The 57,671-nt window shown below is 53.3% G+C and carries 43 protein-coding genes and 1 pseudogene (1 of these 44 running past the window's edge); 30 read left to right on the plus strand and 14 right to left on the minus strand.

The annotated features are described in order from the left end of the window. The 4 genes and pseudogenes from AC56KW_RS24365 to AC56KW_RS24380 form a co-directional block, all read left to right on the plus strand. Window positions 1–271 (plus strand): annotated as a pseudogene (locus tag AC56KW_RS24365) (hypothetical protein); the annotation flags it as partial. Between the two features lie 11 nt (window positions 272–282). Beyond that, on the plus strand, window positions 283–663 hold the full coding sequence (locus tag AC56KW_RS24370; RefSeq protein WP_497173209.1) for a hypothetical protein: 381 nt from the start codon (window positions 283–285) through the stop codon (window positions 661–663). After that, window positions 660–1,325, plus strand: a complete 666-nt coding sequence (locus AC56KW_RS24375) for a glycoside hydrolase family 19 protein (protein WP_497173210.1) — start codon at window positions 660–662, stop codon at window positions 1,323–1,325. Before AC56KW_RS24370 ends, AC56KW_RS24375 begins: the two co-directional genes overlap by 4 nt. Continuing rightward, window positions 1,322–1,789: a hypothetical protein gene (locus AC56KW_RS24380; protein WP_497173211.1), complete on the plus strand. Its 468-nt coding sequence runs from the start codon at window positions 1,322–1,324 to the stop codon at window positions 1,787–1,789. Before AC56KW_RS24375 ends, AC56KW_RS24380 begins: the two co-directional genes overlap by 4 nt. 68 nt (window positions 1,790–1,857) lie before the next feature. Here the strand turns inward: AC56KW_RS24380 and mntP are convergent, their stop codons facing one another. Further along, complete coding sequence (gene mntP / locus AC56KW_RS24385) at window positions 1,858–2,424, minus strand: manganese efflux pump MntP (protein ID WP_497173212.1); 567 nt, start codon at window positions 2,422–2,424, stop codon at window positions 1,858–1,860. A gap of 585 nt (window positions 2,425–3,009) precedes the next feature. Here mntP and AC56KW_RS24390 point away from each other — a divergent pair. Next, complete coding sequence (locus AC56KW_RS24390; protein ID WP_497173213.1) at window positions 3,010–3,297, plus strand: hypothetical protein; 288 nt, start codon at window positions 3,010–3,012, stop codon at window positions 3,295–3,297. 581 nt (window positions 3,298–3,878) lie between these two features. On the opposite strand, the gene AC56KW_RS24395 is transcribed toward AC56KW_RS24390, so the two are convergent. The 3 genes from AC56KW_RS24395 to AC56KW_RS24405 are packed head-to-tail and all read right to left on the minus strand — an operon-like array spanning window position 3,879 to window position 4,974. After that, on the minus strand, window positions 3,879–4,142 hold the full coding sequence (locus AC56KW_RS24395; RefSeq protein ID WP_497173214.1) for a hypothetical protein: 264 nt from the start codon (window positions 4,140–4,142) through the stop codon (window positions 3,879–3,881). Between the two features lie 41 nt (window positions 4,143–4,183). Continuing rightward, window positions 4,184–4,579, minus strand: a complete 396-nt coding sequence (locus AC56KW_RS24400; protein ID WP_497173215.1) for a response regulator — start codon at window positions 4,577–4,579, stop codon at window positions 4,184–4,186. Then, a complete protein-coding gene (locus AC56KW_RS24405) occupies window positions 4,510–4,974 on the minus strand; it encodes a hypothetical protein (RefSeq protein WP_497173256.1) in 465 nt (154 codons plus the stop codon). Before AC56KW_RS24405 ends, AC56KW_RS24400 begins: the two co-directional genes overlap by 70 nt. Before the next feature lie 25 nt (window positions 4,975–4,999). On the opposite strand from AC56KW_RS24405, the gene AC56KW_RS24410 reads away from it, so the two are divergent. Next, window positions 5,000–5,251, plus strand: a complete 252-nt coding sequence (locus AC56KW_RS24410) for a hypothetical protein (protein ID WP_497173216.1) — start codon at window positions 5,000–5,002, stop codon at window positions 5,249–5,251. Between the two features lie 1,022 nt (window positions 5,252–6,273). Here AC56KW_RS24410 and AC56KW_RS24415 read toward each other — a convergent pair. Beyond that, window positions 6,274–7,467 carry a tyrosine-type recombinase/integrase gene (locus AC56KW_RS24415; RefSeq protein WP_497173217.1) on the minus strand — a complete coding sequence of 398 codons (1,194 nt, stop codon included), beginning with the start codon at window positions 7,465–7,467 and terminating at the stop codon, window positions 6,274–6,276. Between the two features lie 259 nt (window positions 7,468–7,726). On the opposite strand from AC56KW_RS24415, the gene AC56KW_RS24420 reads away from it, so the two are divergent. Both AC56KW_RS24420 and AC56KW_RS24425 read left to right on the plus strand, forming a co-directional pair. Further along, window positions 7,727–9,502, plus strand: a complete 1,776-nt coding sequence (locus AC56KW_RS24420; RefSeq protein ID WP_497173218.1) for a hypothetical protein — start codon at window positions 7,727–7,729, stop codon at window positions 9,500–9,502. A 736-nt stretch (window positions 9,503–10,238) separates the two neighbouring features. Beyond that, a complete protein-coding gene (locus AC56KW_RS24425; protein WP_497173219.1) occupies window positions 10,239–11,411 on the plus strand; it encodes a competence protein CoiA family protein in 1,173 nt (390 codons plus the stop codon). A 189-nt stretch (window positions 11,412–11,600) separates the two neighbouring features. Here the strand turns inward: AC56KW_RS24425 and AC56KW_RS24430 are convergent, their stop codons facing one another. From AC56KW_RS24430 to AC56KW_RS24440, 3 genes are all read right to left on the minus strand, one after another. Then, window positions 11,601–12,359, minus strand: a complete 759-nt coding sequence (locus tag AC56KW_RS24430; protein ID WP_497173220.1) for a hypothetical protein — start codon at window positions 12,357–12,359, stop codon at window positions 11,601–11,603. 1,590 nt (window positions 12,360–13,949) lie between these two features. Next, a complete protein-coding gene (locus tag AC56KW_RS24435; RefSeq protein WP_497173221.1) occupies window positions 13,950–14,258 on the minus strand; it encodes a hypothetical protein in 309 nt (102 codons plus the stop codon). Window positions 14,259–14,301: 43 nt separating this feature from the next. Then, window positions 14,302–14,550: a hypothetical protein gene (locus tag AC56KW_RS24440; protein WP_497173222.1), complete on the minus strand. Its 249-nt coding sequence runs from the start codon at window positions 14,548–14,550 to the stop codon at window positions 14,302–14,304. A 697-nt stretch (window positions 14,551–15,247) separates the two neighbouring features. Between AC56KW_RS24440 and AC56KW_RS24445 the strand changes: the two genes are divergently transcribed. Next, window positions 15,248–15,622 carry a hypothetical protein gene (locus tag AC56KW_RS24445; protein ID WP_497173223.1) on the plus strand — a complete coding sequence of 125 codons (375 nt, stop codon included), beginning with the start codon at window positions 15,248–15,250 and terminating at the stop codon, window positions 15,620–15,622. A gap of 1,121 nt (window positions 15,623–16,743) precedes the next feature. Here AC56KW_RS24445 and AC56KW_RS24450 read toward each other — a convergent pair. The 5 genes from AC56KW_RS24450 to AC56KW_RS24470 all read right to left on the minus strand — a co-directional run bounded on the left by AC56KW_RS24450 (window position 16,744) and on the right by AC56KW_RS24470 (window position 21,974). Further along, entirely contained in the window at window positions 16,744–17,103 is a 360-nt protein-coding gene (locus AC56KW_RS24450) for a hypothetical protein (protein WP_497173224.1), read from the minus strand. 2 nt (window positions 17,104–17,105) lie between these two features. Next, the gene (locus tag AC56KW_RS24455) at window positions 17,106–17,768 is read right to left on the minus strand and encodes an AAA family ATPase (protein WP_497173225.1); all 663 of its coding nucleotides are present in this window, start codon (window positions 17,766–17,768) and stop codon (window positions 17,106–17,108) included. A gap of 2,151 nt (window positions 17,769–19,919) precedes the next feature. After that, a complete protein-coding gene (gene repC, locus AC56KW_RS24460; RefSeq protein WP_497173226.1) occupies window positions 19,920–20,837 on the minus strand; it encodes a replication protein C, IncQ-type in 918 nt (305 codons plus the stop codon). Next, on the minus strand, window positions 20,827–21,771 hold the full coding sequence (locus AC56KW_RS24465; protein WP_497173227.1) for a helicase RepA family protein: 945 nt from the start codon (window positions 21,769–21,771) through the stop codon (window positions 20,827–20,829). The genes repC and AC56KW_RS24465 overlap by 11 nt, the downstream gene beginning before the upstream one ends. Next, complete coding sequence (locus AC56KW_RS24470; protein ID WP_497173228.1) at window positions 21,768–21,974, minus strand: helix-turn-helix transcriptional regulator; 207 nt, start codon at window positions 21,972–21,974, stop codon at window positions 21,768–21,770. Before AC56KW_RS24470 ends, AC56KW_RS24465 begins: the two co-directional genes overlap by 4 nt. Window positions 21,975–22,764: 790 nt before the next feature. On the opposite strand from AC56KW_RS24470, the gene AC56KW_RS24475 reads away from it, so the two are divergent. Together AC56KW_RS24475 and AC56KW_RS24480 are read left to right on the plus strand one after the other, a co-directional pair. Then, window positions 22,765–22,902: a hypothetical protein gene (locus AC56KW_RS24475; RefSeq protein ID WP_497173229.1), complete on the plus strand. Its 138-nt coding sequence runs from the start codon at window positions 22,765–22,767 to the stop codon at window positions 22,900–22,902. Between the two features lie 443 nt (window positions 22,903–23,345). After that, window positions 23,346–23,657 (plus strand): H-NS histone family protein, encoded by a 312-nt coding sequence (locus AC56KW_RS24480; protein WP_497173230.1) that lies wholly within the window; start codon window positions 23,346–23,348, stop codon window positions 23,655–23,657. Between the two features lie 310 nt (window positions 23,658–23,967). Here the strand turns inward: AC56KW_RS24480 and AC56KW_RS24485 are convergent, their stop codons facing one another. Next, on the minus strand, window positions 23,968–25,080 hold the full coding sequence (locus AC56KW_RS24485) for a sensor histidine kinase (protein WP_497173231.1): 1,113 nt from the start codon (window positions 25,078–25,080) through the stop codon (window positions 23,968–23,970). Window positions 25,081–26,355: 1,275 nt separating this feature from the next. On the opposite strand from AC56KW_RS24485, the gene AC56KW_RS24490 reads away from it, so the two are divergent. The 19 genes from AC56KW_RS24490 to AC56KW_RS24580 all read left to right on the plus strand — a co-directional run. After that, entirely contained in the window at window positions 26,356–26,808 is a 453-nt protein-coding gene (locus tag AC56KW_RS24490) for a hypothetical protein (protein ID WP_497173232.1), read from the plus strand. A 2,011-nt stretch (window positions 26,809–28,819) separates the two neighbouring features. Beyond that, window positions 28,820–29,029: a hypothetical protein gene (locus tag AC56KW_RS24495; RefSeq protein ID WP_497173233.1), complete on the plus strand. Its 210-nt coding sequence runs from the start codon at window positions 28,820–28,822 to the stop codon at window positions 29,027–29,029. Between the two features lie 96 nt (window positions 29,030–29,125). After that, window positions 29,126–29,623, plus strand: coding sequence for a hypothetical protein (locus tag AC56KW_RS24500; protein ID WP_497173234.1), 498 nt, complete (start codon window positions 29,126–29,128; stop codon window positions 29,621–29,623). Window positions 29,624–29,869: 246 nt separating this feature from the next. Then, the gene (locus AC56KW_RS24505; RefSeq protein ID WP_497173235.1) at window positions 29,870–30,112 is read left to right on the plus strand and encodes a hypothetical protein; all 243 of its coding nucleotides are present in this window, start codon (window positions 29,870–29,872) and stop codon (window positions 30,110–30,112) included. A gap of 681 nt (window positions 30,113–30,793) precedes the next feature. Continuing rightward, window positions 30,794–32,797, plus strand: a complete 2,004-nt coding sequence (gene zorA, locus AC56KW_RS24510) for an anti-phage ZorAB system protein ZorA (protein ID WP_497173236.1) — start codon at window positions 30,794–30,796, stop codon at window positions 32,795–32,797. A 1-nt stretch (window position 32,798) separates the two neighbouring features. After that, a complete protein-coding gene (locus tag AC56KW_RS24515; RefSeq protein WP_497173237.1) occupies window positions 32,799–33,503 on the plus strand; it encodes an OmpA/MotB family protein in 705 nt (234 codons plus the stop codon). Next, window positions 33,497–35,233 carry an EH signature domain-containing protein gene (locus tag AC56KW_RS24520; RefSeq protein WP_497173238.1) on the plus strand — a complete coding sequence of 579 codons (1,737 nt, stop codon included), beginning with the start codon at window positions 33,497–33,499 and terminating at the stop codon, window positions 35,231–35,233. Before AC56KW_RS24515 ends, AC56KW_RS24520 begins: the two co-directional genes overlap by 7 nt. Beyond that, on the plus strand, window positions 35,233–39,087 hold the full coding sequence (locus AC56KW_RS24525; protein ID WP_497173239.1) for an SNF2-related protein: 3,855 nt from the start codon (window positions 35,233–35,235) through the stop codon (window positions 39,085–39,087). Before AC56KW_RS24520 ends, AC56KW_RS24525 begins: the two co-directional genes overlap by 1 nt. 141 nt (window positions 39,088–39,228) lie before the next feature. Continuing rightward, the gene (locus tag AC56KW_RS24530) at window positions 39,229–39,765 is read left to right on the plus strand and encodes a hypothetical protein (RefSeq protein ID WP_497173240.1); all 537 of its coding nucleotides are present in this window, start codon (window positions 39,229–39,231) and stop codon (window positions 39,763–39,765) included. 318 nt (window positions 39,766–40,083) lie between these two features. Beyond that, window positions 40,084–40,980: an OST-HTH/LOTUS domain-containing protein gene (locus tag AC56KW_RS24535; protein WP_497173241.1), complete on the plus strand. Its 897-nt coding sequence runs from the start codon at window positions 40,084–40,086 to the stop codon at window positions 40,978–40,980. Window positions 40,981–41,076: 96 nt separating this feature from the next. Then, complete coding sequence (locus AC56KW_RS24540; protein WP_497173242.1) at window positions 41,077–42,075, plus strand: TIR domain-containing protein; 999 nt, start codon at window positions 41,077–41,079, stop codon at window positions 42,073–42,075. A gap of 784 nt (window positions 42,076–42,859) precedes the next feature. Then, window positions 42,860–46,159 (plus strand): RecQ family ATP-dependent DNA helicase, encoded by a 3,300-nt coding sequence (locus AC56KW_RS24545; RefSeq protein WP_497173243.1) that lies wholly within the window; start codon window positions 42,860–42,862, stop codon window positions 46,157–46,159. 17 nt (window positions 46,160–46,176) lie between these two features. Beyond that, a complete protein-coding gene (locus tag AC56KW_RS24550) occupies window positions 46,177–46,953 on the plus strand; it encodes a hypothetical protein (RefSeq protein WP_497173244.1) in 777 nt (258 codons plus the stop codon). A gap of 902 nt (window positions 46,954–47,855) precedes the next feature. Then, window positions 47,856–48,455 carry a hypothetical protein gene (locus AC56KW_RS24555; RefSeq protein WP_497173245.1) on the plus strand — a complete coding sequence of 200 codons (600 nt, stop codon included), beginning with the start codon at window positions 47,856–47,858 and terminating at the stop codon, window positions 48,453–48,455. A 215-nt stretch (window positions 48,456–48,670) separates the two neighbouring features. Beyond that, complete coding sequence (locus AC56KW_RS24560) at window positions 48,671–50,803, plus strand: DNA recombination protein RmuC (protein WP_497173246.1); 2,133 nt, start codon at window positions 48,671–48,673, stop codon at window positions 50,801–50,803. 14 nt (window positions 50,804–50,817) lie between these two features. Further along, window positions 50,818–51,888 (plus strand): hypothetical protein, encoded by a 1,071-nt coding sequence (locus AC56KW_RS24565; RefSeq protein WP_497173247.1) that lies wholly within the window; start codon window positions 50,818–50,820, stop codon window positions 51,886–51,888. Window positions 51,889–52,405: 517 nt separating this feature from the next. Next, window positions 52,406–52,738, plus strand: coding sequence for a hypothetical protein (locus AC56KW_RS24570; protein ID WP_497173248.1), 333 nt, complete (start codon window positions 52,406–52,408; stop codon window positions 52,736–52,738). A gap of 745 nt (window positions 52,739–53,483) precedes the next feature. Next, the gene (locus tag AC56KW_RS24575; RefSeq protein ID WP_497173249.1) at window positions 53,484–55,253 is read left to right on the plus strand and encodes a type I restriction-modification system subunit M/S; all 1,770 of its coding nucleotides are present in this window, start codon (window positions 53,484–53,486) and stop codon (window positions 55,251–55,253) included. Window positions 55,254–55,270: 17 nt separating this feature from the next. After that, window positions 55,271–57,671: the 5' portion of a type I restriction-modification system subunit M gene (locus AC56KW_RS24580; RefSeq protein ID WP_497173250.1), read on the plus strand. 251 nt of this gene lie beyond the right edge of the window; 2,401 of the gene's 2,652 nt are visible here — the first part of the coding sequence; the start codon lies at window positions 55,271–55,273; its stop codon lies beyond the right edge, outside the window.

Genomic DNA, 57,671 nt, shown 5'->3' on the forward strand with positions numbered 1-57,671 from the left:
CGTGATCGACTTGCCGGCCGAGCTGGAGCAGGGCGCCGAGGCCTGGTTCAAGGCGCACCGCGGCGCGAAGTACGACCTGCTGGGCAACCTGCAGTTCGTGCTGTCGCCGATCCCGCACAGCAAGGGCCGCTGGTTCTGTTCCGAGGCCGTGGCCGCCGCGCTCGGCATCCCGGATCCCTGGCGATACTCGCCTGGCACGCTGGCCAGCGCGCTCACCCTTCTCCAACCCGCTCCGGCGGGTTTTGTTTTTTCTGATGCACCAACACCATGAAAGCATCCCAAATGAGTGAACCAATTTCCGGCGCCGCCGCCGGCGCCTTCGGCTGGAAGCTGCTGGGCGGCATGGCCGGCATGGGGGCGATCGGCGCCGGCCTGGCGGCGGTGGTCGTGATGTGCATGATGACGCCGCGCAGCCCGCGCGAGTGGGCCGTGGGCCTGATCTCGACCGTCGTGTCGTCGATCGGCGGCGGCGCGGCCGTCATCCAACACTACGGCCTGGACGCCTGGGCACACAAGCCGATCGGCCTGGTGGCGATGCTGGGCCTGGTGTTCGCCTGCGGGCTGCCGGGCTGGGCCATCGTGCGCTGGCTGTTCAACTACATCGAGGCGAAACGGAATGCGACGCTTGCCGACGTGGTGCGTGACGTGCGAGGCCAGCCATGATCGTCTCCGTCGAAACGATTCGTCGTGTAGCGCCGCAGTGCGGCTCCAACGCCGCCATCGTCGCCACCGCGCTGGACCCTGCGCTCGAGCGCTTCGGGATCAATACCCGCCGGCGCCTGGCTCACTTCCTGGCCCAGGTGGCGCACGAAAGCGGGGGCTTCACGCGCAAGCGCGAGAACCTGAACTACACGCCGGCCGCGATCCTGGCCACGTTCAACACGCCGAAGCTCAAGCGATTCACGCCGGCGCAGGCCGATCTGCACGGACGCACGGCGGCCCACCCGGCCGACCAGCAGGCGATCGCCAACATCGCCTACGCGAACCGCATGGGCAACCGGGGCCCGGAGAGCGGCGACGGCTGGCGCACGCGCGGCGCCGGCTGGATGCAGATCACCGGCACCACGAACCACAACGCCGTCGCCGACTTCTTCGGCCTGTCGCGCGACACCATCGGCGCCTGGCTGTCGACGGATATGGGCGCGGCCCTGGGCGCCGGCTGGTTCTGGCACGTCAATGGCCTGAACCGCTTCGCCGACGTCGATGATGTCGACGGCGTGTCCGACTGCGTGAACATCGGGCGCAAGACCGAGCGGATCGGCGATGCGATCGGCTACGTCAAGCGGCGCGCGCTGACCGACCAGGCCATGAAGGCAATTTCATGATCCCGGCCCAATACCGCGCGGCGGCGGCCGGCATCGCCGTGCTGCTGTCGATGGCCCTGGCCGGCGCCGCCGGTTGGGCTGCCAACGGCTGGCGACTCGATGCGGCGCACAGGGCCGACATCGCCGCGCGCGATGCCCAGCTGGCCGCCGCCAAGGATGTCGCACGCCTGCGTGAGCAGGACTGGACCGCTCAACGAAACCAAGCTCTCGAAAATGCAAACTCTCGTGATCAGATCATCCGCACTCTGGCTGCTGGCTCTGCCAGCGCTTCTCTCAGCTTGCGCGACACCCTTGCCGCCATTAGCCGCGGCGTGCCCGACGCTTCCGTGGAAGCCCTCCGTCACTCAACCACAACCCTCGCAGCCGTACTCCAAAACTGCCAGAGCGAATATCGAGAGCTGGCAGAAAAGGCTGACCGGCATGCCAGCGACGCATTGATGCTTGAGCAGGCGTGGCCTGAGTGAGCCACAAAGCCGCGAAGGACCGATTTCGCCCCTTAGCTGACTTGCAGGCCCAGCGATGGGGCGGCCTATCAGGAAGCTTTCCCCATGTGTTCGTACAGAATCAATGCACCGATCGTGATGAGAACCAAGCCGCCGATCAGTTCGGCACGCTTGCCAGCGATAGCCCCAAGCCCCCTACCGACCATGACGCCGATGGTCACCATAATGAAGGTTGCAGTGCCGATCGCGGCGGCCGTGGTGAGGATGTCTGCATCGAGAAACGCAAGGCTGGCCCCTACAGCCATAGCATCGATACTGGTTGCAAAGCCGGTGATGGCCAAGCCCCAGAATGTATGCGCACTGGGTTTTTGCTCATCATCATCTTTAGAAAAGCCCTTGAGCACCATGTGTGAGCCTAAGATGGCCAGCAGAGCGAAGGCGATCCAGTGGTCCCATGATTCGACGTACGATGCTGCAGCCTGACCTAATGCCCATCCGATGATGGGTGCAATCCCTTCGATGACGCCAAAGATCAGGCCAGCCCTGAGGGCTTCTTTTAGATGAGGTTTTTTCAGAGATGCACCTTTGCCAACCGCGGCGGCGAAGGCGTCGGTGGACATGGCGAGGGCGAGGGCTACCGTAGAGAAAATATTCATAGGGGGCTTTCGATCGGGCTACGCAAAGGCACATCACGCGGCCCGATCGAACGCGTGACGTGCCAATGGTCTCGCCAACCTTGCGGCTACCCGTACCACAACGCGCGATGCGTCGAGTATGTTGATACGGAAACTTCCAGATGGAAGCAGGCTACTCCCCAGAGGGTGCAGGATTATAACTTATGGCTCAGTCAAGGCCGCTCCCGGCCAAATGCAGCCAGTCGTGACTGCAGAGTTTAAGCGAGCATTTGCGCCGTAGCAAACTGTAGAGGCTTTACCCGCTGCTCTATATACGCAAGCGCGAGCCGAGCGATAGCTCGCCAGCGCGCTGCCGGCACCTTTCCCGGCGATCGACCCGCTACTAGAGGCCCTGACACTCACGGCCGAGGACCTGGCCTTGTGCCGGACGTTGCTGCTGAAATTCTCGCCGACGGAGCAGACATTGCTCGAATCGTGCGGCAGTACGACCGGGTCGTCGAGCGCTTCCAGGCGTGCAGGGAAGTGAGCGCCAAGTAGGCTATCCTGTCGGTCCGAAACCCTTCGCGCCGCGCTGCGGCCGGATCATCTACTGGCTGTGATCAAACCTTGAAAACTGTTCTTGTAGTAGAGCCAAACGCCTTTGTTACAGAGACGCTTGCGAAGTCCTTCGCCGCCGAGAACATTGTTCTTGAGGCGCATGGCCCCTATATGGCAGCGCGGGCGATCCACGCAATACAGTTCGACTTCGTGATCGTTTCGAAAGAGCGGGAGCATGATCGTGGCTATTCCGCCTTATTTTCAACCATGCGTGCGGTCGCGCCGGCCACGCGGATCCTCTCAATGTCGGAATCGGGCGAGACTTCGTCAACCGCGGCGCTGGACACCGGGATCTAGGGCTTCACTCGTTCTGTGGACACATTCGACGGCTTGGCGGCCGCTGCGCCGTGGTCCACGGTGTATCAGCGCGCGCTACACCACGGTCGGGCTGACGCCGCTTCATGCAGCGCGCGCACCTCTGCGGTCATGCCGAACACTCGGCGTTCCAAAGTGAAATCTCTGTACGACAAAAGGTGATACCCTTCAATATCTCGGACCAGCTGGCCGACTGTGACTGTGAAGGGTGCCGCTCTTCGTTCCAGCCCTACTAAAACAGCGAGATGGATATGAATTCGGAAGCTACCTTTACTTGCCGCCGGCACAATCATGTGCACGCTGCGTATGTGAACGCGGCCTTAACGGTATTCGAACACGTCGATTTGCGTCACGCCGAAGATATGCTTCATCGAGCCGGCGTGCCGAATGAGGTCATTGCTAGGATATTGCTCCAGGAAGGACCGCATAGACCAAGACCTTCAGCGTTTCCGGACGAGCCGAAGGTAGAATCTTCTTGATAGCTGCATGTCGCACCTTGAACGCGAAATAAATACGCTTGAATGCGAACAATTGGCTAAATGCTCGACAACGAGACGCCTTGGTTAGTCGAGCGCGGGCAGGCAGTCTTGGTTGTCACCGCTCAGCGAGCGACGGATTGCAGGCTGCGCATCTGGCAAACCATGCAGGCGGCGACGTGAGTCTTTTTTGGCAAGCAGGCGGTAAGCCTCGTGTACAGGAACACCGATGTCATAAAGCGCGCGCGAAGAATAGTTAATTCCATTCTTGTTCTGCGTGATCAGTACCCAATTAATGCGGGCTGCCTTAACGATGTCAGTCCTACGTTGCATCGTCCGATGGTAGCACATTCAATACTCCTCGGCACAAGCAGGGATGCTGAAGGTAAAGGTCACGAACGTTCGTTGTGTTCAAAGAATGTATCCAGGATTTGGAAAAATTCTTCAAAGTTGAGAGGCTTTCGAAGATTGGCGTTGAAGCCGGCACCGGCTATTTCAGATGCTAGTTTCCTGCCCCACAATCCGCTGGTTGCGATGAGCAACATGTTTTGGCCATGGGTCGTCTTCCTGAGTTCACACGCTAACTCGAGCCCTGACATTTCCGGCAACTTGATGCTGGAACAGATCACATGTGGATGGAAGCGCGCTACTTCAGCAAGGCATGAGGGACCATCTAATGTTGCGCGCACCTCATACCCTTTCATCTGAAGGAGTTGCGTTAGCGAATCGCCGGAATCGTTGTTTCCATCGACAACGAGAATGCGGCGAGACCGATTCGGTAGATCCATACAAAGTGCTCAGGAGTAGCTGCGGGACGAGTAAAAAATACCCGGCAGGCCTGCCGGGTAAAGGCACGCTGTCTGAAGGGAGAAATCAGCGCAAGATAAATGTATCGGTCAGGTTCCGCACGAGGCGCACGATTGACTGCCAGCATAAAATAGCTCCGGGCTGGTCCGGCGATAACAGTCGTGCCCACGCCGCGGGCCCCCCCTGCGATCAACACGCGCTGTACAACGGCCATGCTGGAGCCGGCCTCATGCAGCACGCGCACGCCGGCTGCTAGACCAAACACGGCCGCGATGTTCACTGCAAGGTCAACCTGCACGGCGCTCAAGCGGTCTATTCGTCTATTCATTTCACTATAGTAACGGATGGAGTTCCTGGGCAATTTGAGCGAGATCAAACTTCGCTGCTGCTATACTGTATAAATGAACAGTATTAAGCGAACTGTCCGCGAGCCGCTCACCCGCACCCAACTGCAAGAGATCCAGGACCGGCTGCGCGGCTCCGCAGATGGTCGTGCGCTACTGTGGGAGCTATTCCGGCTGCGCGCGCTGGCGCTCCGGACGCACGACTACCTGCGCGTCAATCCACAGTCGTCAACGGCGACGATCATGCGTGACTCACTTCTCCGCGATTTGGAGGCCGAGCCGGTGGTGCAGGAGCAGCCGAAGCTGTAGCGTCCTGACCTGTACTATTGAGCAGGGTCAACCTGAATCAAAACTAGGGGGGGGGCGGTGCAGCGGCATCCGCGCCTCATCCATAGTACGAGCGACCTCCGCTAGGTCGTTGTCGGGAAACGGGGAAATGCCGAAGCATGGATAGATTCGTAGCATCTACAATCATCGCATCCACTGGCGAAAAGCTGCGCTATTCAATCTTCCCGCATTCAATCGAATCAAGCACTTACACCGAGACAATCAGTGAATGAATAGCGCAGGGCGCTCGGCGCAAGGTTTTGATTCGATTGCCAAAAAAGACGATAGAGCGTCTGACTTCTAAACAGACGCTCAGGCGACTAGAAATCTCGCCATATCAATATCCAACCGCCCGATCGAGCCTTGGATATCTCGACAGCAACGCTAGCGAAAATGATACCCAACGCAAGCCAAAAAGCGCCGGTTGCAAGTATCGTGTAGCTCCCAACCAGAGCGCGCTTTAGCTGCCCTTCGACCCCGCTAATTTTAGCGTTTAAATCGTTTTCAGTAATCTGAATCTTCGTCGTTAATAGATTGTGATTTCGGAGCACCGAGTTATTGGTTGAGATAATTTCAGCATCTATCCGCTTTATGCTATGTTCTAGAACGGCTACCCTGTCTTCTATAGTGGTAGGCAGAATGGATCCGCAAACACTGGCACTCGCTGATGTCGACTCCGACGCTTCTGCCCAGTGCACAGTTCCGCTTACTTTTTTGGAAAACCCTAGGCCTTGCTTTAGCCATTCGACATTTCTTCGAATTACTCCTGTGGACCCAAAGTTACGGGCGGACCCAACCAAGTCATGCCATACCGTGAATGCTCCAAGAAGTTGAAGCAGCATTCCCCAAAACCGAATCCGAAGATCCGATGGCCCTGGGTAAATAATTGCCAGTACAGATATTGCGAATAGGCTGAGGTTTAGCCAAAACAGCTTGTTTTGACAAGCCCACTGCCACTTATTTTTTATCCAAGTCATCATCTTTTTTATTGGCAAGAAGTTTAGTTACGTGGCTAGGCAGTAATTGGCCCAAACCTGCATCAGCACTTTACGTTTTTCGATCAGGTCTCCTCGACGGTAAGCGGCCTCGACCTTGTCGGGTAGGCTGTGTGCCAGGGCATGCTCGCACACTTCCCGCGGGAATGTGTTACCTACCGACTCCGAGCACCAGTCGCGGAAGGTCGACCGGAAGCCGTGCATGGTGATGTCGCCCCGGCCCATCCGCCGCAGCACGGCGGTAAGGCTCATATCTGACAGCAATGACCCCTCCTTCCGCCCGGGGAAAATCGCCCCCCCCAGTCTCGGCGTTTTATTCAGGATTTCGATCGCCTGGGTGGATAGCGGCACACGGTGCTCGCGCCCGGCCTTCATTCTCTCCGGCGGCACCGTCCATATGGCCGCGTCGAAATCGATCTCATCCCAGCGAGCGCCCCTGATCTCGCCAGACCGGGCCGCCGTGAGGATGCCAAACTCGACCGCTCGAGCGGCAATTCCTTCACGCTGGCGAAGTCCGATCATGAAGCTGCCGATCTCTTGCCAGGGAAGGGCGGCATGGTGCGTCACGCGCGCGACCCTGTTCGGGTCGGCCAGAAGGTGGTCAAGGTGGCCGCGCCAGCGGGCGGGATTCTCGCCGACGCGAAAACGGCTGACGGTGGCCCAGTCCAATATGCTTTCGATGCGACCGCGCAGCCTGGTAGCTGTCTCCGTCTTCTCCTGCCAGATCGGCTGGAGCACCTTCACGACCAGCGCGGTGTCGATCGCTGCGACCGGCAACGCGCCGATGATCGGACTAGCGTAGGCCGCGATCGTGCTTTCCCACTGCGCCGCGTGCTTCACATTTTTCCAGCTGCCTCGATGCGCGGCGATGTATGATGAAGCGCAGTCGTCGAACGTGATCGCTTTCGCGCGCTCCAGGGCATCGCCGAGCTGGGCAGCCTTGCGCAGCTCCAGCGGGTCGCCGCCGGCGAGCAGGGTGGATCGACAGTTTCGGGCATGCTCGCGCGCCTGGGCGAGTGACACGGTGTGCAGCGGCCCGAGGCCCATCTGCCGTTCCTTGCCGGCGCGGACGTAACGGAAGATCCAGCTTTTTGTGCCGGTCTTCGAAACCTGCAAATAGAGCCCGCCGCCGTCGCCGTAGTAGCCAGGCTCTTTCATCTTGTTGACAACCAGCGCCGTCAGCTTCTCAACCGTCCGCCCCACTTCCTACCCCCATTCCTACCTCCATTGAACACATAGATTGTAATGGATTCCGGTAGACGCTAGTAGAGCTATTGAGGTCTATTTCTCCTATGGCAGTAGGCTAAAAATAGACGCACGTAGACACTAGGAGATATGGCGGAGGCGGACACCGCTTCCGCCAGAGTTGCATAAGTAGCTGATTTTCCTTATCTTACTGTTTCTAAAAGATTTTTTGGAGGCAGGTGTGACAAAGAAGTGTGTCAAAGATGAGGAAAACTCAGTGCCAAAATACATGTCTCGTCGTGGCGACGGACGTAGTTCAAACTACGTAGTTCGGCTCGTCGCCCCAACCTCCATCCAGCCTTTACTCCCCAAGAAAGAGCACGTTTTCCGAAAGTCGACGGGTACTGCCGACCTGCGTCGCGCGAAAGTGGTCGGAGCGGAAATCATTGCAGCCAAGCTTCGTGAGTGGCATTCCTTGCGCGAGCTAATGCTGGAGAAACGTCCCGCGATATCCACCCCCTTGAGCGAACAGTTGATTCAACAAATTGTCGGCTCCCGCTTGCAATCGTGGCTGGCTACAGATAACAGGGAACGGCTGGGTGAGGCAGGCCTCGATGAGGAGCATCTCGCTGAAATTGAGGAGTTCTGCAGCTTCTCCGACGGAGTCATGCGCAGCATACTTTCACAAGGACGCGCATCGCGCGCCTGGGATAGTGTTGTAGAAGACGTGATGGACTGGTGCCTTACGCTCGGCTATGACGTCGAGTTAACAGACCCAAGTTTCCCTCTTCTCATGCGCGCGTATGCCCAGGCAGAGAGAAGAGCGCAACAGTTCATTTCGGCACGCAACTGCGGCGAGGACCCGCCGCAGGACAGCCTTGTGCCAAAAAATGGCACTCGCCTGTCTGCTATGAACGATGAATTCATCACCTACAAAGCTCCTTTGGTAGGGCCAAAGCCAGTAAGCATGGCCATTTCAATTTGGAACAAGTTCATAGCGTTTAACGGAGACACACTTCTCGATGACGTAACATCAAATGACATTTATCGATTCTTCGAAGCGCAATTGTTTACGGCAGAAAAAAAATGGTCGCAAGGATATGTTGACGGGCACGCAAGACGAGCGCTAAAAGAAATCTTTGCACTCGCCCGTACCAAGTCGCTGATGACAACCGATAATCCGGTTACCAAGGTCGAGATGATGCCGAGGTTATCTGAGCATGAGAGGAAGCTGCGCCTGAATCCACGGTTCGCGTTTTCCAGCGAGCAAATCAATACACTGTTTTCGTCTGAATGGTATAAGCCAGACACAAAGCAGTTTCGCGGCAAGCTCGGTGTTGATTTGGCGGCCCGCTATTTCGGGCCATTGATTGGCCTTCTTCATGGTACGAGAGTGCGCGAATTCCTGCAGCTAATGACCAGCGACGTTCTGGTCGACAACGGAGTCCTATGCTTTAAATTCCAGGTCGAACTCCCGCAAAACGCTGAATTGGTGACGCAGCCCTTGTTGAATCCACGCATTGACAGTAGTGCGAAGTCGGGCCTCCCTGTGCGCAGCGTAAAGAATGTTAGTGTGCTAAGGACAATTCCAGTTCACCCAAGACTGATTGAGCTCGGATTCGCAGAGTATGTAGAATCACGTCGTAAATTGAGTGGAATTGAAGCGCCGTTGTTTGAGTCGTCGATTCCAACTCCAGGCGGGATATCTCCGATGTGGGGCAGGGCATTCGAGCAAAGTTTTCTGCGTTATGTACGCGATACTCTCAGCTTCGGAAGTGGCTTCGGCTCGCACAGTTTCCGACACCAATTCGAGGACCGTATCCGAGATTGTCAGGCCCGTCGCGGCGTGTGGCCGGCTGGGATTTCTCAACTACTTTCAGGGCGGCAGCTTCCACGCGACAAAGACCGGGATTTTTTTCGTGAGGTCGGTAGCGAACAGAGTTACGGAAATGGCTATCAGCCGTCGGCAGTGCTTCCACACCTAGAGAAGCTAATTTTCGACGACATCAAGTTTCCGGTGGCTTTTCAAACTTGGTCGAAGTCAGCCAAGTAGACGCCAGCAGCGTGGTACTCTACAGTTTCGAAACGCAATGTCCGTCGCCGTGAGAGCATTTGCATGGGTTCTGGCCTACAAGCGCGCTTTGAATTGAAAACGACAAGTTTGAAAGGCAGCGCGGCGCCCCCACCCGAAGTGCAGAAACCGCGCGCGCAGGTAGGCGCGCGCAGTTTCTGCCCGACGGCGTCTAGGTAGATGCTGGTGTTCGCTGCAGGCCTGGCTGCCACACCAGCTATCAAGTAAACGTGAAGGGATAAGTGTGAAAGTTAAAGACCTGATTGCTCAATTAAATAAGCTTGACCAAAATCTCGATGTTTATTGTTTCGAGGATGGCCCAGTGCCACTTCACAATGACTACCCCGGACCATTTGACGTCACCGACGTTAGCTCTCAGCGGGTGCTGATTTCCAGAGATTCTACTGGCCGAGTTTTAATCAATTTCGACCGTGATGCCCCAGGCGCTAGGGAGCGTGCCTTAATCGGAATCACTTCGGATATGTAATTGTGTTGGACACCTTGCCGCTCGTCGATTCATCGTTTGCCAAAGCACCGTTGGCCAAAAAGGGGAGTTCTTCTTTTTCGCGACTATCGGCGACAAGACCAGCGCTATGCAGTCTCTGCAGTTAGACGCGCTTCATGGTTAAATCAGGACTGGTAAGCGCCTGTGGCCGCAAGGCAGAACATCTGCTCTGCTCTGAGTTGGCAACTAATTAATCGGAGTAAATCCAGCTAAATGAGTGGCGAGCGCATCCCATTTGGTTTCAACAGCCTTGGCGTCCTTGTTGATGTGACCGAAGTCACTCGCGGCAATAGTTGCGGGTGCGTTTGTCCCAGTTGTCGTGCTCCTCTGTCTGCCCGACAGGGAACCAAGGTCAGCTGGTATTTTGCCCATGTCGCAGGCACTGAATGTGACTTGGGCTATGAATCTGCTCTTCATCTCGCGGTTAAGAAGCTTATTAGCGAAAACAAGTCGCTGATGCTTCCGGCGTGCATTGTCGTCGCGCGAAAAGGCGTTTTCCTCAACGAGCCACCAGACGCTGTGTCCTATCAGTATAGGCCCCGAGACCCTCGAGAAGGATTTAAGCCTGAGGAGTTCGACCTGAAAAATCCGCACGAAGGTGTTGGACGTACTGCACACATGCAGGTTAACTTCGAACAAGTCGAGCTCGAGCAGTGGGCGGAAAACATGCGGCCTGACATAGTTGCGAGCTTAGGCGGCAAAAAGCTGTTTATTGAAGTTGCGGTGACGCATTTTGTCGACAGTGAAAAACTAGATAAAATCAAGCGTCGCGGCGTTTCTACAATCGAGTTAGACCTGTCCGAGTACCACCGCACTCAGTGGACGTGGAATAAATTGAGAGATGTTTTGTTTTCCTCAACGCTTGAGAAAAATTGGCTTCTTAATGGATTAGCGGAGACCCGGGCGGAAGATGACCTTAATGCTAGAGTTGTTCGGGTTGCACCAATTCTCGCCGCAAGAGATAAGGCGCAAGCACTTGAAAAATTGGCCCGCGATAAAGAGCGAGAATTGGCTCTGCAACAATCTTCTAATCGGCGTAAGTATTTCGAAGAAAACTTTGCAGCAACTCACGACATCAAAATACGGTGGAGCAGTAGGCTTACGCATCATCTTGAGCTCAGCCCTAAAAACACCAGAATAACGGCGTGGTACACTACACCTCATAAGCAGCCGGCACTCTGCGAGTTCGTGGCAGTGCAATTCAGGGGGAGGTATAACGCTCGTTTTATGCAATGGGAATTTCCACCATCAGAGGAATTGTTCTACAAAATAGCTGAGTTCGTTCTTAAAAAATCTGGCGGTGTTGTCTCCTATTTTAAATGCCCACCTGAAGCCCGCATCGTCGACATCCCAGAAATAATCAAAAAGAACATGCCGCGAGGTTAGACATGAATTCTGGAGATAGCAGTCAATTGCCCGCTTAGCTAGCTGGTGTTTGACAACTGCCCAACCTTTCGCTTGGGCTTGTCCGATGACGGGCATATATCCGACGTTTCGCGGCCACTTGGTCGTTGGTGTTTGCTTACCGCAACGCTGCAATCGTTCACCTGTTCCATATCCCCCTGCTTACGAATTCTAATAATCGCTGCTCAGTGACTTTGCATTTTCCAGCATAGAAACAACAGTCCGTTCGGGAACAAAAACAAGAAGAGCTTTATTAACGACGGTGCCCAAGAGCTTCAGGTTGAGCTCTTCATGCCACGCACGAGGAATGTCAGCGCTGACGACTAGCGCCTTTTTCTGCCGGTTTATGCCCTGAAATCCCGGCATCCTGCGCAGCGAACTCAACAGTTTGACAAGGTAGTCAGGCTTTCTTTCTCTGCTTGAGCGAACTCGCCCGGCGGCCTTGTGAAAGGCGTGACGCCACCGCACCATGTAGGCATCTTGAAGCACCCAGGTCCATACGTGGTCAAGGTCGCCATTGCGCCGGCGAACTGGGCGGGAGACCAGTTCGTACTGTTTCAGCCACGGTAGGCGCGTGGAAGGGTTGCGAGCGTCACGCGTGCATTTTTCTCCGGCGAGGTTACCAACACCATCGGTCGCCATAAGCCAGAACAGCCATTCACGGACGGGCCTCTCTACGGGGTAGCTATCTTTCGGGAAGAGTATGAGGCGTGCGCAGGAGCGGCCCCGCGACCGGTCATTGTCACGCATGCCGCGCGTCGCCAGCACGCGATATTGCCGGTCGAATTTCCCGATGAGTGGCAGGAGCTTTTCCGCTTGCACTGCGCCTGTCTGGAAGAAGTGATAGCCGTGCCCAGCCGCCTCTGCGATGTAGCGCATGGCTGCGGTTTTGGTTACTGCGACCGGTACGTCATAGATTTTATCTTCCATTTCAGCGCTCCTTGTTAGTTGTTTGCCTTCGTATAGCGACAAGGACGCATGGCGATGATTTCGGCGGAAATAAGGACCGAAATGGCGAAGATTTCGGTGGCTCCAGCCGGAGCCGCATGTTTTCATCACCTGTGCCGAAGGCACCTAAAAAGAGGCCAAGAAAATTTTTGCGAAGGCTTTTTCGAAGTCGCTATACATGCCAGGACACTCATTGCAAGTGTTACTGCAGGGCTAGCCACCCTCAAGCCAATTTCGTTGGCCTGGGGGCGCGCCAACGCCCCCAGAGCCGTACACACAGTTGATGCACTGCCATCTGCTTTAGTCGAGCAGCAAGCAGCAGCGTCGGGACCGCCGGAATTGCACGTAGTGGTGCCCGTCCGGCGATAACGGGCAGCCAGGGAGCGCCACTCCCTGGTTGACCCACACGCCGTACTCAAGCAAGCCGCGAGAGAGGGCGCGAACGTCTCAAAGGACCACCTCGCAAGAGAGTGGCGCTGCGGGAGCAGTCGGTGTCCGAAAGGGCTCCCGAATGTGAAAGCAGATGAAATCCGAAGCTACGGAGAGACCAGGTATCAAATCCTGGACTTGTATCGGGGCGCGAAAGCGTCCGCAAGCTACCCACACCTAGAACTCTGCTAGGCACCCGCAAGGGGCTTGGTGCGCATCTCAACTACCGAAGGGATATGTCCGTGACCTCGAAAGAGAGCGGCGTAAACGCGGGGCACCATCTTGCGCAAGCAAGATGGGTTCGGGGAGAGCTTAAGGGTGTAAGTGCGACTAACGTTGACGGCAGGGATGCTGTTGGCCAGGCGTTGCATTGGGAGAAAAAGAAACGGACCGCAAGGTCTTGCCGTGGGATGAGGTGGTTGGTACCCCTCATCGGTGCGAACTGATGGAACTTCGAAGAAGCGCAAGCGTTTGGGCCTCTTGGCTGCGTGACGGGACACCTCGGTGTTCGCCCGCTGGAAACGGGATTCGATGATTCTTAGGCACGGCTACTTTTTTGCAGATACTCCATTGTGAAGACGGGAAGGTTGGCCGGTGACGGCGTTGTTGTTGATGGGGCTGACTACCCTTTAGACAGCGCACTATCCGAGATGCGGGAAACCGTATCGCGCCGACGGCTGCAAGATGATTAGTGATGGCGCAAGCCAGGCAACAGGAAGATTCGCACGAAAACCCTGGTTGCTTGCTCGTATGGGCGACACGAAAGTCCTAACCGACGCGAAAGGCGTCAATTGTGTGGTTGTATTAGGCTCAGTCCGGACCGCTTGGCGGCGGGGCCGGATTCCGATTCCTTGGCCGGGATACGGAGAAGTTTTGAGCACCTTGGCGGGTGCAAAAAATGAATTTACTTTAAGGTTTCTTATTAAAACGGGGATGGTTACGCTATCCCCGTTTCCGTAACGTAACGGTCTTGAGGTTATTGCCCAATACCTCGGGCGGTGATAGGCGAAGTTCGAGTCGCGAGCCATTAAAAAAGCGGAATCCGTAAAGGATTCCGCTTGAATGAATTTTTTAATCCTGGTTGGTCATCACTGGATGTTTTCCAAGACGTCGCAACTCTTCTAAATTACCGTCCCCGTCCAGTCAATGATGAGTGTGGTGCTCCGACTTAGGAAAGTTAAACATCCATGGATTTACTTCCCTCGCGAGACGCATCAGATACAACTGATAGCTGCTAATCAACCATGCGGTTAGCTCAGAAAAGACGTTCGACTTATCTTCCATTGCAACTTCTTCACATGCTGCAAACGCAGTTTCGATTCGCTCTACTAAGAACGGCACCGCATCCTCCGGAAGCTCCTTCTCATGGGCCATCCTCTTTGAAAGCTCTGGGCTGTAGGTCCGCAGGTCGAGAAATCTTTCAACAATATCTCCAACGTCAAGTGCTCTCATAATTTTTTTCTCTGGCGTTGTAAGCGACGGCCAAATCCCGGCATCAGGTTAGGAAAATGGCGTGTTGCTCCGTTCCTGCACAACCCTGCTCGATGTCCTCTTCCGATGCACGCAAGTATTCGTCGAAAAAAATCGCTCCCGTTCCCAGTACTACTTGCTCCACGGCTCTTACCTTGCAGTCTTTTGGGATGCGGATGATATGGCTAACGAGGCGTGTCCTGTCGCGCGCCTGCTTCTTACTCTCAGCCTGGATGAAAGCAATCGTGAACCCCATTTTAGTGAACTCAAACATCTTAATTCTAAGCGTCATTTCTTTTGTCCTCAGTATCGCAGCATACCGCTGCTAGGGTGTATAGCAACTAGGGAAGAATAGACGTAACAATTTTCGCAAATAACTCCCGCGACTAAATCGCATTAATTGCTGAGGTTTGCAGTTGGTGAAAATAAGATTTATTAATCGATGTTGATAGATATCGTTTGAGCCAGTATACCGCCTTAGGAAGAGTGCCGTTATAACGGTATTATCAATTAAGATAATACTAAGCGTATATGCGATTTGCGAAAGTGTGACTCTCTAGCGCCGTAATGCCAGAAGTCTACGTAAGCCCTTGATGGGCACCGCTTCGCCGTCAAGCTCAAGTTGTGAGATGTGGCCGATATACAGACACTGAGCGTAGCTATTGACGAAGTTTTAAATTTCAACTACAGTATTATTGAGATTTTATGAAATAATTATAAGGCATACGTCATATGTTAGACAATGATTCGAATACGCGCTGCATTGAAGCTATTAAGCTGACGGTTCGCTTTGTGCTACGAAATTGCGTACAGCTTAGTATTTTTTTACTTGGGATTTGCGCGTTCTTCGGGAAAGGAGCAGGCCCGGGGGCAACGTTGGGCTTGCGATTGTGGTTTTGTATTTTACGGTAGCCTATAAGAGTTATGGTCGCCGAAACAGAGCATCTTCAATCATTGCAGGATTAGCAGGTTTGACAGCGACAGATGTGGCTTCTGTCTGGTACAGTACTGCGGATGGCGAGTGGGATGCGGAATCGAACTCTTCAATCGGATTCATGATGGCAGGAGTGGATGCGATGGGGAACCCCATTGGCTTTGTTATGAATTCGGATATGACCTCAGACAGCGATGTTTCGATGTCCGATGATTTTCATCACAGCGTCAACCCTGCGAATTCACTGCCCATGATAAATGATATGGTAGACATCCACGGAAACATGTTTGGGACTACTTCCGTAGACGATATGATTAATTCCAGCAATTCTCCGTTTGATGATAGCTTTTCTCATAGTTCCTTCGATAGCAGCTTCCATAGTCATACATTTGACGATGACTGGAATAGATGAGGCAACGGGAATAAAGTGTCAGGATGGCAGAGTAATAGGCGGAAAATCCGATTCTGCTTTTCACGCTCCCTGTGATTCGTTATTCTTTTGCTAAACAGTTCGAGGGCCATCGGACGGGTTATCATGTTGGCACTGGACGCTGTTCGTTTCGGCTTCGACGTCTGGTCGGCGCCACTTTGACATGGCACAGCTTGGGGTTTATCTTGACCCGAGACCCGAGACCCGTGCCGTACAGCACTTGGATGCTTGGCAGCACGCCTATCGCCGATTCGCGTGGTTATCAAAATTGTTCGTGACGCGGCCGTAGATGGTTTTCCTCAGCGTCGGTTGGAGATTCGCCGACACTTCATCCAAAGTTTGCATCAAAGTTGTGCGAGTTAATGCCATCACTCGACGGAAAGCCGGACAGCCCTTTGACGCTTCCAACGGCAGAGGCCGCGGTGGCGGCTGAGGCGATGACCGCATCCATTGTCGGAGTGCCGTTCTTGGGGCGGAGGAGAGGCAATCGAAGTCTGAATAGTGGTCGCTGGCCCAATCGTCGTGGCACCTTCGACCGCCACTGCGGTAATGCGACTCCGGTCCACTACCGTCCAGGCGACCAGAGTAAAGCTGCTCTGAATTGAGGGCACTCAGTGGCGTTGACCAATATTGCAAGGCCGGCTTTTTGCGCTCGTATCGATGTGGGCAGCGTTGATACTGGCCTTGGCTTACGTGGAGGGATGGAGCGCACGGATACTGATACTGCGCGCCCACTCGCGAGCGCCGCCGAGCAATAGCGCATTGCCGCCGTTACGAACCGACGGTACTCCTCTCATTATTGAAGAAGGTTAATGTACTGTCAGATGTGCTGACCTCCCTATGGCGCCGTCGACTAAGCTGATGAGCGCCGCGGAAGTCATCAGCCCTCAGCGGTTAAGGAAGTTCGCGCGGCATGAAGCGTCTATACGGTATCTCGAAATTGAACTGTATGCCCGGTACGACGGGTCCACCACGTCGGGTTTACCGCATTCAATGCAAATCGGTGCGAAAAATGCTGACCTTCGGCGCGACCTTGAAAGATACCGTTGCGTTGAAAAATACCGTCATAACGCAGCATCACGTTATAACGGTATGTGAATGAGTTATTTTTTTCTGCCCGGTAATATTTTCTCGAGCTGGTCGAGGGCCTGTATCAAATCCTGGCCTTCAAGCAAATGCAAGGCCTGCAATCCGGCGCGAATTACCTCACTTTTGCTCGTTGAAATTCGTCCCGCTTTTGCTGCGGTGCGACGCACTGCGTCGATGAGCGCGTAGTCGCTAGGAGGTAACGAAAACGTATCCCGCACCACCAAGGATTTCTGCGGCGCCGATACTGGCTCGGGAGCGGGGGGCGACGTCTTAAGGAGAATTGAGTCTGCTTCCGCGAACCGGTCCTCCAATGCCTGGTCTTGATGCGCAACCGTCGAACGGAGCGTATTGTTATCGAACATTTTTTTCGTCATGGTTACTCCCCTAGCAAAGCCAGTACTTCGTCGGCCAAGGCGCGAACTTCATCGGCAGCCGGCTTGGCGTCTCGGCCTAACGCGGACATCGATACGCCACTCACGACTGCCTCCTGGTAAGCGGTCCGATTCGTCAACCTCGAGGACATCAACGGAATTCCGAACTCGGCCAATTCACGCATGATTGAATTCGATAATGACGTCCGAACGACCCGATTGGGCAAGATGCGGGCCACCAAGGCCGGATTAAAATCCGCTCCCCGCTCGATAAGGCGTATGGCCCCCAAACATGCCCATACATCGGCGGGCGAGGGCGGCGTTGGAACGATGACCAAGTCGGCGATGAGAATTGCCGACTGCGGACTTAACGAATCCAATCCCGGCGGACAGTCGACGATGATGAAATCGTAGTTCCCCAGCTGCTTTTGGATTTCTCGATGCACCTTCCCTGCGTACGCTGACAGATTCACTACCGCTGCCGGAAATGGCTTGCCTTCCGGGGCTGCGTTTGCCCAAGCGGACGCCGAGGCTTGAGCGTCGCAGTCCGCCACCATAGTCCTGTATCCCCTCTCGGCGAGCTCAGCCGAAAGGGTCATAGAAGTTGTCGTTTTGCCAACTCCCCCCTTGGGGTGGGTCACGGCGATTAAGCGTGCTTGTTTCTGCATATGTCTTTCCTTGTTTTCGAGGGTTCAATCGGTTGGAACGGCGGTAACCGTTCTATCAATATGTAGCGAAACCGATTTATATCTGCGGCGCAAATTGGTGTTTGGATTACGACTGCCGCTGGACGGTGCGGGTACACTCGCAGTGGTCAGCGGTAGAATGCAAGGGCGCGCTTTCCAATGTGTCGCAAATCATCTTCGCGTTGTGGCCTGAGACTGTATAGCGAATAAGCAGTAAAACAGCGGCCGCGATGTCAATTCTTTAACTGAGTAAAGTAGTTGACCTTTGATGGATTCACCTAGGACAAGCCGTCTCTGATAGTGTTGGCGCGAGGGGGTAGGGGTGTCTGCTACCACTGCCGGAATATAATGAGAATTGATAGGATGCAACCGGTATGATGGAGTAGTACGATTTGGCTGATATATTAGGTAAACGGTTTGTCCCACATTATTTTATGGATTTGTCGCGTATGTCGATGTCAGCAGCAGGCCGGCTCCGGAGCTGTGCTTGCACGCTGTTAACGCGGTGAGCGCTATGCGCGACCTAGCTCACTTAGGAGTCGCGCCCGCTATGAATGGAGGCTTAGGAAGCGGGGCAGGCGTCATAGGAGTGGGGAAGTGTCATCTAAATTGACAATCGGCGCGGAACGCCATAAGCGGCCGGAGCTATCGTGCGAGACGCAGCCCACGACCGTTGGCCAAGGAGCGGTAGGTACCGGCGGCCGACGCTGAAATTGGCGACTGGACTGGACGGCACACGGCGTCTTCCTGTCCAAGTTCGGTTGAAGCTCGTCGCGGCATCGATTGTGCCAAGGGTTCGCTGTACTGCCGGACGCCCTTGGACAACTGCGCGTGAGCGCCACTTTCATATTTTTTAAGATAAGTTTTTTAGGAGAAGTCGGCCCGACCTCCGTTGCCAGGCAAGCCCGTTTTTTCCAAGCGAGGACTGCGCTATAGGCGCGGACCGAAGCGTCGTCTATAGTTATTCCTAGTGGGGGCCGGTAGTGGGCCTGTGACCGCTATTTCGGAGTGGTTTTTTCCTATGTTTTGTGCGTTTTTTTGTTGTCGTCGATAGTTCCCAGCGCGCGGCGATAGTTCCCGGTTTTGTCGTCGAAAGTTCCCGGACTTTTTCTCCACGGCTTGCATCCCTCTTTGAGAGAGGGGGGGTAATTCCCTCGGCGTTGCAAGTAGTCCTCCATATTTGCTTTTGATGGGGGCGACGACGCAGCGGCGCTGGGACGAGACTTCGGGGGACGCTGCCCTTGGGGCAACTGTGCGTCAGCGCACTTTGATATTTTTAGTATAAGTTTTTGGAAGAAGTCCGGGCCCGGCCTCCGTTGCTAGGCAAACCCGTCTTTTCCAAGCGAGGACAGCGCCCCATGGGCTCAGCCCGCAGCGTCGTCGATAGTTACTTCTAGTGGAGAGCATCCGGTGACCCGGCGGCTGATATTTTGGAGTGGTTATTTCCTATGCTTTGCGTTTTTTACCGTCGTCGATAGTTCCCAGCGCGCGGCGATAGTTCCCGGTTTTATCGTCGATAGTTCCCACTCCCTTATCCACTTCCGATATCGCCCTTCGTTGACCGTCACGTGTTTTCCGATGACGTCCGCGGCGCCGCGCCGCCAGACGGGCCTTTACGGTAGCGTAGTGGGAGCGGTTGGCCGGGGCGTGGACGGAGCATATCGGTGGAAATAACAGGCCCGAATGCGGGGCGTTCGGTTTCGCGTTGACGGTGGCGTTGAGAGCGGGCCAAGTCACCACGGCGTTCTTGCCCAACGGCCGTAGCGCTCAGGGGCCTGTAGGTAAAGCACCGGTGCGACACCCGCCACGACCGCTATGCGCGGGTCAGTCAACGATGCGCTCTATCGCCGGCGCCCGGCAATCCGCCGTTGGCCTTTGTAGTGGCGCTTGCCGGAACGTGTGTGGATGCTTCGCGCCCATTGCGCGTAAGAGGTCTTGTCTGAATCAACGAGCGATTTGCGTCTGGCGTTTGGCACGGTGTTTTCGACAGCTACTTCGTTTGAGGAGAAGGACGAACCCGCATGTCGTTGCCAGGTCTGCGGGCTCTTCGCGCGCCACGACCCGCGCACAGATGAAGGGCGCAGCGATAGCTGCGCTCTTTAAGGCACAGGGCGAAATCGCTGCGGCAACGCGTCATAGAAGGGGAGCTGTCTCCGAATCTGTTCGGACCGTTTCGCGCTTATCAAGGCTCAGTTGCACGCGGCCATTGTCAGCCGTTTTGCCGATGATAGTGGCCTCGTTGATGCGCCGGATTTCGACGTGGCCGCGAGGCAGTAGGACACAATGCCACGCGGGCAGTTGGCCAATTGCGAGTAGCGCGGCACGCAGCTTCTCGTCGCGACTGCGGCGTGTGCTGCCTGTCACTTCGCCGCCCCAGATATGCGCCTGCAGCTTGCCAATTGTCAGCCGACGGCTTGAGCCAGCGCGCATCGAACCGCTGAGGTAGGCATGCAGGGCCTTGGTGGATTCGTCCGGCAGCGTGTTGCGCTCTTCGAGCGAGATTTTAATAAACTGCTTGCCGTAGATGGCATCGGTTGCTCGTCGATTTAGCGCAATAATCACACCATTATCATTGCCACGAATCCAGGACAGGAGCCTCGACTCATACTCGATGCCATCACGACGTTCCCAAATAGTGGTTTCCGCCAGCCGTTTGACGGCGAGTTTGATGTTCGCGATGTTCTTCCCGCTGTGGGAACAGTAACCGGCTGCAATTTCAATTTTTCGCCAACGTGCTATCACGACGGAGACGTCAGATTGCGGACCCTCGCAGGATAGTTGATTCAACAGCTTCCCCTTGTCGCCTACCGCGTTATTCGGGTCGATGGAAAACGTTTGTTGCCCCGCAATCGACAGCAACGCTAGTAGTACCGATTGTTCCGGAATTCCCAGTTCATCGGGGCCACGCCAATGCAGTGTGGAGTTGCCAAACTCGAGGGTAACGTCGAGCTTTGCACGCGCCATTTTCTTTTTCTTCAGCACCAAAAACACCGGAGCGATGGCCAGCGCCGGCTCCTGGATGGCAAACTCAAAACGCATTTCACCAGCCATAGTTTCGCTCCTTCGTCGCCCGTGTCCCCGCGATATTTTTTTCCTGTCCGTTTTGTCGCGTGGCAGGCGATGAACCCTTCAAAATCGTGTGCATTAGCACTCCGCCTTCGAGTCGCTCGAACCACATCGTCGGTTCCGGCGCGATGTAATTTGCCTTCGCGAAATCGAGGCAGGCATAAGATTTGTGCTGCCCCGCCAGCCGATGCTTTTGCGCTACTTTCTCGGTCATGCCTGACAGATTGACTTGCCAACGCACGGCGTCTGTAAGCGCGCTTGAGCCGCGCGATGCTGCCGCCAATTCTGTGGCACCGTTGAATATCGCCCCTTTGCCGACGTGATGCGCCGCAATCACGGCGGCCCCGGTGTATTTCGCGAGCGCCTCGAGAATCTGCACGACGTGGGTCATCGCGGAAGAGCTGTTCTCGTCACCGTCATGCAATCGACGTAGTGGGTCGATGATGATTAACCGCGCTCCAACGCAGAACTTGCAAAGGGTCTCAAAAAACTCGGTTGTCTCGCCACTTTTGACGAGAGCTACTGACTGTCCTGCGGCCGGGACCAGTAGCAGATTCTTTTCTAGCAGAGCTGCGAAGTCGCTGTCGGCGGCCACGGTCGGGGCCGAAAATTTTTGACGGTGGATGTCCGTCCATTTTTTTATTGCGTGTAGGCGAATGCGAAGGATGTCGGACGACTCTTCGGCCGCGATGAGCACGACGCGCGCCGGCGCGCTGCGCGTAGTCAGCGGATTGTCGAAAACCGGCAAGCCTGTTGCAATTGCGACCCCCAGTTGGGTGAGCAACATTGTTTTCCCAACTCCTCCCGGCCCGACCACTGTGCCTACGGACCCGACTGTTAACCCCGGGAGTACGAAATCAAGCACGGGTGCGTTGGCGCCGAGAGAAGCGCGGATGTCCAGCGGAATTATCTTCTTCATTCCAAGTCCCCTCGGCGGTTTTCGACATGGCTGGCGAGCCAACTGTCGACATCGACTTGCCGCCAGCGCAGCAATCGCGTACCTGGGATATGGAGGCGAGGCTGAACAGCCAACCGATTCCTTTTCAAGTCCTTCTTAATCGTTTCCGGACTGCGACGGAGCAGGGTTGCAAGTTCATCTAGGTCCAACAATTTCTTGTCCATCAAATAGCTCCTTATGTGGCAGGCGACATTCCTTCTGAAGCCTGGGGATGCCGCGACGTGCCGGCAAACGACACATCGTCAGAGCAATGTATGGACCCGATTTATATGCGCCGAAGAATTTCTCAAAATTCTATAGGCCAGTTGGCTGTTGAATTAGTGAAGTTGTCATCTCGACTGGCACCGCCTACCAGGAACGACGATTGCGTTGGCATCGTTACATCGGCACGCAGAGCCGCATCCTCGCGAGTAAGGGGCCAGTATTCAGGCGGCCCCCTCGACAAAAGACGTTGTATAAAATCTCTGACGCGGGCGCCCAGAATCAGAATATTCAAACAAACAATATGCCAGTTACAAACGATGCAGACCGTACAATCCATTTATATTTTACCATGCTTACTTAAAATATATTCCATATAAACCTTAGGGACGCTATGGGGCATAAAATCCATATGGCTCGTGCGAATCGTACGAGCCGTATATATCGGTAACGCGGTAACACGTAACGGAGGCGGGAGGCAGAGCGGAATGGTTACCGTGTTACACGTAACCGGCGACCGGCCAGCGCTCGACTGGCCGATGCATCGGCGCCTCAATTTTCCGACCGCCGTAATTTCCAATTACACGTAACGTCGTGTCCGGGTACGTACTAGCGTTTTGTGAAATTAAATCGGTATTTATTGAATTCCTCGCAGCCTTCGTAAGCACTCACGACCGGATAGAACGCTATTTCGAATGGCGGGTACTATACATAGCAGGTCCTCAACAAAGGAGCAAACATGGAACTTTAATCATGCAGATGATTCTGAACGTCGCATATTTCGTTGTCGCTATTTTGGCGTTGCTTGGGGCAATCGAGTTTATGAAAAACAGTTGGGCAACTTTTAAAAAAGCGCTTCGTCAACACAGAGAGCGCAATACCCGAGAGTGAACGGCTCTGTTCATTTTGCCCCCGCGACGCGGGGGCTTTTTTCGTGGCTTGTGCTCAGCCCTGCCCATGTGCGCACCTAACCTGATTTTTGTAATAAATAATAGGTTGGCTATACCGGTTTTGAACGCAAAAGCAAGAATCATGGAACGTAGAGCAACAAAGAATTTCTTCGGATATGCAGCCGAGAGTCATCCGCTCAACTTGGTCCCATTTTGAGGAGGCGAGCTCCCAGTGCGTGTGGTTGGTAGCTACTTGTCCCCTAATGGCGGAGAGCGCTTTGGTGTTCAGAACGAGCGTGAAATCGCACAGTGTGGCTAGATAGGGAGTGGCAATTTACTCGTTAAAGGCGTAATAGCAGTATTTCAGTTTCACTTGTAGTATATTACTGCCGTTGGGGAGTATTTGGGGTTGCCAAATTTACTATTCACACTACAAGGAGAATCATGGATTTATCGAATATGTCTATCGGCGAACTGCGGTCACTACAAGACCGGGCCGCTCAGGAAATCAAAGCTCGTCAGAACCAAGAGGTTGCGAAAGCTCGTGAACAAATTCTGGCGATTGCGCAGAGTGTCGGCGTTCCTCTTGAGGAACTTATTCGCTCAACCAAAGCAGCCACAGTGTCGAAGAAGTCAGCTGTTCAATATCGCCATCCCGAGGATGCTTCGCTTGAGTGGACCGGTCGTGGCCGTCAACCGCATTGGATAAAATCTTGGCTAAATGAAGGCAAGACCATCGATGCATTGAAGGTCTAGCGTATCTGGCCGCGTCGATACAAGGTCGTCGCAGTCGGCTTGCTATCAGATGTTGTGTTGCTCCCGAACGTTCGAGTTTGCGGTTTGCTTGTCGGCCTTAATTAACTGTGTTACATGGCGCCTGACTAACGAACGTCGGCAACAACGAAGTTTCGTGTTATGTGTGGCGAACCGGGAATCGCTGGCTTTCTCGCTCTTTTCGACTCCTCTCGGGAGCCATGCGGTTCGCCCGTGTAATGTGTTTGTCGGTCAACCATTTGTGGAGGCAACTGCACGAGACCCCGAGCAGGAGATATGTCGTCTGATGTCGTCAACTGGCAGAAGCGTAGGAGCGACAATCTACTGGCATAGTGATTTTAAACGTCGTGCCGTCGAGCTCGGTACTGTTTACGGTGATGGCTCCGCCGTGGCTTTCTGAGACTAACCGTACGAAAGGTAGGCCCAGCCCCCACCCTGTAACGCAGACATCCTCAAAACGATGAAATGTGCTGAACAAGAGTTGGCGCTCATGCTCAGGAATTGGCGAACCTTCGTTATGCACTTCGACAGATATTAAGTTATCAATTCGTTCGACATGTACGCTTATCGGCGTGTTAGCGTGGCCATATTTTTGCGCATTTGATAGCAAATTTTCGAAAACTCGCTTCATTGAGTGCGCACACCAATGCCCAATAACTGATTCGCCTTTACTGATGATTGGTCGGTCTAGTGAAGTCATATCAGTGCATGCTTCATCTATTAGCTCTTTCATGTCGAACTGAACTATATTCAAACGGAGCTTTTTACGACCCTTCAAAAATGCTGCATCGAGCAGCGTCCCAATCATCGCGTCGATGTCGTGGAGCTTCATCCGTATACGTTGAGCGAGCGTCAGCACGCTAGCATCGTCCGATTTAAGTTGGATTAACTGTGCAGAAGCGTTTGCGACGTGGAGCGGATTACGTAAATCGTGCGAGAGCGACAAAATGAAAGTTTCGCCAACTTCTTTCTGGGCAACGGCGAAGGCATTGATAGCGTCGAGCGTCGCGCAGTCAATAGACCGGCCTATGAGCGAGCGGTGACGGTGCTCTAAGATGAGCTTATGGTCATCTGCCACCTCAAAAAGCACCTGTCTGAATAGCTGGAGCTCTTGTAGTAGTTCTCTTGGTCCATATTGCGTTGAGTTCGCGCGCTCTCTGCCATGTGAGGAGCTGGAGCCGGGGCCAGGCACTGCAACTGAATAGGGGCGCTCGGTTTTCAGTGCGGCTACTAGGTCGTCGAAAAATCTGCTTAACCCATTCGTCAGTGTTCGGTCATCCAGTCCACGCGATTCCGAGATTGCGAACTGGACGCATTCGCGCCATCGATGAAACACTGGCCCGCGCAACTCAAGAAGACGGTCCGGCAAATCGCTTGTGCCTGAGGAAACGGTAGCGTCGTTCACGTAATCTCCAGAATATCTACATGGCACGCTAATGCAGCTTGAAATCGGGTACGTCTGACGTCGAAGTGTACAGCAAGTATTTGCTCATGGGTTCTTTTCAGTCTGCGCGTATTGCGGTGCCTGAGTTAAACGATTCCTTTCATGCAATCTGTATAGCCCGGAGCAGGCACCTAGGTATGGCGTGGTCACTCCGTCGTCTAGCTCGCACCTGACAACCTGCTCGGAGCAACGACCGTCGCAGCCTCGATAGCGACCGGTGACCGCCCCTTCGATAGCAGCAGAGCTTAACGCTGTGCTGATGTAGTAAGTCCGCCTTCCGCAGCATCTGCGCATGCAGTCATGAAGCCTGGATAGACGTCGCCTACCCGAATGCCATAGCTATAGCTCCAGCGGCAAGCTAACCGGCGCTTATAGGACTACGAAGGTGATTTCAACCTGGGCAACAAAGTGAAGCTGCTCCTCAGCCGAGTTCAGTTAGATGCCATTTCTTCGGGTGCCGGCATGGAATCGCCGTCCATCGTAATTAGACTGCTCCGGACTTCACGCTAGTAGCGAAAGGCGGCCTGCCGGCCGGCGAATTTGTTCGGCAGTGCGCATCTCAACCTCGATACTGGCAAAAAAATTTGACAACAAAGTTTCCATGTGGAATACTTCTCTTATCGCATCACAACGATGCGGCGTCCCCCTATAAAGCGGACGTGGGTTTTTCTGGACCCTATTGCCATGTGCAATGGGGTTTGGGAATGAGAGCCCCTATTGCCATGTGCAATAGGGGCTTTTTTGCGTCCACGGTCCGTGTAGGGCGACTTTTGCTCTTTAAAAACCAAGCGAATGGACACCCGCGCGCATTAGGTTTGCATACCCGGCGCCGGATATGGACCATTCCGTATGTACTGACACCCGCCAGATGACTCCCTAGTCAACGAGGTTGTTTTTGGCGATGAAGCTGCCTCCCTTGGAAAGCATCTTTGAAAAAAGAAAAAGAACTCGACCGAGGTGTTTCGATGACCAGCTCACCCGTCACAGCCACGGCTACTAACGCCGGACATTTGAGCACGTCTTTCTCACCAGTCAACCACCAAAATTCGGGGCCGCCTTGGCCAACGGGCGGACCGAACACTCCTCGCCTTGGCGAGCACAAGCAAGCCATCGGAAATTTGTCGCTTGCAGCGCATGAATTTGAATTTGTACCTATACGACGTAAGGGGGAGAGAAGTCCCTCCACCTAGGTCAATCGCAACCACTATTCACGTTAATAAAATCACAGGAAAAACCATGAAAAATAAAGCCGTTCTGACTCTGTATGCTAATAGCGGTGGTGCCGTAATCGGAGACCTCTACGTTGGAGAGACGCGGGTACTTGCGACAACTCACCCAGCAACTATCGCCGCCGCGATATTTGCAATGGAAGAGAACTCGTTTTCATTTAAATTAAATGGGATAGAAGTTGAGTGTGCGTTCCCGATTGAGGACGACGATTTGTCCGAAGTGACTTCCATCCTCGATGACGTAGACGAAGCGAAATTTATCATTGGTTTCGCAATGTTTTCCCGATTGGATTTTCTGAATCCTCCGCCGTTCGATGACCAAGCAGATATCCATCTCCGCACGGCCGTCCATCATTTGGACGAACAGTTGGTCCGCGTCCGGCCCTTATCGCCGCCACCGAAAGGATTCAAAAAAGAGTTGAGGAACCGAAATAAATACATCTACTTCCCTTGGGAGTGATTGATTCGAGAGCCGCCACATTGAAAGTGGAGTCAAAAATAACAGGAGAGTGTCGATGTTCGTGCTGCATGTAGTTCTGAGCTTGGCATATCTGATAATCGCGGTTTTTGCGTTGCTTGGCGCCATAGATTTCATAAAAGACAGTGTAGCCATCTTCAAAGAAGCGCTCCGTAAAAGAAGAGAGCGCAATGACCGTTAAACGGTCAGTTAATTTATCGGCCCCGTATCTTGGGGCCGTTTTCCATAATCACTTCAATATGCCGGTTCAGTCCGGGACGGCTATCCGTCATCAAATGGAGGCGCCCCAGTTGACGATTGGCGACGAACGAGACACACCGTGGGTTGTGTATGAAGGGCGTTAATATCCGCGATAAAGACAACCCATCTTGCTGAGGTGCACAAGAATTGGCGCCGTGAAGTAATCGAAGTCGAGGCTGGACAGTGGGCCATCCAGAGGCAATTGGCTGACCCGATGTTCCTCAGCGTTGGGGCATCAATTTCGCGGCCATAATCGGACTGCCTAGATTGCCGCTCCAATAAATGCTGCCCGTGGAACCCATGCAACCCGTACAACCCATGCAACCCATGCAACCCGTGCGACCCGTACAACCCGTACAACCAGTCCAACCCGTGCGACGCGTCTAACCCATGCGACCTATTCAAACCATATGAATCGCACAAATCGTGCGAATGATGCAAATCATGTAACTTCGACACGATAACGGTAGCGATGTCTCCGGCGGTAGAACCCGACGGATTGCGGCCGGCTACGGTTTGTGCGCGTCTCCCTTTCCAGCTCGGCGCGAGCCGTAGGTCTGCTGTCAGTCTCTGTAGTAACGGGCAGAGCTTATGAAGGGGTGAGTATGTTCATGGAACATGATGTGACATAGGTGGGGCGCCGCGGATGGCTCTGGTAACCGACGCGTTAGGAATCGTTAGTAAATTGTGCGCTGGCGCACAATTTCCCCCAAATCATCGGCGAAAGGTAAAAAATTCCAATTTACGATTGCGTTCGTCGGCGAGACTGAAATGATTCTATCTCGTCGGAGAGCAGTATCGTTATTAATATGCATGAAAACCCTGGGACTTATGAACCAGGTTCGATAGAAATTTTATAGTCAATACTTATGCGATTTTGGGGTAAGGTCCGGTGGAAGTTGTTACCTAAGCAACGTTCTTTCTCCAGTTTCGTGCCCTGCATCCGGCCCTGCCTTTCGCCCGGAATTAACATCATTCGAGTATTTAGAGTCATATTCTAAATATCTTTTTCCCTTGAAAATCAACACCTTCCATGGAAGCCTGGCTCAGCTTTATGCATTTTCTCTGGACGCCTCTGGATAAATATAAATGCGTTTCTTAGATTTTTCAGTTGAGCGAGGACTCCTAAGCCACTTTAATCAACCTGGAGCCACAACGTGAAAGTATTTATCCTGAATTCTCCTGTTCGCAGCGTTAGGAACCTGACATCAGCAGAGTGTGCAAATCTGCGCGCTGAAGGTATTAGTTGCTCACCCGCGTGGATAGTTTCGCCTGCCGGTAACGAGAGCTGCAGCGGAGGGCACCTGTATTCCCCTGCGACACGGGGCGGCCACGACAATGCCGGCATCTACGCGTTGCAGGCCTAGTCCTGAGCGAAAGGAAGGGAGCCGCAATGGACAGATGCGAAACTCGCACCGCGCAAGAACCGACAGCCGTGGATGCGGCCCTTTTTATAGCGTTGCTAAAACGCCATGGCCTCGAGTACGGCATCACGTACGAGTGGGTCGGCCGCTGCCGACACGGTGTTATCGAGGTATTCGATGCTGCCTTGGGACCGTTCGATGGCGCTGTAGCCTGCGAGCAGTTCAGTCGCAGTACCCACCTCTGGACAGAGGCCGACGCACGCATCGGGACCATGCGCACAGATTCGCCGAAGCATCTCGCGGTAAGGCATTAGTCGCAACGCTCGAAGATTAATCGATACAAACGCCAAAGCTACTCCACCACGAATCTCAAACAAAGGAATATTCATATGAACAACCAAACCCTCCGAATCCCTGCCCACTATTTCCTAAAGAATACTGATGTCTTTCTACTTTTAGCAGTATTTCGCACTGCAGCTAATGCTTCTGGCTGGACCAAAGCTCATTTCATGAAAACCATGGAAGGAGCTATGTCGGGCGATGACCATCACCTGCGTTGCACACTCGCCAAGTATTGCGTGGAGCCGAGCAGCGCGTAACGAGCTGTGGTGTGACTCCCAAGAGCTCTCATGTGGCGTGTACAAAGAGCTAATTGTAACTTCGGAATCTAAATCATAAAAAAATTGGAGTTCTTAATGACTGAAAAAGAAGCAATCATAATTCCCCGCGCTAAATTCTCATTCGAAGTGCCGGACGCGCTCAGGCGCAATCTGTACAAGGTTTTCAAAAAGGAGAATGCATACAACGTTGGTCCTGTGGTCATGGATGCGACTGTCGAAAACCTTGAGAAATGGATTCAGTTCGTGGCGTCCTTAAACGACGCCATGCCAGTTTTTGATGCAGTGTCTTGCGCCGAGGCGCCAATGTACGATTTAGCTCAGGCTCAAAAAGTTCTAAGTCAGGGCGTTGACTGTGCTCTCCACTCGTTGAAGGAATTCGAACTGTCTATGAAAGCGTGGGATGAGCATAAAGTCCGGGCGGAGGCGAGACTTGCATTACTCTGGCCGGCCCTGGAAAAGTGCCGTGCTGACGCTGATAAAGCGGCAGGCGCAGCCAAGGAGGCTCAAGAGGTATGCGAAGTGGTTGCCGCCGCAGTAGCCCGATACGAGAGCTATCGTTTGGCACAACTTTGAATAGGCTCGACGCCGACGAGGAGGCGTTGCCTGCTGTGGAGGCGGCCTACGCAGTGTTTCGAGAACAAGGGCTCTTAAATGACCAGCTACGGTTGGTGCTTTATGGCGGGCCTTCCGCTGCCGAAATCATCTGACAGGATTACCATTACGACCGAACAAGTTGACGCTTCCACTTCATTTATGACAGCGACCGCTCTATACAGCACCCACCAACCGATATCGAAAAGAACCAAAAGAGAGCTTCATATGAAAACCCACAAATTTGTACCATATTTCACCGGCGAGCCTCTCGTGCGCGTCGAGTACTCGTACACCGACATGCACATGTTTCAGAGCATCGGAGATGAAGTTCTGAGCGCTGAAATCACTGAAGAGCAGCACTCGCACCTGAACTCGCTTGCGGCTGACGACCAAATTACGGCCGCACACATTTTTGCTGATGCGCACGGACCGACGCGCCCGACCCCCGAGGTTCGCGACCGCGACTAGACAATGAGGGCGATGGCAATAGACAACTCTGGTACAGCCCCTCCCGGGCACCTGACGCAGTTAGAATGCCGCACCTAAGGGCGCGGCTTCACCCATTTGCTAGCAGTTCTTAGCAGCGACTCTCACGCTCGCTCTCAAGCCGCAAGGTTATTTGCAGTCAGGGTTAGGACGGTTCCACTTATCGTTGTTCGGGCCGGGGCCAGTAGAGCAGCCCCCGCCGGGACCTGTGGATAGGCCTCCACCAGGACCGTTAGATTTTCCGCCTCCTGGACCTGTCGATAATCCGCCGCCTGGCCCAGTAGATAGTCCTCCACCTGGGCCAGTCGACAGGCCTCCCCCTGGTCCCGTAGACCTGCCACCGCCGGGGGGCTCCCTGCAATCCCGCTGAGTGCAGGTGTGGAGATTGGCCGCGTGCTATTTCTTAAGATTTTCGAAGAGGTGCAAGTGTGGGAGTGGCAAGCGCCGAATTGGAAGTTGGCGGTGCGGTTGAAGTGACCTTGCCTACGGCTGCGTAGGCTAAATGCTTCTGCTTAATAGGTCTGTTGTAATCGACGCACCTTGCGTAGGAATAACTTTCAATATGGCATAAAATATTGACTCGTGCGCAACAGGAGCTTCTATCTTCCGATGACTGCTGTGTCACTCATAATTTAACAATTGAGTCACCGGCAAGGAGAGAATGTGAACTCTATCAGCGCTGCTCTTGCGCACATCAACCCATCGCTAGCCGCGGTCCACGGGGTCCCGTTCTATATCTTCTTGATTGTTGTTTTCTTGACCTTGCTGTTCATCCTTGGCTATTTAGTCAAAGGTGTGCAAGTTTGGAGGCAGATTCGCTCGGTGCTTCAAGAAACCCAGGCACTCCATAAGACCAGCCCGTCGCCCGACCCTAGAGAGGTCGGCAAGGCTTTCCGTTGGGAGCCGTTTAAGCATCTGTGGACTGAGTACGACGATACCCTCCACGAGCTGCGCAAAGCCGGGTCCGGCGAAAATGCGCTCGTGGAAGTACGGGCTACGGTGCCGGCGGACTCCATTTTCACCCGGGATGTACTTGTCGACAGCCGTCTCTTTGACGAGTTCACGCGACACTTACCTGGGGTGCTGACGGGCTTGGGCATTATCGGTACTTTTGCTGGCCTGTTGGATGGTCTGCAGCAGTTCAAGCCGACGCCAATTGAAGAGGCGGTAAAAGGGTTAGCGCCGCTGCTTATGGGCGTGCAGCACGCGTTTGTCGCCTCGGGTACTGCAATCGCCTGCGCGATGCTGGTCGTTTTCATAAACCGACTTACGCTCGCGTACTTTTATCGTTTGGTTGAAAAACTTACGCATACCATCGACAGCATGTACTCGACTGGGGCGGGGGAGGAGTATCTCTCGCGTCTGGTCAAGTCTTCCGAGCAAAGCGCTGCAAGTACTGCTCAGTTGAAGGATGCGCTGGTAGAGGACTTCCGCTTGATGATGACAAATCTCGTCGAGCGGCAAATCCAAGCTCAGGAGGCTACTACGGTGGCTCTTGGTAACCATATTGGCGAAGCCATCTCTACAGCAATCGCAGAGCCAATGAAGCGTGTGTCTGAAGCGATGGAAACCACTTCCCGTGGTAACGGCGAACAGGTCAATTCCATGCTGGAGACGCTTCTGACGGGCTTCATGGCCAAGCTTGAGGATACGTTTGGCGGGCAGATGCGCGGCATCAACGAGCAAATGCAGCGCTCGATGGACTCGATGACCGCTGTCCAGGCGTCTCTGCAGTCCTTACTTTCCGATATCAAGCATACAAATGAGCAGGCTGCCACCCAGATGAGTGGCACTCTGGAAGAGGCAATGTGCAAAGCAGCTGACAATCAACAGCTGATGACTGACCAAATGCGCGAATTCGTACAAGAGTTCAGGCGCCTTGTGACAGAGGAGCAGGCTAAGTCCAAACAGCTGATGGACGAAGCAGTCATGAAAGTACTGTCGGAAGTGGCCGCTGCGATGGACAACATGGAAGGAGTCCGAAAGACAGCAGCGGCAGAGGAGGCTGGACGCAGTGAACGTTTAGCCAGCCATACTGACAACTTGGTGGGCGGTCTAGCATCTCAAGTTGAAGCTTTGCTCGGAACGGTGTGCGAGCAAGTGACGCAGACACAAAGGAACATCGATGTTCTTGGTGATGTCTCGCTCCGTGCTATCGACGGTATGAACAATGGCGCGCTTACAATGAGTACGGCCGCTCAAAGATTCGAAACAGCTGGTAGCTCTGTGACCAACGTCCTGGACCGTTCGACCAACATCGCGGAATCGCTAGGTTCGGTGGCCCAAACTCTCCAAGTTGCATCAACCGCTGTTCAGCGAGGTTTCGAACAGTACGACTCGACTAGGCGCACGGTCGATACGCAAGTTGCGGCCCTCATGGGACTTATCGAGTCTGTGAGAAAAGAGGCGGGCGTGTCTCAGCAGCTGGTTGAGAGCATCAAAACTAGTGCTGACGCGATGCGCCGTTCGGAAGAGGAAGCGCGAGCGCACCTAGACCAAGTCAATCAAGCCCTTGTTAAAGCGTTTAGTGATTTTGGCACTTCGCTGGTTAGTCAGGTGAAGTCAACCATCGCAGAAACTGACCGTCACCTGGCGCAGGGAACAGGACACCTAAATGGGGTTGTGCAGGAGCTTGCCAACGCCGTCCAGCGTATGAAGAGGGCTTGATATGCTAGCCCCAATTTTCCTCAAGAGACCGGGGAAGCATGAAGGTGAAAGCCCGTTTTGGATTTCGTTTTCGGACTTGATGTCTGCGCTGATGGTTCTGTTCTTGGTCGTGATGGCGGTAACGCTTGTTGCGGTCACGCAAAGCATTGATGCATCGACGAAGGCGAACATTGAGCGGACAGCTGCAATCAGCAAAATCATGTCGATGATTGCTAACGACCCAAAGAGTGCGGGCGTTGGTGTCGACCAGCAAAACTACCGTATTGACCTTGGTAAGCACGTTCGCTTCGACAGCGGCAGCTATACGATTAATCCTGCAGCGGGACAGTTCCTCCGCAATTATATCCCTACGCTCCTGAAGGCAAAAGATACGCCCGAAGGGCAACGGTGGATTAAGAGCATTGTCGTCGAAGGCTTTACGGACGAGGACGGGACGTACCTCTACAACCTCCAGCTTAGTCTGGACCGTAGCCGCGGAGTGGTTTGCTCGCTCTTCCAAAACACAGCCAGTGGTACGCCTCTTTCAGCACAGCAGCTACGCAAAGTACAGGAACTTTTCCTCGTTGGTGGCTATTCTTTCAACTCCATTAAAAAAGATAAAGCAGAGAGCCGGCGCGTCGAGTTCAAGGTTGATTTCTGGGGCATCGGAGAGGAGCTGCCACCAGCTCAAAAGGTTATTGGACCGAAGGGATTTGGGACATGCTAGCGCGTCTCGCATTCGAGAGCCTATCCCGTGACTTAGCTGAAGCCATCGGGAGCTTAGGGCTGAGTGAGGTTACGTTTGGCATTCCCGATATGGTTGAGAAGCCTGCTCGACAAGCCGAGGAGATGTTCCAAGGCTATGCAAAGGCGAAGCCCAGCAAGGAGGACGCATATGCAGCGGCTCGGGCGTTCCTGCGGGGCGCGGAGCTGGATGCGTGGCAGCGGGACATGGTTGCCTCCGCAGTTTGCGACCCTGTGCGTGAACAGTCTGGAGCTACGGTGATAGGGACGGAAAAAAGGTTCTTGAAGCTGTTGGATGGCTACAGAGCCGAGGTTGGACGAGGTGACTTGTGGCGCCTAACATGGCACGGACTTCTTTATTCTTACTTCAACTTCAACCTTAATGCTCATGCAGGCATCTCAGCGCACCCTGGCTGGGAGGCACTACGCAAATTTCTCGAAGACACTTGGCCACTTATTGATAAGCAAACAGCTGGGGACTTGGTACCTGCCTGGGTGAGCGTTCTCCGAAGTGAACACAGACTGTTCAGTAAAGAGCCTGTCGAAAAATATGCGAAAGCGTTCTTGCGAGGTGACACTGACGATGTAGAGAGGCTAGCTGCAGACCTCGGAATTCCACCTTCTAGTTGGTTCTGGCATGCACTCGTTCTCAGTGCGGTTAAGCATGCTACATCCGAGAGCGACACCAAGTTCCGCGCACGCGTCCCGCAGTTGCTGGACCTCATCCAAAGCAAGCCAGGCTTCCGTGACGAAGCGCTCGAATTCATTCTTGTTCGCTATCAGGCTTGTCAAGGAGCGCCAGCAGACGAACGTCTGTGCGATTTCGTTTGCCAGCCCACTGTCTGGAAAAATCCAAAACTTAAGTCTGCCGGTATCGCTACGGCCTGGAATCGCGTGCCCGAAGCTGTCTGGAAGATGGTGCTTACATGGGTCAATGAGCAAAACCTCAAGGACTTTTTCGACATTCTGGCAGCACGTAACAAGGCCGACGAGGGGCGTCTTGCGTTCTGGTCCAAGTACCTCAAACAGATTTCGTGGACACGCTTGCTGTTCGGTGCCGACACAATGGCGCTACAGAAGGCTAATCCCGAGGTCAGGAATTTGATTGCCCGTGAAGAGGGCTCTTACGCACAGCTGACCGGCAAGCCAGAGGTTGATGCATTCATGATGCAACTTGGGCCTTACGTCGTGATTGAGTTTAGCAAGAAGCCAAATGCTTGCTATGTTTATGAAGCTGACAAGCTTCCATTCGAGCCGTATGACCGCTACTACGATGGTGGAACTTCAGACCTCGCTGCCGGGTACCGCCCCGACGTCGACTACGCACTTCGAATCGTGCATCGAGTTGGGTGGGACGATAGGGCTAAGATTGACCTGCTCCAGCTTGGTATCGAACCGGACGTCCGTAGTGCGCCCACAGCCTCTCGTACTACCGCCTTAACTGCCAAGTCTCCAAAGACCACTAAAGCAAAACCTGGCCGCCCCGCGATATCGGCCGCATCGAAAGTTCATGGCGGACCAGACCTCGTGCTTCTAAAGGCACTTGTGAGCCGGTTCAATCGCGCTATTGTCGACGACAGACGAAACCTAGCGAGCGGCGGTCGCCTTTGGGTTGCTGACCCACTTCAACGCACGCAACTCAGCGCAGAGCTCGACCGCATGGGCTTCAAGTGGTCTGACAAACGCCTTGCCTGGTACTTCCCTGAAAATTAATGAGCATTTTTAACATTTTTAAACGTGCCGTATCAGCTACGTCGGCCGCTCCAGTTCTCAAAACACTCTGGTCCGAAGAGGGAGTTCGCGTAGAGTTTTCGAGCCCCTTGCCTGAGCTGACTCAAGAAGCCTTATTGGATGCTTTGTCAGCCGCTAGTGCGGAGGAGTCTGTGCTTGGTGCCTATCTTGCTCAACTAGTCTCTGATGGCCAATGTAAGCTGCAGAGGGACGCAGCAATTGTCCGCTGGGAAGATATATATCAGCTTCAAACCTCGGCAGAGCACGTTGGTGCTCTCGCGCTGCTTGACCTGCCACCGATAGGACCTTTGCGACCAATCGTTGATTCAACCGGGACTTTGTCGGGTCCCGACTTCGAGCTAGATATTGTAGGTTGGACGGACGGGAGCAGGCAGCTGGGCCTTACAGAGCTGGTTGGCGGTGTAGCGACAGTAGACGGCAAGGCGCAGATGCTCTCCGCAGCAGCTTGGCGAACCGCATCGGATGTGGGGAGGTTCAAAATTCGTGGTGCCAGTGAGAGGTCACAAAATCATCATGAACTTGCTTGGGCTCGCATCCGACGGTTCGCTGACGAAGCACAAGCGATGTACGCGAACCCGTATCTTGAAACCACTCTTGTGTTGAGCCCTGAGACCTTGCGTCTTCCACAGTCAAAAGTTGAGACTCCGTTCGGGAAGGTGTTGACGGTTGCGCCGACGTTCGATGGTGCCCCTGATGGCTGGTTAACTGCCTTTGATGGCTTCAACTCGGTGCAGCCTCACTACGATTTAACACGTGGTGCAGGGCGGGTGCGCGTCGTTATATCTGAACCGGTTCGTAAGGTCCTTGAGGTCATCAAGCGCGAGATGCCAGGACGCCGGGTAGCAGGCTCGAAGGCGGAGAAGTTCGTACACAACCCATTCGCGTTTCTGGGTGATACCGCGCATGAAGTGTTCAGGGAAGACGAGTTTGAGGCTGATAGAGCTGAAGCAGGCGTCGTCGACGCTATTTTCAGTCTGGTCACACGAACATCCGACCTCAGAATTGATAGGGTCGACCTGTTAGTCACTGAGCATTTTGCCGACGGAGTTGCGTCTACTGATTGCAAAGCGTTCAGTACGCCTGTGGAACTTGATGACTTTCTCTTGGCTCTCAAGCGTGCACTTGAAGAGGATTTGCAAAAACTCGCATGGGGTGAGTACGACCTGACCATCGACGGACATTGTGCCGTACAGTTGGAGCAAGGGCAGCAAGTCGCGCACCTTTGGCGTATGCAGCCGGGCGAGCGTATCGACTTCAACGATATATACGAAATGGAAGGGTACAGCTCGCGTATCGAAGGCATTGGGCCTGCCAGACCAATCTACGTACCGGTCTTTCAAAAGGAAAAAACAGAAGAGGAGAAAGAGGGTGTCTGGTTCCCTTCTGATTTGACACCTATGGTCCGGGTTACGTTACAGGACCATGAAGGACAAGTGTTGATTCCACTGAGCAAAGACTGGGTGAAGACTTTCGACGAACAGGTTGCAAAAGCCGAGCTGGATGGCAGTTCGAGTGTGACTAATGCGAGCCTCCCAACTGCTATCGCGACTCCGCAAGCGCGCGTGCTCGTCGACAGCTTTAAAAGTATGGTGGACGCACAGGAACGTGTGCGAGGTGATGGGACCGGTACACCGAAAGATAAGAAAGGCCCACGTCAGACACTTCTGCTGAAGACAAACTTCTTCGATGTCGATTACCTGGAAGAGAGACGCACGTCTCTGGCCTTGCCGCCAGACTGGACAGCCAAACTGCCGCGATGCCTGCGACCATCCATAGAGCTGAAACAGCACCAGCTATACGGTGTGGCCTGGTTCCAGCATCTTGTTTCGAAGGCGCCTACGGAGTGCCGTGGAGCTCTCTTGGCGGACGATATGGGCTTGGGTAAGACAGTACAGCTCTTGTCAGTCCTGGCTTGGTACTACGAACACAATCCGAACGCTGCACCGTCAATGATTTTCGCTCCGAAGAGCTTACTTGAGAATTGGGAGAGCGAGTCGAAGAAGTTCTTCAATGCGTCATTCCCAGAAGTCCTGGTTCTCTACGGAGACGCCTTGAAGGAGCGCAAGCAGCCGCTCGGCCTAATTGACGACGAGCTCCGCGGTAAAGGAATTGTGGACCTGTTGAGGCCAGGTTGGGCGGGCGTTGCCAAGGTCATCATCACCACGTACGAAATGTTGACCTCCTATGAGTTCTCGTTAGCCAAGCAGCCATTCGCCTTTCTTATCTGCGATGAGGCTCAGCGCATTAAGACCCCAGGAACTCTAGTGACTATGGCTGCTAAAAAGCTCAAAGCGGACTTTCGTATTGCATGCACAGGTACGCCGGTTGAGAACTCTCTTGCCGACCTATGGTGCCTCTTCGACTTGGTCCAGCCAGGTCTGCTCGGGGCTCTCGACGAGTTTGGAAAGAAATACAGACGGCCCATCGAATGTGCGACCGATGAGCATCGAGACGCTCTCCAACGTCTACAGTCATTGATTGCCCCACAAACGCTGAGACGTACCAAAGCAGACATTGCGAGTGAGCTGACGAAGAAGCTCTTCGCGTTCACTCCAGCGCAAGAAGAAGGACTTCGTTTCAAGCCTCTCCTCGAGGAGACCGAGCGGCTTGAAATTGCGATGACCGAACACCAGCGAATACTCTACAAGGGTGGCCTGAAGAAGCTTCAGGACGCAAACGGCGAATCGAATAGCAAGAAGCGAGCGCAGCTATCGTTTGGTGCGCTTCACCTGATGAAGGCAGTATGCGCAGAGCCATACTGCCTACCAGGTACGAAGTTCATGATGGATAAGTCTGGGTTTGATGCCCACCTCAAAAATTCTCCCAAGTTGAAGTGGCTTTTGGCCCAACTAGCTGACGTTAGGGCTGCCGGCGAAAAAGCCATTGTTTTCACTGAACTACGGGAAGTGCAAGCGGCGCTTTACTACTTCCTGAACAAAACATTCGGCATCAAACCTTCTGTTATCAACGGCGACAAGCAGGGTAGGCAGGCATACATCGATAAATTCACCGCGTCGCGAGGGTTCGATGTCATCATCTTGTCGACTCTAGCAGCTGGTGCAGGACTCAACATTACGGCAGCCAACCATGTCTTTCACTTTACGCGTGCTTGGAACCCATCAAAGGAGGCGCAGGCCACTGACCGGGCTTACCGCATCGGGCAGCAGAAAGACGTGTTTGTGTACTGCCCAACTATCATTGCAGACGACTTCAACACGTTCGAAGTGCGCCTCGACCAGATTCTGAAACGTAAAGCTGGGCTCGCAGGCGCGACGCTAGACGACGGCGGGCTGGCCGCAATGCTAAATGGTTCGGGCGGCGACGCCGGCTTTGCAGATTTGGTGGATAACCCTGATATCGGAGAGCAAGTTGCGAAGCGCTACCTGACGATGGACGACATCGACCGTTTGGATGGCGCTGGCTTCGAAGTGTTCTGTTGTCTTCTCTGGACGAAGCTAGGCTTCCAAGCGCGTATCACAGAAAAGCGCCGAGGAGATGGAGGTGTTGACGTGGTCGCATTCAAAGGACGCGATGGTGAGCTGATTCAGTGTAAGAGCTCGAAGTCGTCTAGTATCGGTTGGGATGCAATCAAGGATGTTACCAGTGGCGCTGCTGGCTATCAAGCTAGGTACCCTAACACTCAATTTAAGCGAGTCGCAGTGACCAACCAGACGTTCACGCAAGGAGCCCTGGCACATGCGGTCGAAAACAAGGTGCGAGTTGTTTCCCGAGCTACCTTGGAAGAGCTACTTGGCCGATATCCCACAACAAACCATGAGTTAGACGAGGCACTTCAAGTGTGGGTGCTGGCATAACACCTTAGAATTGGGTGCGAAGTGAAATGCGGTGATTGGATGGCACCTTAGCTGTGAAATTTGTTTTATAATTTATAGTTATTTTGCTTGAGCTGCCGTGTTTGTGCAGCAGGCGACTACAACCACTAACGCGAGTTTTTCATGATTAAACGTGGACCTTTTGGCCTGGAGATGGGTATGCGCCCGGAAGAGGTGAGCAATCAAATGGAAGAAATAAATCCGGGGCGCTATCTTACGAAGTCGGTTCCAAAACCACACTCGGCATTTCAGCAATATGTTCTGGCATTTAGTGAGAGGCAGGGTTTGTACGAAATTCGAGCGCTTAGCGAAGACTTTAGTTCAAGCGCTTATGGAAACGAAGTCCAAGGGCGTTTCTTTGCGTTGAAAGAAAAGCTTGAGAAAGCCTACGGCGATTGTAAGCTTTATGATTTTCTCTTTGTTGATAGTATTTGGGACGAGCCCCGTGATTGGATGCAAGGCCTACTTTCTCAAGAGCGTGCACTTTCGGGCCACTGGGAAAGAAAGGAAGGGGCTACATTAGATAATGGCATCGAGGCGATATATTTGAGGGGGCATGCGACTAGTACTAGCGAAGGATACATATCGTTAAGCTACTGCTTTGAGAATTACGATACAGCGCAGGCAGAGCTTGCTGCACTGGAGGATGACGCGCTTTAACTTAGCGGCGATAAATATTTTGCGGGTTCTGGCTTAGATTGCTTCCGGTTCTCGAAGCCGCAATCGCTTATTTAATGACGGGACTGGAGCTCTTGAAGTGATTTTGAGACAATGCGCGGCTACAGATGAAACGCTCAAAAAGATTGCGCATGAACCAATGAGAATCTTCGAAAGAGTATTGCTGTAGACTGTCGGCTTGGGAGTTCATGATTCCAATTCCAATAATTAGCACCGTTACGGGGGCTACTGTTGGCGCGGCAGTAGGCGCCTACAAGAGCATTGATAAGAAGTGATGTTTCTTTCGTATGGACTGCTGATTTGGAAAACACCGTAGCTGACCTTCAGCATGAAGTGCAACGCAAGCTTGGTCGCTGCATGCTACGCCTGCAGCAGTACGAGCGGCTATTGAAGGCAATGGTCGCTGGCATGGCAGTAGAAGGCCCCCCTGAGCAACTCCAAGCCGTGCAGGATAGGCAAGCGCTCAGCATACGTAATAGAACTCTGGGTACGTTGGTTGGAATGTTCACCGAGCAGCACCTGACTGCGGCCTCCACAGAGGACCACGTCGGACCAGATGAGGACACCGATGCCCACGGCAAGTCCTCTGACGTCTCCTGGGCCAGCATGCGCTTCACAATCGCCATACCGCCTGAATGTCATGCGCAAACCAAAGCGGGTCTAGCCGAACTGGTTAATCTGCGTAACGACTTGGTCCATCATCTCATAGAAAGTTTCGATATTTCCGACAAAGATGGCTGCCGCGCCGCGTCTATCCACCTGGAGAGTTGCTACGAGCGAATTGATGGCCATTTCCAGCGCTTGAAGACTTGGGCTACTAGCTTAGGTGCGTCCCAAGCGCTGATGTCGTCGTTCCTGCAGTCAAAAGACTTCGAAGATGCATTCGTTCACGGTATCAATCCTGACGGCACAGTGTGTTGGTCAAGGAGTTCAATAGTTGAATGCTTGCGCAACGCTGAGACAGTTTGCCAGGAGGACGGCTGGACCTCCCTTGACGCCGCGATAACCTTCATGTTGAAAGAAAATCGAGACCAGATACCAAGCCGATGTGGGTGCAAGACGTGGCGACAGGTCTTAAAGAAATCAGGGCTGTTTGAACTCCGGAGCACCGCCAGTCCAACTGGCAAAAGAGGACAGACTTGGTATCGCAGTTGTGTCAAAGTCCTTGCGCCTGTAGCGCTTCAGACGTCTGAATAAGTAGAAAAAGAGTCAGCTCTGCGTTGATACGGCTCGGCTAAGATGCCAAGCCCCGCATAGTTGCGAAATTGTCCCGATACCAAAAGGAACACCCGAATGGCGATAGTCTTTTTCTCCTACAGTCACGCCGACGAGGCGCTCCGAGACCAGCTTGAAATGCACCTTTCATTGCTTAAACGCCAAGGGCATATCACGGCGTGGCACGACAGGCGCATCCTCGCCGGCGACGAGCTAGACCCTGCCATCAAGGAAAATCTCGAAAGCGCTGACGTCATTCTGTTGCTCGTTAGCGCAAATTTCATCGGTTCCGATTATTGTTACTCAAAGGAAATGGAGCGGGCTATTGAGCGGCATAATGCAGGTGAAGCACGTATCGTTCCTGTAATTTTGCGCCCTTGCGACTGGCACTCGGCGCCATTCGGAAAGTTGATGGCTACGCCAAGGGACGGGAAGGCCATCACGATGTGGGCCAACACGGACGAGGCGTTCACCGACGTCGTCCGTCAAGTTCGAATTGCCGTCGAAGCCATGAATGCCCGTACTGGGAAAGTACTCAGCGGTTCGGATTCCGGTTCAGCTCCACCCGCAGTGGCATTGAAGCCCGGTAATCGCGTTCCCGAAGCCGCCAAATCTGCCGTCGAGGTGCCGCGCTCAAGCAATTTGCGCCTCTCCAAGGAATTCAGTGACCTGGACAAAGACGAGTTCATCCACTCGTCCTTCGATTTCATGGGGCGGTTCTTCGAATCATCCCTAGCAGAGCTCGTGTCGCGACATCCTAGTATCGATGGCCGCTACAGGAAAATTGACGCAAGACGGTTTACGGCAATCATCTATCGCGATGGGAAAGCAGTCGCACAATGCATCATCCGTATCGACAGCATGGGCAGCCGAAGCCAATGCATTTCATTCTCATACAATGCAAGCGCTCCCGACGGGAGCTCAAACGAGATGCTGAACGTGGAATTCGACAGCCAGGCCATGTACTTCAAGTCCTTAGGTATGCAGTCATTCAGCGGGTGTCAGGACCAGCGCCTCTCCGCGCAAGGTGCGGCGGAACTATTGTGGGGATTACTCATCGACCCGTTGCAGCGCTAGTGAGGCGTGTTGGCTTCTCGGCAGGGCGGGCATCAAAGCCCGGCAAACGATGCCAGTCGAGCGGAGAGCACCAGTCCGTGACCCGTTAAGGAGACTTTTCCAAAGGGTGGAGATTGGTGGGTTTTTTCTGCAAGCAAAACTGTTAAGGTGGCGGCTGTGCTCTCTCAAGTTCTCAGGAGCGGCTCGCGGTCAGCTAACTCCTTCGGGAAAACGGAAAGACTAAACGAAAACCTCAACTACGACAACGACGTTGTGCATAAAAGGCAGCAGTGTCAATTTGGTATGCCGATGAAATTTTGTGCTTGTCGATATTGCCGGTCGGCGGTCGTCCTACCACAATAACACTCTAATAACGACGTGATTCAGCGGTACGGCGTTGCGTGAACGATGTCAAATCTTGCAAGAAGGATGCACAAAAATTTCGACGAAAAGCAGGTCCATGTGCTCTCAGCTTGCTAAGCCGACGACCGGGCCAAATGGTGTTGTGAACAGTAGTAGATAGAAGTAGCTTAGGGAGTTGGGTTTGGCAATATCAATTGGGCGGCTGTCTGCGCTACCTTGTTTCTTTAAGTCGAGTCTTTTCTGGCGGGGAGCCTTGGACCCTCGGCTTTCCATCGAAGATGCCGCACGATTTCGTCACCTGAGAGAGTTTTCGTCTGCTCACGCATGGCAAGTTGTCCCAGGTCCCAATACGAATCAGCTCGCCCCCACGGGAACCGAACTGATTGTTATTGAGTTGGGGTTAGCATTGCTTCAAAGAGGGGCCTGGACACCATGCAGCTGGATGGTTGAGCACACTATTGCGGGTCAAATTGAGCGTGCAAAGTTATGTGCGCTGACGCCTTATTCGACCGCATCAGGCTTGCTCGGCTTTGAACCGGAGCAAATTCAGACTGACCTTTTTAAGAACGCATTGATTTCTGGGCGATTTCCGAGTGAAGCTTGTCCAGATGCTGCGGAGCTTATCTGGACGGGCGCTGTTGAAACGAGCGGGGAAGAGGGCAGCCCGGCAGAGCGTTATTTTTATGACAACGTACTCGTCCCCACGCTTGGTTTTCCCCTTCTCGATTATGTGCAATTCCAAGCCGAGCTCGCTGACCTCGGCGTTGACGCGACAGTTTTCTCAAGGCAGCGCACTGATTTTTCGATTGATACCGGACGCGGGCTGCGGCTGGTCATAGAGGTCGACGGGCGGCAACACTATGAGCGTGACGCTCAACGACACCTAGACCGGGCAAGAGATGCTGCTCTAAAACATCGCGGATGGCAAGTCTGGCGTGTCGCAGTCAGTGAGCTCGCCGACACGGACCAATTGCGGAAAAAGCTTTTCTCTATTCTGACTTCAGTCAAAGGCGGCGAATGGGCCACTAACCTAGCGACAGCCGAGCCAAGAGACAGCGACGTTATGTCGGCAGTCTGGGGAGCGACGGCAGTCGCGCGAATTCAGTTCCTGCTGCTTACGGCATTACGTCAAGGGATTCTTAATGCTGCGTTGCCGTGGAGACTGTGCATACAAGAGAACGAGACGGATGTCGGAGCATTAGCATTACGAGATTTTGTCGACTGGTTCGGGCGTATACGCACACTGTACGGCTTACCAGACCTTAAAGATATTGAGATGGCAGAGTGCGGCGCAAACGATGTAAATATGTCGATTGCTATCTCTTGTACCAATCCGTTCTTTACGGGAGCGTTCGAAGATGGCGCCCGAGGTGTTTCGCGGCCGGCGAATAGGCTTGCAGATGAGCCAAGCCTTAAATTTTCGTCGCGGGAATACCTATCCTACCCGCCCGAACGGCGCATACTCGAATCGTTCGCACAAGATTTGTTTAGGAAAAATGAACTTCGCGAAGGGCAATACGAAATCCTCAGTAAAATACTGATGGGTAAGGACGCCGTTGGCTTGCTCCCCACCGGAGGTGGAAAGAGCCTCACTTATCAGCTTGCCTCGCTTCTGCTGCCTGGAGCAACACTGTATGTAGCACCACTTAAATCACTTCTTCAAGACCAGTTCGAACGGTTGAAAATCGATGGAATTGACAGCTGTGGCTTTATCTCCAGCGCGCTTAACACAGGAGAAAGGAAAGTTCAAGAAGGGCGATTTGCTGCTGGTAAAATGAGGATGTTGCAGGTTGCGCCTGAACGTTTTCTAATGGAAAACTTCCGCGGCCTATTGCAGAATTATCAGTCAAACTTTGGTGCCATCACACAAGTTGTTGTCGACGAATGTCATTGCGTTAGTGAGTGGGGTCATGATTTTCGCCCCGCCTACCTCAGCCTAAGCCGAATTGTCAAAGATAGAACTGTCCGACTGGGAAGCGCTGCACCCGTAGTCGCACTGACTGGTACCGCTTCGAGTATCGTACTCGAGGATGTCCGGCGCGAACTCGGCATTGTAGATTCCGCGGCCGTTGTTCGTGCCAGACGCCTTGACCGGCCAGAATTGGAATTGCAATTCAAGAGAATTGCCTCTTCGCAGAAAGGCAACACGCTTACCGATGAAGTTAGGGAGTTTCAGTCCAGCTTTGCGGACACAAACGCCGGGCTGCTCATCTTTACTCAGCACGTCAATGGGTCTTTCGGTGTGTTCGATATCGCTACGAAGTTAGCGAGAACTATTCCAGTAGAGGTCGGCCGCCACATCCGATACTTTTCTGGCGAACGTCCTAAAGCTATCGCGCAAACTGTTACAGCAGCGGACTGGGACCGGGAGAAATCGCAAACACAGCGCGATTTTATTAACCCACGCGGAAATATTTTTCAAATACTTGTCGCTACCTCGGCATTTGGTATGGGAATCGATAAGCCTTCAATACGTAAGGTTATCCATTATTTGTCGCCCCAATCTCCAGAAGCCTATTATCAGGAAGTTGGTCGAGCGGCTAGGGATAGAGAACCCGCAACTGCCGTGATGCTTTTTTCAGATGAAAAGGCGGAAATCACCAATACCGTTCTTTCTCCCGAAACCGATATCGTGGCTGCGCGCAAACTCCATGAGTCTCTTCCGCGGGGCACGCCTGTAGGCGACTTCCTGACAACCTTCTTCTTCCATGCAAGTAGGTTTACTGGGGTTGCTGAAGAGGTGGCCTACGCAACCTCCGCTTTGAGTGCGATAAAAGCACTTTTAGATGAGGGCGAGTCGGTAGTGATTAGGTATGGGGGCGACAATAAATCTGCGACATGGAACTCCCAGGGGCGGCTGGAGTATTCTTTAGTTCGCCTCATACATCTTGGTATTATTTCGGACTACACAAAAGATTTCAACGCCAAAACATTCGAGTTGTCGATTCGTCCTGAGTGGCTGGAGTCTCGTGCAAGCGTGGAGTCTTATCGGGAATATTTTCTCAGTAGCTTTGAGGCCTACGTTCGTCGATATGAAACGCGTAGAATTGGGCCATTAATCGAGGAGCTGAATTCTGCTGTTACCTTTGAACAGGTTGAGGTATCGGGAATTACCGCAATCGTTCAGTATCTTTATTCTCAAATTGAAAGGCGCCGCCGGACATCTACTAGAACGATGTTGGACCTTGCCAGAAAAGGAAGTGAAGACGTTGCAGAGGCGAGAACACGGCTGTTATTTTATCTTCAGGCAAGTGATAGATTTACTAATGACCTCGAAGGCCTTGCTAAGCTTGAGCTCGCGGTCGACACTTGGAGCAAAATTGCGTTAGCTATTCAGGCTCCAGCGGAAGTAGATGAGCTACATGGGGCGGCAGCTCGAGTACTTGAAAGCTACCCAACAAACCCCGGGCTGCTATTCTTGAGCGCTATGACGCGTCGCAACACTACAGCTGTTGAGAAGGAGCGGTCAAAGGAGGAATTCCTAGCAGCATTGAAGTACATGATAGAGCAGCAATCCGCTGACGAAGCGGCAGAGGCCGCAGAACAGGCTCTTGAGTGTTGCAAGAACTTTGATGAGGAGCTCGCCCGGTTTTTAGGGGTTATTTATGGCGCATGGAGCTACAAATACTTTGGAGCACGTTTCGCCTTGTCACAAGCTGGCATGAACTTGACGTCTCGGATGAGCATTGTTAATGAAATGTTAAAGGTTGCTAATCAGGGAATGCCTGAGTTGCAGGTATGATATTAGGAGTGAGCGTAGTGGAACCACAATTTGAAGTGTTTATCGAGGCAGCGGAACAACTTGAAAGTCTGAAACAAACCTTATCTCAGCAGCAGAATTACGCAACTAGATTAGGGGATTTGACCAGCTCTGTAGAGCGTTCCGCAGGCATGATTGCGAAGGTCCCGAGTGCGCTTACGCTCGCCCTAAATAGTGCCGAGGCGGTAGAAAAGCGTATTCTTGCTGCCGCAGAAAAAGTAGATGGGTTGAGGAACGAAATTCCTCTAATCGTTGAGCGTATAGAACGGTCGGATGTCGGTCGTTCGGTTGACGCTCTTGCTTCTGATATCGCGGGAAGTAGAGAAGACCTTAAAGAATTTAGAAGGGCGATAGCCCAGGTTGGAAGCATCTCCGAATTCCTTAAAGCTTCAAACGATGCGATATTCAAAAATTTGTCCACTGAATTGCAGAGTCTCAAATCAGGACAGGATAAGATTGGCTCTGAGATTGCATTGTTGCGTATAGAGCTGAATGAGAGGCTGGCGGCAGTCGAGTCAAACGTAAATAAGTCGGCGACAACAGTAGAGAGCTTAGGTGGTGCGACTGCCAAAGCTTTTGACAGCATTGCGAACGCACTGAAAAAATCAACAGACACCGAGTCGGAATACTTAAAAAGATTGCAGGCGAATGTCGATTCGCTGAGAAATCAGGAGTTGGCAATTGTTAAGAAGGATATGGCGGAACTTCTATTTCAGATGCAGAAGCAAGGCGCTGCTCTTGAGTTGCTAGCGAAAAAGAAAGGGTTCTCCTTCTAAACGCTAGCACACTATTCAGTTAAAAGAATCAAATCTTAGTGCAGTTGGAGGATTTGAACCAATATTCACGTTTTTCATTTGGATACCGAAAAATAACGTATTCTCCTGCCGAAGCGTATTTCTTAAGAAAGCTAGAATATTCGTTAGCTGCTGAGAGCCGCCCAGTGCCAACCGCTACGTTCCCAGAGCGAGACACGCACTTATAGGGGATATCGGCATTTGCCGCATCCCTAGCCCAAGCGTTGCTGGTTAAAATTTGAGCTACGAGAATTAAAGATAGGGTAAGTGTTTTCATTTGGATACAATGTGATTTGGATTTACGTGCAAGTTAGATGCCGTGTTTACGGTGCTCTAGCGAAGATAGATGGATTACATTATCCCACCGCCGAGCACATGTCCTCTCGACGGGCTCTTTGAACAAGAGCCTCCAGCATTCGTTGTTGCTGAGCAATAAATACATTTCTTGGGCCCGTTATCCACGACGTGGCCCTTCGATGGACTCTTGGAGCATGAGCCACCGCCGTTACAGGTAGCTCCACAAAATATGCACTTACCAACGGTATAAACCACGTGACCGCCGGAGGGGCTCTTGCCGCACGAGCCGCCCGCATTCGTACTTGCGCCGCAATATTTACATTTTCCCATTCTCACCTCTAGGTCATTACCGAGCTCCAGCGCTGCGGTATCTATTGGATGAAGCTACTATGCTACATGTGTTTCCGGTGTGAAATCTCTCCAATTTTCACGACAAACGCTGGCGCACTTCAGTAGTTGTCGGACCGAACTTCTGGCTAGATAACAGCCGAAAACTTTATGGTCGAGCATTTTTTCACAACGGGCTGCCATCCGCGCGTGCAGCACTTGTATAATTGCAGTCCGTCAACCTTTCAACGGATTCGAACGTGCCAACTTTGGAGATTTTTCAGCAAGAGCTCGCGGCGCTTATCGGCACGCCAACAGAATTGCGTCCGTTTGTATGCGACGATTCTCCGCTGGAATGCGAAGTGTTTATCGTCGGGTTCAACCCAGCAACATCCATGTCAGTAGACTTCTGGCACTTCTGGCGCCCCGGCAAGGGGTTCGATAAAGGGAGCTGGTTTGAGGCTTACAAAAAAGACCGTCAGGTTCGACCGCTGAAGCCGGGAAAGACTCGGCGCAATTCTGTGAGCCCTACGCGCAGGGTCATGGATTGCGTACTTGAAGGTGCTGCTCCCTACAGATGCTTGGAAACGAATATCTACTCGGCCCCGACCGAACAAGCTGTTGACCTGGCGTCAGAGCGACGAATTACGGCACCATTTGATTTTTTGCTGGCTAGCATCAAACCACGCGTTATTGTTGCGCATGGAGTAGACGCCGTAGAGCACATTCGAAAGATGAACATTGATGCCAAAGTTTTTTCGGTTTCACACTTTTCCCGCGGATGGTCGCGTGAGGCAGCTCTTGAGCTTGGAGTAAAAATCAAGCGTGAGCTTGGTAATGGTAACAACGCGCTATCGTAGCCCGCAATAATAACGAGCGGACTGTCGTCCATGCCGGATGCATGCGGGACACCGAATATATCGTTTCGGTGGTAATGGCTGCCCTACGCGTCAACTGACGGCATGACGTTTTAGAACAGAAGTAATATTTCGAAGCGTGCAAATATACATGCCTTAAACACAATTTCCGCAGTAGAATGTATTTCAAGTAGACAACTCATCTAGCGGAGATACCCATGACGGACTTCACTTCCCAAGCAATCCCACTAGGTGCGTTGTTACTCGGCGCTTTCCTCATGTGGTTATTGATGGCTAACCGAATCAAGTCGAGCTGCTTGGCTGCCGCGGCCGCAGCGACAACGGGACTGCAAGTTGAAGTAGCGCAGGCAGCTGAAAGAGTACGGTCGGCAATGAGCGAACTAGCGTCAGCAAAAGAAGATTCTCGCCAAAAGTCACAATTACTGACAACGGTCCAAAACAGTCTCGACGAGTTGAAGGATGAGCAGGCGCGACTGACTGAGCGGTTATTGCGGTTGCCTCAAGCTGAGGCTGAGCTCCGGGCTACAGCGGAACAATTGAAGGCGAGTTTGGATGAAAATCGTCGCCTAGCAAGCAGCGAAGCGCAAAAGGCGCAGGCTGTTGAATCGTTGAGAGAGCGCTTGCAGGTGCTTCAAGCTGGACACAGCGCGCTTGAGGAGCAGAATCGGGAGACTTCAGCACAGTTGCGTGAGTCGTTGCAGCGCCGCGCTACGCTGGAGGAGCAAGTCATCCGTATTCCCGACCTGGACACTAAATTGCGAGACGCATCGGGACAGCTTGCCGGGCTCAACACCGAGCTTCGCGCATCTGCGGAGCGCCGAGTCGCCCTGGAAGAGCAAGTGACCCGCCTACCAGCCTTGGAAGCTAAGCTGCTCGACGCAACAAAACAGCTCAGTGACCTCAACGTACAACTTCGGGACTCGGTAGAGCGCCGAGTCGCGTTGGAGGAGCAGGCGGCTCGGTTACCTGGACTAGAGAGTCAGCTGAAGGATGCGGGTAGGCAGTTAGGCGAGACGAACGCGCAGCTTACGGACCTTCGGGAAGCGAGCGCGCGAGACAACGGAAAGCTCCGAGCCGAGTTGGCAGCTGAACGCACGGCCGCAACTTTGGTGTTGGACGAGTTCGGGGTAGCGAAAACATCGCTTGCCGAGGCGGAGGCTAAGGTGAACGAGTTAAATGACCAGCTTACCCAGCTTCGGACCCAGGCAGAGGCTGAGCAAAAGAACTCCGCCGAGAAGCTTGAGCTTCTTCTGCAGGCGAAGACTTCGCTCTCAGACCAATTCAAGGCCTTGGCCAACGATATTTTGGAGGACAAGTCGAAGCGCTTTGCCGAGCAGAACCGGGAAGGCATAAGTCTGCTGCTTGAGCCGTTGAAAACAAAGTTGACTGAGTTCCAAGGGAAGGTCGAAGAGGTTTACGTAAATGAGGGTAAAGACAGGTCTGCGCTTCAGGCACAAGTACATCGCTTAGTCGAGCTGAATCAGTCCCTCAGCCAAGACGCGAAGAACCTGACGTTAGCCTTGAAAGGCTCTGCCAAGACGCAAGGCAATTGGGGCGAGCTCATTCTTGAGCGCGTCCTTGAGGCATCTGGACTGCGTAAAGGCCACGAATACCACGTCCAAGACAGCCAGATGCGCGAGGATGGGTCCCGTGGGCAGGCTGACGTAATCATTGATTTACCTGAAGAGCGCAAGATTGTGGTTGACGCTAAGGTGTCTTTGGTTGCGTACGAGCGGTACGTTTCGGCGGAGTCGGACGGTGAACGGGCCGTGGCGCTTAAACAGCATCTTGATTCAGTTCGGGGGCATATTAAAGGCTTGTCAGATAAACGTTACCATTCCATGTATGGGGTGAAGTCACTTGATTTCGTTTTGGCGTTCATTCCGGTGGAGCCGGCGTTCATGACAGCAGTAACCAATGACGACGAACTTTTCATGGATGCTTGGAATAAGAACGTACTACTTGTCAGCCCATCGACTTTGCTTTTTGTTGTTCGCACCGTTGCGCACCTATGGCGTCAGGAAGCACAGAGTAAGAATGCACAAGAAATTGCCAAGCGTGGCGGGGACCTTTACGACAAGCTCTGCGGATTCGTGGATGACTTGGAGACAGTCGGCAGTCGTCTCAGCCAGGCTCAGAAGGCGTACGACCTGGCACACGGAAAGCTCGCCGTCGGCCGGGGTAATGTCATCCGCCAGGCCGAGATGCTTCGGGACCTCGGCGTGAAGCCGACCAAATCGTTGTCGTCCGCAACGTTGGCGATGTCTGCTGAGGACGTTCACGAGCTCGGCAATAACGTGGTCTCATTGCCCCCGGTTGTGGCGAGTTAAGAATTTTCAAGCAAATGCTTCGACGCAAAATAGATTGGTTTGAACTCAACCAGATGAATTTAAAACGCTATGTTGTAAACGTCCCGCGAGTTCTAAATCTCCAAAATAGTCTCAGGTTTTGCTGTGACCTGTGGAAGCTTCCAGAAGCAGACGAGTACGAATTCAATTTTTCGGTCCTCTCCACAGTCGAACCATTTACAATGGCCTTTGTGGCAAATGAAATTAAGAGATTTCGCGATTCGAACCCCGGTTTAAGATTCTTTGCAACAAATCATGAAAACAAAACCTATCCTGCTCATATGGGTTTTTTTAGGGCATTCGGATTGGCGTTTGGAAAAGAGCCTGGCGAGGCATCTGGAAGTAGTACGTATATTCCACTTACCATACTAAAAGTTGAAGATATCGTAAATCAAGCATTGCAAGAATACGAAGAGCCTGGAGCAATTATCGAGAGGCATGCTGAGAAAATCGCTAAAGTTCTGACCCGCTGCGAGCGGGGCGACCTTGTAGACGCGCTGACTTTCTCGATTAGGGAAGTTATGCGGAACATTGTAGAGCACTCTGGTTCTTCGTTTATCGAATATTCCGCACAATATTGGCCTACCCGGAATATGGTAGAGGTTGCGATATTAGATGGCGGTAACGGAATCATGTATGGTTTGTCACCAAATCCATATCTTGAGATTCAGACCGAGAGAGATGCATTGCATATGGCTATGTTGCCAGGAATTTCAGGGAAAATGTACAAGGGTGTCAAGCGGCAACCGCATAATGTTTGGCAAAACTCTGGCTATGGTCTTTATATGACCAGCAGGATTTGTAGGAATGGCGGGGACTTTTTAATCGCAAGCAATGATGCATGCCTTCTTCTATCAGCTGACTCGAAGGAAGACATGGAGGTCAATTCAAAAGGAGTATCTCTAAGGTTGCGAATTGACACAACTAAAATTGAAAATTACGCCAATATGCTGGCCAAATTCCGTCGGGAAGGCGCTGCTGTTGCAAGGGAGCTCAGTGGATTAGACGCGATTGAACCCTCCGTTGCCTCGACCATGTTGATGAGAGATTTTCAACGAGCCAACTAAATAGCTACTGCGACCGGAAGGCGTATTCGATGGCAAGAAGTTTCCCAACGCCTCCAGCGCTGGGCCTCATGAGCGATAAGGTAAAGTTCTAAGGCTCCAATAGGGTCTCAGCGCAGGCGTTATATCGCAGTTATACTGAACTGCTTGTGTAAGGATACTCCAAAGTTTCGCAGGATTTAGGAATAGCACTTACAGGCTCCTAGAAATAATGACTTCAACCACTCTACAAAATCGAGCCGACCCATGGGGCAGATTGTGCGCGGCCCCTAGCCGGGGAACACTTATGGGAAACCGCGGCATCCTTCACAATGATGAAAACAGAATCGTTAGGCCTTGGGCCCATAAGGCATGGGTAACATGCCTACTCGAATTTAAGGGCATCAAACGGTCGAGGCCGTTTTCTCCGGGAACCTACTCAGAGTTATTTTTCCTTGACGAGGCCACGGCCTTCGCCGCGGGGCACCGGCCATGTGCATATTGTCAGCGCTCACGTCACCTGGAATTCAAGAATGCCTGGGTGCGCGCGAACGTGGCCGAGGAGCTATGTGCATCAACCTCAACGCCGGACATCGACCAGGTCCTTCATGCCGAGCGTACGGTGCCCGGCCGCGGCAAACGGACGTTCGAGGCGCCGCTCGGCTCGCTGCCCCACGGTGCGGTCTTCGAAGACAACGGAATCGCTTACCTTGTTGCAGCTTCTGGCTACCTGCCGTGGTCGTTTGAGGAATATGGCAGTCCAGAAAATATGGATTCGACCGCGGTAGTCACTGTACTGACCCCGCGCTCGGTAGTCCGTACCTATGCGAATGGATTTTCGCCACGCATTCATCCATCCGCATATGCCAATTGACCTCTAAGGAGCGAACACCAATGTTGTCTTCGGAACGACTAATTCCTATGAAGTCAGCGTGACCGACAAGCTGGGACAGGCGCTCGTGTAGGAGCACAGATGAGCCGAGGTGATGGGGAATGGATTCTGAGCATCTCATCTAACTCGGCAGCTAGCAATGCTGTACGCGATGAGATACCCCAGGTACTCGGGGGATGGGTCACCCCCGCTGCTCATCAGCGAGGAGGGTTCCGTAGCCTTTTTTTCCCTCCGCGTGCCCGACCTCTTCCATTGCTTACCTAACACGACAAACGCACTCCTCGACTGTACCTAAGTCTAGTCTTCGCGTGTGCCGCCGTCTGGCGGCGCATTTCAGAAAAAAATTCTTGTTGCTGAATTTATTTGTAGCGTGCTACGATTATATTCATCAAGAGGAGAGCGAACAATGAATGATACGGATTTCGAGTTTCGGTCTGCACGTAGCCGCCGTACGTCCATATCTCAACATGCGAATAAGCGGGCGCAACAGCGTGGAATCGATAAAGCCGCACTACCGTTGCTGTTGGCTTACGGGCGACGTGAGTACGACGGAAAGGGTGGTATTCGCTACTTGATGACCTCCGACTCTTTGCAAACACTCAGTCGTGCAGTTGGCCGGACCAAGCAAGTTGAGGCGCTAGCCGGGCTCTACGCCGTAGTAAGCGCTACAGACCAGACCGTAATTACCATGGGCCATCGTTATAACTAGGCAAGAACAGAATAGACAATGATAAAAACTGAAACCCCCGCCACGCGAACCTGCTGGCAATTAGCTGACCTTGCTCGAAGTGATGCAGTTGGCGATGCCCAGTTATTCGTGCTGACCTGGTTGGCTGCAGGCAGAATGGTCGTCGAAGGGAAAGCCGGAGATATTTCCAAGCTTGACGAACTTACGGACCTGCAAGCCTGGGACCAGCTTCTTGGGGCAGGATTTCCGCCGGAAGCGTACGACCGAATTGTGCGCAAAAGGTCTTCTGCTGCCGCTCACGATGTCGGCCAGCGCGCAGCAGCCGCAGCCATTATTTCGAAGTTGGAAAATGAGCTTGGCCGGCACCGTTGGGATGTTCTGCCATTCATGTGTGAGGTGGACGTTCGACGCGGTAGTGCAGAAGGCATCGTGATACCCGAGCTCGCTTCGCTACTAATGGACCTGGTCGATGCGCCGCAAGATAGCGAACTCTGGATTCCGTTCGATTTCCAAGGGCAGTTGACCATCGAAGCGCTACGCCGTGGATGGCGTGTTCTTACTGCATCTCCAATCCCGTTTTCGCAGCTGGTACGGGAACTGCTTTTAACGATTGAAACGGGGCAGACTCACCCCCCGGCAGTGAGAGCCGAGGTGGAGCGCGATTCTGCTGGCCGTCCTGTTGGACGTGCGGATTACGCACTCGTGATGCCGCCCTTCGCTATGCGCATCAAGGACAGCCCCATGTCGATGTGGGACATCACTGAAACTCGGGCGTACGAACAATTTTCTCGCAGCGAGTCCTGGGCCCTGTTTGAGTTCGCAAACCGTATCAACAAGCGCGCAGTATTTTTGACGCCCCATGGGGTATTATTTTCCAAGGGACAAGAGCAGCGCCTCCGTGAATACTTGTTGAGCCGCCAGCAATACACGAGAGTCAAATCTGTTATTACGCTGCCACCTGGCGTATTCAGTGCGACCAATATCGCCGGCGCCATTACGATAATGGACTCTGTAGGCGTCGCAGGGGCAGTCTATATGGCAGACCTAGGCAGCGGTCGCCGCTCACTCCAAGAAGCTGGACATATTGTCGCAGCAGGCCGGGAGGCAGCGCTTGGACATGCAAGGACGGATAAGGCTAAGCTCGTGGGTTACGAGGAGATTGCCGCTAACGAGTTCAGCTTCGCGCCTTCGCGTTACCTGCGGCGCCTTGCCGACCTGGGCAATGAGGCAGTCAAGCTTGGGGACATCTGCGAAGCCGTGAGGCCACCTGTTACTTCTAAGGAGGTTACTCCTTTTGAAGTTGCAGAGGTGGGGCTGCAAGATTTGCACCAGTGGCAACCCATCGAATACGATGTTGAAAAGACCGTCTACCTAAAGTCGGCGCCGAAAGAGTCGATGTTGGTGCGACCAGGCGACATCGTAATTTCCATCAAGGGCTCGGTGGGGCGCGTTGCCTTAATGGGCACGGCTGCGCAGCACCGGCCCACTGTAGTCTCCCAGAGTTGCCTTGTACTACGCTTGGGGGCGAACTGGAATACCAAGAATCTATCGCCAGAGGTCCTAGTCATGTATCTGCGTTCCCCGCATGGGAAGGCTCAGCTTGAAGGTCTCCAGGTCGGCGCGGGCGTACAACACATTAGCCCAGGAACTCTGATGAGTGCGGTTATGGTGCCCTTTCCATCTGAGCAGACCCATTTAGAAATTCAACAAGATTACGGTCGCCTTTGTGACCTTGACAGGCAAGTTGTCAATCTTAGGGAAGAAATCATTCATATCTCGCAGCGTCGCTGGCCAGAGACGCTCGATTAACCGCCATTAACCCGTTTATGTACAAGCCCAACTATATGCCAAACGATTCTTCTAATCAGTCGAATATCCTCGAAGCCGCGTCGGCCAGCTCCGTGACATACAGCCACAAGAAGCTCACGCTCAGCCAGCTGGAATCTTTCTTGCTGAAGGCCAGTGACATCTTGCGCGGCTCGATGGATGCGTCTGAATACAAAGAATATCTCTTCGGCATGCTCTTCTTGAAGCGCCTAAGCGACCAATTTGTCGAAGACCAGCAGACGTTGGTGCGAACGGAGCGCACGCTGGGCAAGAAACAGGGACTTAGCGATGAAGCAATCGAAATCCGCATCGACGCAAAGCTCAAACAGAAGACCAGTCCGTACTACTCGTTTTACGTGCCCGACCGCGCCCGCTGGGTGCTTGAGTCGCCCGTGACGCTGGAAAATGATATCCAGTTCCGAGGCCTCCTGCACGTAAAGGAGAACCTGGGCGAGATGGTAAACAAGGCATTGGCTGCCATCGAAGAAGAGAACAACGACTCCTTAGCCGGCGTCCTTAAAACGATTAACTTCACTACTACCAAAGGGGACAAGAAGCGCGTCTTGCCGGACGAGAAAATCGCGGAACTGGTCAAGCATTTCAGCACCCAGACGCTGTCCTCATCCAACTTCGAGTTCCCCGATTTGCTCGGCGCCGGCTATGAGTATCTCATCAAGTATTTCGCCGATTCAGCCGGCAAGAAGGGTGGGGAGTTCTACACCCCGGCCCCAGTCGTGCGCCTGTTGGTCCAGTTGCTGGAGCCAATCGAAGGCATGACGATTGGCGACCCAACTTGTGGTTCTGGCGGCATGCTAATTCAGACCCGCGGCTACGTCGAAGAATCAGGCGGCAACGGCAAAAATCTGGCGCTTTACGGTCAAGAGCTGTCCGGCACGACATGGGCTATTTGCAAGATGAACATGATTCTTCACGGGTACCGCTCTGCGAACATCCAGAATGAGGACACCCTGCTCAAGCCTGCGCACGTCGAAAATGGCAATTTGATGCAGTTCAGCCGGATTCTTGCTAATCCACCGTTTTCCCAAAACTACACCCGCATTGAGATGCAGTTCCCAGAACGGTTTCACACGTTCATGCCGGAAAGCGGGAAAAAAGCTGACTTGATGTTTGTCCAGCACATCGTCGCTACACTGAATGATGAGGGCAAGGCGGCGGTCGTGATGCCTCACGGAGTTCTGTTTCGTGGTGGGCCTGAAAAAGCTGCCCGACAGCGCATTATCGAAGCCGGTAACCTTGATGCGGTCATTGGTCTGCCACCGGGGCTGTTTTATGGCACTGCCATTCCGGCCTGCATCCTGGTGCTGTCCAAGTTGAATCCCACCACCCGCAAGGAAGTGTTGTTCATTAATGCCGACCGTGATTTCAAGGAGGGCAAGAACCAGAATAGCCTGCGGCCGGAAGATATCGAGAAAATCGCATACGTGTACCACGAGCGCCTAGTAGTCAAAGGCTACTCCGACCTCATTCCAACCGACAAGCTGAAAGCTGAGGTTTGGAACCTGAATATCCGCCGTTATGTGGACAATTCACCGCGCCCTGAACCTCAGGACGTGCGGGCTCACATTCATGGCGGCGTGCCGACGGCTGAGCTTGATGATTTGCAGAGCTACTGGTCCAATTACGGTACCCTGCGCGACCAGCTTTTCGTACGTCGGCTGTCCGATGCGGCCTACTGCGACCTCGTTCCGGCATTAAAAGCGGCCAAGGCGGCAGCCAAGACACTCGTAGAGAACAATGGCTCTGTGCAGGTCTCCAACGCCCGACTGCATGCCACGCTCAATCAATGGTGGACCGCAAATGCACCTGAGCTGCAGACACTCCCGGTCCTCGGTAGTTACGTCACACTGCGCAAGGCGTTTTCACAAGGATTGGAAGATACGTTGGTGCCGCTGGGTTTGCTGGACAAGTTTCAGGTGCGAGGTGCATTCGCGGAATTTTCCAGCGCGCTGGCCGCAGACTTCAAGTCAGTGGCGGCTTCCGGATGGAACGCTGACCTTATCCCGGCTGATGAGATATTGGCATCCCAGTTTCCAGATGTGCTTAAAGAGCTGCAGGACGCCGAGGACTCAATTGCCAATCTGCAAGGCGAGTTTGACGCTGTTACTCCTGCCGATAATGCCGAACCTGACGACATCGACTTGGATACTTACGACTTCGACGACGGCAGTGAAGTGCTACCTAAGGCTGTGCTTGACGCCCTCAAAGCTCGAAAAAAAGCACTATCCGTTGACCTGAGAGCCGTTAAGAAGGCTGACCCGGGGCGTGCCCAAGTGCTAAAAAAGGAGGTCAGCGATATCGACACAAAGATGGCCAAGCATGTTGCCAAGGAAGTCGCGTTCAAGGCCGCAAAACAGACGGTCAAGAGCATCGAAGCCCGGC

The organism is Telluria sp. RT2P19, from assembly GCF_059685725.1.

Bases quoted from the DNA above. Each gene is read 5' to 3' on its own strand.
- AC56KW_RS24370 (WP_497173209.1), top strand. From the start codon at position 283: ATGAGTGAACCAATTTCCGGCGCCGCCGCCGGCGCCTTCGGCTGGAAG.
- AC56KW_RS24375 (WP_497173210.1), top strand. From the start codon at position 660: ATGATCGTCTCCGTCGAAACGATTCGTCGTGTAGCGCCGCAGTGCGGC.
- AC56KW_RS24380 (WP_497173211.1), top strand. From the start codon at position 1,322: ATGATCCCGGCCCAATACCGCGCGGCGGCGGCCGGCATCGCCGTGCTG.
- mntP (WP_497173212.1), bottom strand. From the start codon at position 2,424: ATGAATATTTTCTCTACGGTAGCCCTCGCCCTCGCCATGTCCACCGAC.
- AC56KW_RS24395 (WP_497173214.1), bottom strand. From the start codon at position 4,142: ATGTGCTACCATCGGACGATGCAACGTAGGACTGACATCGTTAAGGCA.
- AC56KW_RS24400 (WP_497173215.1), bottom strand. From the start codon at position 4,579: ATGGATCTACCGAATCGGTCTCGCCGCATTCTCGTTGTCGATGGAAAC.
- AC56KW_RS24410 (WP_497173216.1), top strand. From the start codon at position 5,000: ATGAACAGTATTAAGCGAACTGTCCGCGAGCCGCTCACCCGCACCCAA.
- AC56KW_RS24425 (WP_497173219.1), top strand. From the start codon at position 10,239: ATGAGTGGCGAGCGCATCCCATTTGGTTTCAACAGCCTTGGCGTCCTT.
- AC56KW_RS24430 (WP_497173220.1), bottom strand. From the start codon at position 12,359: ATGGAAGATAAAATCTATGACGTACCGGTCGCAGTAACCAAAACCGCA.
- AC56KW_RS24435 (WP_497173221.1), bottom strand. From the start codon at position 14,258: ATGAGAGCACTTGACGTTGGAGATATTGTTGAAAGATTTCTCGACCTG.
- AC56KW_RS24440 (WP_497173222.1), bottom strand. From the start codon at position 14,550: ATGTTTGAGTTCACTAAAATGGGGTTCACGATTGCTTTCATCCAGGCT.
- AC56KW_RS24450 (WP_497173224.1), bottom strand. From the start codon at position 17,103: ATGACGAAAAAAATGTTCGATAACAATACGCTCCGTTCGACGGTTGCG.
- AC56KW_RS24455 (WP_497173225.1), bottom strand. From the start codon at position 17,768: ATGCAGAAACAAGCACGCTTAATCGCCGTGACCCACCCCAAGGGGGGA.
- repC (WP_497173226.1), bottom strand. From the start codon at position 20,837: ATGGCTGGTGAAATGCGTTTTGAGTTTGCCATCCAGGAGCCGGCGCTG.
- AC56KW_RS24465 (WP_497173227.1), bottom strand. From the start codon at position 21,771: ATGAAGAAGATAATTCCGCTGGACATCCGCGCTTCTCTCGGCGCCAAC.
- AC56KW_RS24470 (WP_497173228.1), bottom strand. From the start codon at position 21,974: ATGGACAAGAAATTGTTGGACCTAGATGAACTTGCAACCCTGCTCCGT.
- AC56KW_RS24475 (WP_497173229.1), top strand. From the start codon at position 22,765: ATGCAGATGATTCTGAACGTCGCATATTTCGTTGTCGCTATTTTGGCG.
- AC56KW_RS24480 (WP_497173230.1), top strand. From the start codon at position 23,346: ATGGATTTATCGAATATGTCTATCGGCGAACTGCGGTCACTACAAGAC.
- AC56KW_RS24490 (WP_497173232.1), top strand. From the start codon at position 26,356: ATGAAAAATAAAGCCGTTCTGACTCTGTATGCTAATAGCGGTGGTGCC.
- AC56KW_RS24495 (WP_497173233.1), top strand. From the start codon at position 28,820: ATGAACAACCAAACCCTCCGAATCCCTGCCCACTATTTCCTAAAGAAT.
- AC56KW_RS24500 (WP_497173234.1), top strand. From the start codon at position 29,126: ATGACTGAAAAAGAAGCAATCATAATTCCCCGCGCTAAATTCTCATTC.
- AC56KW_RS24505 (WP_497173235.1), top strand. From the start codon at position 29,870: ATGAAAACCCACAAATTTGTACCATATTTCACCGGCGAGCCTCTCGTG.
- AC56KW_RS24515 (WP_497173237.1), top strand. From the start codon at position 32,799: ATGCTAGCCCCAATTTTCCTCAAGAGACCGGGGAAGCATGAAGGTGAA.
- AC56KW_RS24520 (WP_497173238.1), top strand. From the start codon at position 33,497: ATGCTAGCGCGTCTCGCATTCGAGAGCCTATCCCGTGACTTAGCTGAA.
- AC56KW_RS24525 (WP_497173239.1), top strand. From the start codon at position 35,233: ATGAGCATTTTTAACATTTTTAAACGTGCCGTATCAGCTACGTCGGCC.
- AC56KW_RS24530 (WP_497173240.1), top strand. From the start codon at position 39,229: ATGATTAAACGTGGACCTTTTGGCCTGGAGATGGGTATGCGCCCGGAA.
- AC56KW_RS24540 (WP_497173242.1), top strand. From the start codon at position 41,077: ATGGCGATAGTCTTTTTCTCCTACAGTCACGCCGACGAGGCGCTCCGA.
- AC56KW_RS24545 (WP_497173243.1), top strand. From the start codon at position 42,860: ATGGTTGAGCACACTATTGCGGGTCAAATTGAGCGTGCAAAGTTATGT.
- AC56KW_RS24560 (WP_497173246.1), top strand. From the start codon at position 48,671: ATGACGGACTTCACTTCCCAAGCAATCCCACTAGGTGCGTTGTTACTC.
- AC56KW_RS24565 (WP_497173247.1), top strand. From the start codon at position 50,818: ATGCTTCGACGCAAAATAGATTGGTTTGAACTCAACCAGATGAATTTA.
- AC56KW_RS24575 (WP_497173249.1), top strand. From the start codon at position 53,484: ATGATAAAAACTGAAACCCCCGCCACGCGAACCTGCTGGCAATTAGCT.